The organism is Kitasatospora sp. NPDC038210 (genome assembly GCF_055600605.1).
In genome coordinates this window covers 115,343-173,013 of the sequence record NZ_JBVJYK010000006.1, presented here as the reverse complement: position 1 = coordinate 173,013, position 57,671 = coordinate 115,343, and the positions used below count along the sequence as shown (strand labels likewise).

Sequence of the window (57,671 nt, the reverse complement as noted above, 5' to 3'; positions counted from 1 at the left end):
TCCAGCGCGAGCAGCCCCGCCAGCACCTCCGCCGTCTGCGGGTCGTGCAGCGCGGTCGCCGCCGCCATCGCGGTGAACTGGTCCACCAGCCAGTCGCGCAGCTCCGCCACCGGCAGCGTGCGCCCCTCGTCCAGCCAGGTCAGCGACGCGCCCTCGACCACCGCGATCCACGAGCGCACCAGCAGCGTCAGCCGCGGTCCGGCCTCCCGCACGCCGAGGTGGCGCAGCGTGCGCCGCAGGGCGGCCCGCCGGACGTCGTCCACGATCGCCGAGGTGCGGGCCGTCTCCACCACCGAACCGCCGCGCAGCAGCGCCGAGTAGCCGGCGTCGTGCTCGGCGACGAAGGCGAAGTAGCCGTCCAGCACGGCCGCCAGCTGCTCGGACGGCGTGCCGGTCAGCGGGACGGCGAAGCGGCTGGTCAGCTCGTCGGCCGCGGTGCGCAGCGCGGCCTCGTACAACTGTTGCTTGCCGCCCGCGAAGTAGCGGTAGACCAGCGGGCGGGAGGCCTCGGCGGCCTCGGCGACGTCGTCCAGGCTCACCTCCTCGGGTGGTCGGGAGGCGAACAGCTCCAGGGCGACCGAGATCAACTGCTCGCGCCGCTGTTGGACCGGCAGCCGCCGGTAGCCGGTGCGTCGGGGGCGCGTCGGGGGTACGGCCGGGGCGGGCACCTGGTCGGATGCCGAGGTGGGGCGGGCTTCCATGGCGGTCAGCGTAATGGGCGTCGGACCGATCGGATCCTGTCCCGCCGAACGGATTTCCGCGGGTCGTCCTCGCATCCGGGCCGATGGAAGCCGGTGGCAAAGGGGTTGCAAACGGGCCGCGCCACGAAATGATGTCCGGATGGTTGAAGAACTGATCACCGCCGACGGCACCACCCCGCGCCGCATCGCGGACGGGTACGTCCGTGCCCTGGCCGAACTCGATCCGCTGACCGCGGTCTACCTCGGCCTCAACCCCGAGGACGACCGGCTGCCCGACCTCTCCCCGGCCGGCCGCGAGGCGATCGCCGACCTCGCCCGCCGCACCCTGGCGCAGCTCGGCGACGCCGAGCGGGCCGGTGCCGCCGGGGACGAGGCCGAGCGCCGCTGCGCCCGGCTGCTGCGCGAGCGGCTGACCGCCGAACTCGCGGTCCACGAGGCGGGCGAGAACTTCCGCGCGGTGCGCAACCTGGCCTCCCCGGTGCACGAACTGCGGGAGTCCTTCACCCTGATGGCCACCGGCACCGAGGCCGAGTGGCAGGTGGTCGGCCGCCGGCTGGCGAAGGTCCCGGTCGCGCTGGAGCAGTACCGGCAGACCCTGGCCGAGGGCGTCGAGCGAGGACTGCTCGCCGGTCCGCGCCAGGTGGAGACGGTGGTCGGGCAGATCGGCGAGTGGCTGGACGGGGAAGTTGCCGGGGGCTGGTTCGGCCAGTTCGTCCAGGACGCGCCGGAGGGCCTGCGCGCCGAGCTGTCCGAGCACGCGGTGGCCGCCACCGAGGGCCTGGCCGCGCTGCGCGACTGGCTGCGCGACGTCTACGGCCCGGCCGCGGCCGGCACCCCGGACGCGGTGGGCCGCGAGCGCTACCGCCGGTGGGTCCGCTACTGGGCCGGCGCCGACCTCGACCTCGACGAGGCGTACGCCTGGGCCTGGACCGAGTTCCACGACCTGCTGGCCCAGATGCGCGTCGAGGCCGAGAAGGTCCTCCCCGGCGCCGACCCGATGGCGGCGATGACCTGGCTGGGCACCGACGGCCCGGCCGTCGAGGGCGCCGAGGGCATCCGGGAGCACCTGCAGGGCCTGATGGACCGGGCGATCCGGGACCTCCAGGGCACCCACTTCGACCTGGCCGAGCCGGTCACCCGGGTCGAGTCGAAGATCGCCCCGGCCGGCAGCGCCGCCGCGCCGTACTACACCCCGCCGTCGCTGGACTTCAACCGGCCCGGGCGGACCTGGCTGCCGCTGCTCGGCCGGGAGCGCTTCCCGCTCTGGGACCTGGTGTCGATCTGGTACCACGAGGGCGTCCCGGGCCACCACCTGCAGCTCGCGCAGTGGAACTACGTCGCCGACCGGCTCTCCACCTACCAGGTGAGCCTCGGCGGGGTCAGCGCCAACCTGGAGGGCTGGGCGCTGTACGCCGAGCGCCTGATGGACGAGCTCGGCTACCTCACCGACCCGGGCCAGCGTCTCGGCTACCTCAACGCGCAGATGATGCGGGCGCTGCGGGTCATCGTCGACATCGGCATGCACGCGGGCCTGGACTTCCCGGCCGACTCCCCGTACAAGCCGGGCGAGCCGGTGAGCCCGGAGCACGCCCGCGAGTTCTTCGGGCAGTACTGCGGTCTGTCCGACGACTTCCTGGACAGCGAGCTGGTCCGCTACCTGGGCATGCCCGGCCAGGCGATCGGCTACAAGCTGGGCGAGCGCGCCTGGCTGCGCGGCCGGGCGGCGGCGAAGGCGGCGCACGAGGCGCGCGGCGAGGAGTTCGACCTCAAGGCCTGGCACATGGCGGCGCTGTCGCAGGGCTCGCTGGGGCTGGACGACCTGGTCGACGAGCTCTCGGCGCTCTAGTCGGCCGCCGGTACGGCTCCCGCGCGCACGGGTGTGGGAGCCGTACCGGGCCGGGGTCCCGGGGGCTCGTCCCGAAGTCCCAGGCTCCTGGTTCTTTTGTCCCAAAAGTCTGATTTGGTGAGGTTTTTCCTTGCCATTCCGTCGGACCCGGGTATTGGCTGGAAGGCGACTGCGTGACCTCTCCGCCACACTCCGGAAGGCTCGACCGTGACTGAGCAACCTGCCATCGGTCATGAGAACGCGGACAGCCGGCGCTGGTGGGCGCTGGCCGTCATCGCCGTCGCCCAGCTCATGATCGTCCTCGACATCACCATCGTGAACATCGCACTGCCGTCCGCCCAGCGGGACCTGGGCATATCCGACGCCGACCGGCAGTGGGTGATCACCGCCTACACGCTGGCCTTCGGCGGTCTGCTGCTGCTCGGCGGACGGCTGGGCGACCTCTTCGGGCGCAAGCGCGTCTTCACCATCGGTCTGCTGGGCTTCGCCCTCGCCTCCGCGCTCGGCGGCGCGGCGACCGACCCGTCCATGCTCTTCGGCGCCCGTGCCCTCCAGGGCGCGTTCGGTGCCCTGCTCGCCCCCTCCGCGCTGGGGCTGCTCTCCACCACCTTCTCCGACCCGAAGGAACGCAGTACGGCCTTCGGCATCTTCGGTGCGATCGCCGGCGGCGGCGCCGCGATCGGCTTCATCGCCGGTGGCCTGCTGACCGAGTACCTGAACTGGCGCTGGTGCCTGTTCGTCAACACCCCGATCGCCATCGCCACCGCCTTCGCCGCGTTCTCCGTGCTCCAGCGCGACCACGTAGCCAAGGGGCACCGGGTCAAGCTGGACCTGCCCGGGGCGCTGCTCGGCTGCGGCGGCCTGCTGGCGATCGTCTTCGGCACCTCCGAGGCCGTCACCCGGGGCTGGGGTGACGCGCTGGTGCTGGGATCGCTGTTCCTGGGCGTGGCGCTGCTCGCGGTGTTCGTCCTGGTCGAGAAGCGCACCCCGCACGCGCTGCTGCCGACGCACATCATCGCCGACCGCAACCGCGGTGGCGGCGCCCTGTCGGTCGGCCTGGCGATGGTCGGCATGTTCGGCCTGTTCCTGTTCCTGACCTACTACCTGCAGGCCATCAAGCACTTCTCGCCGATCGTGTCCGGCCTCTCGTTCCTGCCCATGACGGCCGCCATCGTGATCAGTTCGACCGGGATCGCGGCCCGGCTGATGACCAGGGTGCCGTCCCGGAACCTGATCGCGCCGGGACTGCTGCTCGCCGGTGGCGGCATGGCCTGGCTGACCCAGATGCACGTGGACAGCCCGTGGGCCGGCATGGTGCTGCCCGCCGAGCTGCTGCTGGGCTTCGGCATGGGCCTGGTGTTCATGCCGTCGATGAGCCTGGCCACCCTCGGGGTCGCCCCGAACGAGGCCGGCGCGGCCTCGGCCACCATCAACTCGGCCCAGCAGGTGGGCGGTTCCTTCGGCACGGCACTGCTGAACACCATCGCGGCCAGTGCCACCGCGACCTTCCTGGCCACCCGGATCGCCTCCGACCCGGCGGTGCAGGCCCAGGGCGCGGTGCACGGGTACGTGGTCGCGACCTGGGTGGCGATGGGCATCCTGTTGCTGGCCGCGCTGGTCGCCTTCCTGATGATCGACCACCGGCCGGCGCCCGGTGAGGCCACCGCCGTCGAGGGCGCTGCCGTCGAGGCGGGTGCCGTCGGGACCGGCGCCGTCGAGGCCGGCACGGGAGCGGGCGCCACGGCGGTCTCCGCCGTGCGGGCCGTGGACGGCCGGCCGAGCCCCCGGGAGGCCGCCATGGCGGACGTCCGGGCCAACGTCCGGGCGGGCGGCGAGGTCCGCTCCGAAGCGGGGGTGGAGCGCCCACCGGCCGATTGACGTTTGCAGCAAGGTCTTGCAGTCAACCTCCGGCGCCTGCTTGACTCCTGGCCACCGTCCAGGGATCAAGGAGGCGCCGCCGTGCTGCCCGAGACCACGCCGTCAGCGCCCGTGCCGTCCGCGACCACGGCTCCCGAGCCGGTGCCGTCCGGACCCGCGCGGCCCGAGTTCGACCTGCTCGTCGTCGGCGGCGCCGGCGTGGACACCGTCGTCCGGGTCGAGCGGCTGGAGATCCCGCCCGGCGACTCGCAGTTCGTCGGCCCGGTGCACGACTACGTCGGCCACACCGGCAACGGCGTCGCCCTCGGCGCCCACCACCTCGGCCTGCGCACCGCCTTCCTGGACTTCCTCGGCGACGACCCGCAGGGCGCCCTGATCCGGGCCGCCTACGAGCGCCACGGCCTGCGCTTCGCGCACCTGGTGAGTCCGCACGGCACCCCGCGCGGGGTCAACCTGGTCGACGCCGCGGGCCGCCGGTTCTCCTTCTACGACGGCCGCCACCCGGCCGACCTGCGACTGCCGCGCGACTTCTACCTGCCGTACGCCGAGCGCAGCCGGCACGTCCACCTCTCCATCACCGGCGTCAACCGGGACATGTACGGCGACCTGCACCGGCTCGGCCGCACCACCTCCACCGACCTGCACGACTGGGACGGCGCCGACCCGCACCACCGCGACTACGCGCTCAACTCCGACTTGGTCTTCCTCTCGGTGGCGGGCTGCCGCGGCCGGTACGAGGAGGTGATGCGCGCGATCCTCGCCGAGGGCCGCGCGCGGGTGGTCGTCGCCACCGCCGGCGCCGAGGGCTGCCACCTGCTCACCCGGGAGGACGGCGTGCTCCGCCACCTGCCGGCCGTCGACCCGGGCCGCCCGGTGGTGGACACCAACGGTGCCGGCGACGCCTTCGTCACCGGCTTCCTGTACGGCTGGTTCCGGGACCGCCCGCCGCTGGACTGCGCCCGGGCCGGTTCGGCGGCCGGCGCCTTCGCCTGCACCTCCGCCGGGACGCACACCGCCTTCGTCGACGCGGCCGGGCTCGACGCGGTGCTGAACGGCGGATGACCCGGGGGCGGCGGCCGCAGGCGCCCGAGTGACGGATTTCTCATCGACCTCCAAGGCACCGATAACGACCTTTCCAGTCGGAGGCGTCATAGTCGTTGACCGAACACCGCCACCGAACCCGGCAGGAGAGTCAGGCATGGGTCAGCACCGCCGCCCGAGGTCACGCCGCCGCCTGCTGGCTCCCTCCCTGTTCACCGCGCTGTCCGCGGTCGTGGTGGCCGCCGTCGTCGCCGGGACGCACGGCCTCGACCTGTCCGACGCCACGGCCGCCGGGAAGGCCGCGCGCAGCACCCGCGCAGCCGTCGCGCCCACCCCGACCACCACCGCGGACGCGCTGCCCGCCCCGGTCGCCGCCCCCACGCCGACCGACACCCCGGCCCCGGCCGATCCGCCCGCGGCCACCGCCACCCCCACCCCCGGCGACAGCCCGACGGCCGCCGCGGCCGCCACCCCCGACACCCGCGGCGCCGTCCTCGGGAAGACCGCGGCCGCCTCCGCCGACATCCGCGAAACCGCCACCGTCGGCGCGCTGTTCAGCGGCTCGGTGGAGGCCGGCAACCACTTCTGCACCGCCAGCGTGCTGCACAGCGCCACCGGGAACCTGCTGCTGACCGCCGCGCACTGCCTCGACAGCACCGACGGCGTCACCTTCGCCCCCGGCTACCGCGACGGCTCCGCCCCGTACGGCACCTGGCGGGTCACCGCGGTCCACACCACCACCGGCTGGTCCCAGAAGGGCGACGTGGACGAGGACTTCGCGATCCTGGAGACCGCCCCGAGCAACGGTCGCAAGGTCGAGGACGTGGTCGGCGGCAACCGCCTGGGCGCCGACGAGCCCTTCGGCTCGACCGTCCGCCTCTACGGCTACCCCGCCGACTCCGAGACGCCCGAGCTGTGCACCAACACGACCGACCGGAAGAGCACCTACGAGCGGGTCATCGACTGCCCGTCCTACCCGGCGGGCACCAGCGGCGGCCCCTGGATCAACACCGCCACGGGCGACGTGGTCGGCGCCATCGGCGGCTACCAGCAGGGCGGCGACACCGACGACGTCTCCTACAGCGCCTACTTCGACCACACCATCGCGACGCTCTACAGCCAGGTCGAGTCCGCCGAGTCCTGACCGCTCCGGCCCGCCCGCACCACCCGGGCGGGCCGGAGCGGCAGGGCCCGGAGCCGCGCGGCCCGGACATGACGAAGGCCCAGATCCGTGGATCAACTCCACTGATCTGGGCCTCTGTTGCACTTCCTGCGAAGTGCCCCCGGTAGGATTCGAACCTACGCACCCGCCTCCGGAGGGCGGTGCTCTATCCCCTGAGCTACGGGGGCCTACTGGCCTGTCGGCCGCTCGCGCTTCCGACGTGGAGAACACTACCAGGCCGGGGCCGTGGTCCGTGCACGGGTTTCCCGGAAGATCGTCGGGGCGGCGGGCGGGGCGCGGCCGGGTGGCCGGGGGAGCGGAAGTGTCCAAAGGCCGGACGGGGCGGCGGGGCCGCGGATACCCTCGGTGAGGTGTCGGGAGTGTCCGGGCGGGTCCTCGTGGTGGACGACAGCGAGGTGATCCGCCAGCTGATCAGGGTCAACCTGGAGCTTGAGGGCTTCGAGGTGGTGACCGCCGCCGACGGCGCCGAATGCCTGGAGGTCGTCCGCCGGGTGAAGCCGGACGTGGTGACGCTGGACGTGATGATGCCGCGGCTGGACGGCCTGCGGACGGCGGCCCGGCTGCGCGCGACACCGGACACCAGCCGACTGCCGATCGCGATCGTGAGCGCCTGCACCCCGGCGGACCTGGACCTGGGGGAGGCGGCCGGCGTCGACGGCTACCTCGGCAAGCCCTTCGACCCGGCCGACCTGGTGGCCATGGTCCGCCGTCTGGTGCTGCTCGGCGCGGACGGCGGCGAGTTCGAAGCCCGGCCCGACGGGCGGTTCGGCGCACGGTCCCGCGAATTTCGCCCTGAGCGAACGGAGCGGACCGATCGCGGCTGAGACCCCGGGGCGGACGGCGCGTCGGCGCCTCCGGGCGTCTCAACCGGTAAACCGAGTGGCGGGCGGGTACCCCGTCTCGCCTACGCTTGGCGTCGTGACCCCCGCAGACCTTTCCCAGGCAATCCAGGCCGCAGTGAGCACCGCCGTCGAGGCGGGCGAGCTGGCCGTCGCCGTGCCCGAGCACGTGACGGTCGAGCGGCCCAAGAACAGGGACCACGGCGACTACGCGACCAACGTGGCCCTCCAGCTCGCCAAGGCGGCCGGCAAGCCGCCGCGAGCCGTTGCCGAGGTCCTGGCCGAGCGCCTGCGAGGGATCACCGGCGTCTCCGCGGTCGACATCGCCGGTCCGGGCTTCCTGAACATCACCCTGGACACCGCCACCGCCGGCGCGCTCGCGCGCACCGTCGTCGAGGCGGGCGAGGCCTACGGCCGCAACGACGCCCTGAACGGCCTGAAGATCAACCTGGAGTTCGTCTCCGCCAACCCGACCGGCCCGATCCACATCGGCGGCGTCCGCTGGGCCGCCGTCGGCGACTCGATGGCGCGCGTGCTGCGGGCCTCCGGAGCCGACGTCACCACCGAGTACTACCTCAACGACGCCGGTGTGCAGATCACCAAGTTCGCCGCCTCGCTGCAGGCCGCCGCGAACGGCCGCGAGGTGCCCGAGGGCGGGTACGTCGGCGAGTACATCGTCGACATCGCCAAGGCGCTGACCGACGCGATCCCGGGCGTGCTCGACCTGTCCGAGGCCGAGCAGCTGGAGGTCTTCCGCACCGAGGGCCTCAAGCTCATGGTGGCCGAGATCAAGCGCTCGATGGACGAGTTCGGCACCCACTTCGACGTGTGGTTCTCGGAGAAGACGCTGCACGACTCGGGCGCCGTCGAGAAGGCCATCGAGCGGCTGCGCGAGCAGGGCCACGTCTTCGAGCAGGACGGTGCGGTCTTCCTGCGCACCACCGACTTCGGCGACGACAAGGACCGCGTCCTGATCAAGGCCGACGGCGACAAGACCTACTTCGCCGCCGACGCCGCGTACTACCTGTCCAAGCGGGACCGCGGCGCCGAGGTCGCGCTCTACATGCTGGGCGCCGACCACCACGGCTACGTCAACCGCCTCAAGGCCATCTCGGCCTGCGCGGGCGACGACATGAACCACAACATCGAGGTGAAGATCGGCCAGTTCGTGAAGATGCTTCGCGACGGCGAAGAGGTCCGCATGTCCAAGCGTGCGGGCAACATCATCACGATCGACGACGTGGTCGAGTGGATCGGCGTGGACGCCGCCCGCTACACCCTGGCGCGCTCCTCCACGGACTCGACGATCACGCTGGACATCAACGTCCTCACCAGCCAGACCAACGAGAACCCGGTCTACTACGTCCAGTACGCCCACACCCGGATGTGCGGCGTGGCGCGCAAGGCCGCCGAGCTGGGCGTGGACAAGGGCACGGCCGAGCAGTTCAAACCCGAGCTGCTCGCGACCGAGTGGGAGAGCGACATCCTCGGCGCCCTCGGCGAGTTCCCGCGCATCCTCGCCACGGCCGGCGAGCTGCGCGAGCCGCACCGGGTCGCGCGCTACCTGGAGGACCTCGCGGGCAAGTACCACCGCCTGTACGAGAACTGCATGTTCCTGCCCAAGGGCGACGAGGAGCTCAACGACACGCACCGGGCCCGGCTCTGGCTGGTCGAGGCCACGCGCACGGTCATGGCCAACGGCCTCACGCTCCTGGGCGTGACGGCGCCCGAGCGGATGTAGGCACCACCCCCAAGCGCAGAGCGGGGGCGGCTGACGGTCAACGGGGACCGTCGCCGCCCCTCGCCATAGGTCTCTCGAAGGACGAAGCAGCATGAGTCGTTCCGCACACCCGGCAGGCCCCCGTCACGGGGACGTCCTGCCCGAGGGCCACTACCAGGCCCCGCCCGCCGACCTCAACGCGCTCGACCCGAAGGTCTGGTCGCGCACCGTCACCCGCGACGCCGAGGGCGTGGCCACCGTCGGCGGGATCGACGTCAAGCAGCTGGCGGCCGAGTTCGGCACCCCGGCGTACCTGCTGGACGAGGAGGACTTCCGCTCCCGGGCGCGCGCCTGGCGGGACGCCTTCGGCACCGACGCGGACGTCTACTACGCCGGCAAGGCGTTCCTCTCCAAGGCCGTCGTGCGCTGGCTGCACGAGGAGGGCCTCAACCTCGACGTGTGCAGCGCGGGCGAGTTGGCGGTGGCGCTGGCCGCCGGGATGCCGCCGGCGCGGATCGCGCTGCACGGCAACAACAAGTCGGTGGACGAGCTCGAACACGCGGTGAAGACCGGCGTCGGCCACATCGTGGTCGACTCGTACGAGGAGATCGAGCGGCTCGCCGCGATCGCCGCCCGCCAGGGCGTGCGCCAGCAGGTGCTGATCCGGATCACCGTCGGCGTCGAGGCGCACACCCACGAGTTCATCGCCACGGCGCACGAGGACCAGAAGTTCGGTCTGTCGCTGACCGGGGGAGCGGCCGCCGAGGCGGTGCGCCGGGTGCTCGGCCACGACAGCCTGGAGCTGCGCGGCATCCACTCGCACATCGGCTCGCAGATCTTCGACACGGCGGGCTTCGAGGTCGCCGCCCGCCGGGTGGTCGGCCTGCTGGCGCAGATCCGCGACGAGCACGGCGTCGAGCTGCCCGAGATCGACCTCGGCGGCGGCCTCGGCATCGCGTACACCAGCGACGACGACCCGCGCGAGCCGGCCGAGATCGCGGCCGCGCTGGCCGACATCGTCCGCCGCGAGTGCGCCGCCGCGAACCTGAACGCCCCGCGGCTGTGCGTGGAGCCGGGCCGGGCGATCGTCGGCCCGACGGCGTTCACGCTGTACGAGGTCGGCACCGTCAAGGAGCTGCCGGGCCTGCGCACCTACGTCAGCGTGGACGGCGGGATGTCCGACAACATCCGCACCGCGCTGTACGACGCCGAGTACTCGGTGGCCCTGGTGTCGCGCACCAGCGACGCCGAGCCGATGCTGGTCAGGGTGGTCGGCAAGCACTGCGAGTCCGGCGACATCGTCGTGCGGGACGCCTTCCTGCCGTCCGACCTGGCCGCGGGCGACCTGATCGCGGTGCCGGCCACCGGCGCCTACTGCCGCTCGATGGCGAGCAACTACAACCACGCCCTCAGGCCTCCCGTGGTGGCCGTCAAGGACGGTGCGGCGCGGGTGATCGTCCGGCGCGAGACGGAGGAAGATCTCCTGCGCCTGGATATCGGATGACGAAATCCTTGTCTCAGATCATGGAACGACCGTAGATCCGTACGGAAAGTCCCGGAGACTGGTACGGACCGAAGTTCCCGGCGGCGCAGGAAAACCGCCGGAAATACCGAAGCACGATGAATGCAGAGCGGAGTCGGATGATGCGTACGCGCCCGCTGAAGGTGGCGTTGCTGGGTTGTGGTGTGGTGGGCTCCGAGGTGGCGCGCATCATGACGACGACGGCCGACGACCTCGCCGCTCGCATCGGTGCCCCGGTCGAGCTGGCCGGGATCGCGGTCCGCCGGGCCGGCCGGGCCCGCCCCGGTGTGCCCGAGCACCTCATCACCACCGACGCCGAGGCCCTGATCAACCGGGGCGACATCGACGTCGTGGTCGAGGTGGTGGGCGGCATCGAGCCGGCCAAACAGCACATCCTGGCGGCGTTCAAGCACGGCGCCTCGGTGGTCAGCGCCAACAAGGCCCTGCTCGCCCAGGACGGCGCCGAACTGCACACCGCGGCCGCCGCGGCCGGGGTGGACCTGTACTACGAGGCCGCGGTGGCGGGCGCGATCCCGCTGCTGCGCCCGCTGCGCGAGTCCCTCGCGGGCGACAAGGTCAACCGGGTGCTGGGCATCGTCAACGGCACCACCAACTTCATCCTCGACAAGATGGACACCACCGGCGCCGGCTACTCGGAGGCGCTGGAGGAGGCCACCGCGCTGGGCTACGCCGAGGCCGACCCGACGGCCGACGTCGAGGGCTTCGACGCCGCCGCCAAGGCCGCGATCCTGGCCGGCATCGCCTTCCACACCAAGGTCACCGCCGCGGACGTCTACCGCGAGGGCATCACCGAGGTGACCGCGGCCGACATCGCCTCGGCCAAGGAGATGGGCTGCGTGGTCAAGCTGCTCGCGATCTGCGAGCGGGCGGCCCACGGCGAGTCCGTCACCGCGCGCGTCCACCCGGCGATGATCCCGCTCTCGCACCCGCTGGCCTCCGTCCGCGAGGCGTACAACGCGGTGTTCGTCGAGGCCGAGGCGGCCGGCCGGCTGATGTTCTACGGCCCGGGCGCGGGCGGCTCGCCGACCGCCTCCGCGGTGCTGGGCGACCTGGTCGCGGTCTGCCGCAACAAGCTGGCCGGCGCCACCGGCCCCGGTGACTCCGTGTACACGCAGCTGCCGGCCAAGCCGATGGACGAGGTCGTCACCCGCTACCACGTCAGCCTGGACGTGGACGACCGTGCGGGTGTGCTCGCCCAGGTGGCGTCCGTCTTCGCCGAGCACGGCGTCTCCATCGACACCGTGCGCCAGCAGGGCCGCGACGGCGACGCCTCGCTCGTCGTGGTCACCCACCGTGCCACCGACGCCGCGCTGTCGGCGACGGTCGACAAGCTCCGTGCGCTGGACAGCGTGCGGGACGTGGCCAGCATCATGCGGGTCGAAGGGGAATAAGGAACTGCCATGAACGCCGTTGCCGAGAACGTCGTCCGAGGCGCGCACACCCACCAGTGGCGCGGCCTGATCGAGGAGTACCGGGACCGCCTGCCGGTCACCGCGGCCACCCCGGTGGTCACCCTGCTGGAGGGCGGCACGCCCCTGGTCCCCGCCCAGGTGCTCTCCGAGCGCACCGGCTGCGAGGTCTACCTCAAGGTCGAGGGCGCCAACCCGACCGGGTCCTTCAAGGACCGCGGGATGACGATGGCCATCTCCAAGGCCAAGGAGGAGGGCGCACAGGCCGTCATCTGTGCGTCCACCGGCAACACCTCGGCCTCCGCCGCCGCGTACGCGGTGCGGGCCGGGATGGTCTCCGCCGTGCTCGTCCCGCAGGGCAAGATCGCCCTCGGCAAGATGGGCCAGGCGCTGGTGCACGGCGCGAAGATCCTGCAGGTCGACGGGAACTTCGACGACTGCCTCACCCTTGCGCGTGAACTGTCCGAGAAGTACCCGGTGGCCCTGGTCAACTCGGTGAACCCGGTGCGGATCGAGGGCCAGAAGACCGCGGCCTTCGAGATCGTCGACATGCTCGGCGACGCCCCGGACATCCACGTCCTGCCGGTCGGCAACGCGGGCAACATCACCGCGTACTGGAAGGGTTACCGCGAATACGCCGCGGACGGCCTCTCCTCCCGCACCCCGCGGATGTGGGGCTTCCAGGCAGCCGGCTCGGCCCCGATCGTGGACGGCGCGCCGGTGCTCAAACCGCAGACCATCGCCACCGCGATCCGCATCGGCAACCCGGCCTCCTGGGACTTCGCGCTCGCCGCGCGGGACGAGTCCGGTGGCCTCATCGACAAGGTGACGGACCGTCAGATCCTGTCCGCCTACCGACTGTTGGCCTCGCAGGAGGGCGTCTTCGTGGAGCCCGCCTCGGCCGCCTCGGTGGCCGGCCTGCTGGCCAAGGCGGAGGCCGGCCTGGTCGACCCGGGCCAGCGGATCGTCTGCACCGTGACCGGCAACGGCCTCAAGGACCCCGACTGGGCGGTGGCCGGCGCGCCGCAGCCGCAGGTCGTCCCGGTCGACCCGGAGACCGCGGCCCGGAGCCTCGGCCTGCTCGACCGGTAACGGGTCCGACGCTTCGACGGGCCGACCCTTTCGGGGGTCGGCCCGTCAAAGTTCTCCGCTGACACTTTTGTGTCAATTCCGCTGTGCATTCCGAGGTGTTTTCGCCCCGCTCTTTGACGGAGTGGGGTGTGCATTCCGGCCACAACCGGCAACACACCAGATCGAAGGCCCACGGGGTGTACCGCTCGGGAACCTCTCTTCGATACTCTGGGTCCGGCCGTGTGGCACATGCCCCGGGCCCGGTACCGTCCGGGCCGCGCCGACGACTGCGGCCGCCCGCCCCGAAGGGCCTGCGGCCCGTTCCCCCACCTTCGCACCGACGACGCGCTCCGCGCCGCCCGATTTCCCCAGGAGAGTCCACCGCATGGCCGGTCCTGCGTTCCGTGCCGCCGCCGTCCGCGTCCGGGTTCCCGCGACCAGCGCCAACCTCGGCCCGGGCTTCGACGCCTTCGGACTCGCGCTGGGTCTGTACGACGACGTGGTCGTCCGGGTCGCCGACTCCGGCCTGTCCGTCGACATCGCCGGCGAGGGTGCCGAGACGCTGCCGCGCGACGAGCGCCACCTGCTGGTCCGTTCGATGCGCGCCGCGTTCGACCGGCTCGGCGGCCAGCCGCGCGGCCTCGAAGTGGTCTGCGCCAACCGGATACCGCACGGCCGGGGCCTCGGTTCCTCCTCCGCCGCCATCTGCGCCGGGATCGTGGCCGCCCGCGCGGTCACCATCGGGGGGCCGTCCGCACTGGACGACGACGCGCTGCTGGCCCTCGCCTCCGAGCTGGAGGGCCACCCGGACAACGTCGCGGCCTGCCTGCGCGGCAACTTCACCATCGCCTGGACCGACGACGAGTGCGCCAAGGCCGTCGCCCTGGAGCCCGCCGAGCAGGTCGTCCCGGTGGTGTTCGTCCCGGCCGGCGAGGTGCTCACCGAGACCGCCCGCGGCCTGCTGCCGAAGACCGTCCCGCTGGCCGACGCCGCGGTCAACGCCGGCCGCTCCGCGCTGCTGGTGGAGGCGCTGACCAGGCGCCCCGAGCTGCTCTTCGCCGCCACCGAGGACCGGCTGCACCAGGACTACCGCGCCTCGGCCATGCCGGACAGCGCCGGCCTGGTCGGCGCGCTGCGCGCGGAGGGCATCCCCGCGGTCATCTCCGGGGCCGGCCCGACCGTCCTCGCGCTCACCGACGAGGCGGGCGCCGACAAGGTGCTCTCCTTCGCCGGGCACCACGGCCACGGCGGAGACCCGGCGTTCGCCGCGCACCGGCTGGACGTCGACCGCGCCGGGGCCGTCGTGCTCCCGCTGGACGTCTGAGCAGCCCGTACGGGCCCGGCACCGGCCCGCGTCGAGCGGGCCGGGCCGGACACGATTGGCAAGCGCAAGGCTGGGGAATGTCTGAGGGGGTCGGTAGTGTTAACCTCATTGCTGCACCAGGTGCCCTCCGGGGCTCGGTGCGCCGCGTCCCGATCCCAGCACTCCACTGCCGTGGAGTCCCGGCGATGCACGGGGCGACGATTCTCCGGGAGCCCACCGCAGCGCGTACGCAGCCTGCCTGCGCGACATGCGGCCGCATCCCGAAGCCGTGACGGCACCTGACTCCCACCCGCGGCCTCCCACCTAAGAGGCCAGGACGGGCGGAGCGCGGGCCACCGTCACGCGACGGGGGCCCGGGATTCGCAGGGAGCGTGGGGGTTACGCCCTCAGGGGAGGTCGACACACGACCGGCCCACCGCGCCACTCAGCACCACCGTGCTTCAAGCACCGCACCTCGCAGCTCTCCCTCGACGGGCTCCCGCCATTCGAGGGATCACCGCCTCGGACCGACGCAGTCGAGCGTTGGTCAGGACAGCACAACCGGTCGCCGAGCCAGACAGGCCGACGTCCGCTCCAGGGAAGGACCCTTAGTGAGCGACTCCACCGATCTGATGGGCGCGCGCCCGGACGCCGACGCGTCGGACGCAGCCGCCCCCGCTGCCCCGGCGCGGCGCCGCCGCAGTGCCGCCGCGGGCCTGGACGGCATGGTCCTGGCCGAGCTGCAGAAGCTCGCCGCGGACCTTGGCATCACCGGTACCGGACGCATGCGCAAGAGCCAGCTGATCGAGACCATCAAGGAGAAGAGCGGCGGGGACCCGCTGCTCGCCGCCGGTGGCGCCCCGGCCGCCGCGAAGCGCACCGCCGCCAAGGCGGACGCCGAGGCCCCGGCCGAGAAGCCGGCCCGCCGCACCAAGGCCGCCGCCGCCAAGGCCGCCGCCGAGGCCCCGGCCGCCGCCGAGCCGCAGGCCCAGATCGAGATCCCGGTCCAGGCCGCCGCCGAGACCGCCGCGCCGGCCCGTGCCGAGCGCACCCGCCGCCGGGCCACCTCGGCCGCCGGCGCGCCCGTCGCCCCGGCCGCCGAGGCCGCGGCCGAGGCCGCCACCGTCGCGGTCGCCGAGCCGAAGCAGGCCGAGGCCCGCCCGGCCGAGACCCGCGGCTTCGAGGGCCGCGAGGACGGCCGCGAGAGCCGTCGCGACCGCCGCGAGCGCCGTGACCGCCGCGAGGGAGGCGAGCGCACCGAGCGCACCGAGCGCCCGGAGGCCGGCGAGGCCCAGGACGGCGAGGCGCGCGAGTCGCGTCGCGACCGCCGCAACCGCCGCGAGCGCGCCGACCGCCAGGGTCAGCAGACCCAGCAGCCGGGCAGCGGCCAGGGCGACCAGCAGGGCCGCCAGGGCCAGCAGGCCCAGCAGCCGCAGGTCCAGCAGGGCCAGGGCGGTTACGACGACGACGAGTTCGGCGAGGGCCGTCGCGGCCGTCGTGGCCGTTACCGCGACCGCCGGGGCCGTCGTGGCCGCGACGGCTTCGAGGCCGGCCCGGCCGAGCCGCAGATCGGCGAGGACGACGTCCTGATCCCGGTCGCGGGCATCCTCGACATCCTCGACAACTACGCGTTCGTGCGCACCTCCGGCTACCTGCCGGGCCAGAACGACGTCTACGTCTCGCTCGCCCAGGTCCGCAAGAACGGCCTGCGCAAGGGTGACGCCATCACCGGTGCGGTGCGCCAGCCGCGGGACGGCGAGCGCCGCGAGAAGTTCAACGCCATGGTGCGGCTGGACTCCGTCAACGGCATGGACCCGGAGAGCGGCCGCGGCCGCCCCGAGTTCAACAAGCTCACCCCGCTCTACCCGCAGGAGCGGCTGCGCCTGGAGACCGACCCGGGCGTGCTGACCACCCGCATCATCGACCTCGTGTCGCCGATCGGCAAGGGCCAGCGCGGTCTGATCGTCGCGCCGCCGAAGACCGGCAAGACGATGGTGCTGCAGGCGGTCGCCAACGCGATCACCCACAACAACCCCGAGTGCCACCTGATGGTCGTCCTGGTCGACGAGCGTCCGGAAGAGGTCACCGACATGCAGCGGTCGGTGAAGGGCGAGGTCATCTCCTCGACCTTCGACCGCCCGGCGGAGGACCACACCACCGTCGCCGAGCTGGCCATCGAGCGCGCCAAGCGCCTGGTGGAGCTGGGCCACGACGTGGTCATCCTGCTGGACTCGATCACCCGCCTGGGCCGTGCCTACAACCTGGCGGCGCCGGCCTCCGGCCGCATCCTGTCCGGTGGTGTCGACTCGACCGCGCTCTACCCGCCGAAGAAGTTCTTCGGTGCCGCGCGCAACATCGAGAACGGCGGCTCGCTGACCATCCTGGCCACCGCGCTGGTCGAGACCGGCTCGCGCATGGACGAGGTGATCTTCGAGGAGTTCAAGGGCACCGGCAACATGGAGCTCAAGCTCGACCGGAAGCTCTCGGACAAGCGCATCTTCCCGGCCGTCGACGTGGACGCCTCCAGCACCCGCAAGGAGGAGATCCTGCTCGGGAACGAGGAGTTGGCCATCGTCTGGAAGCTCCGCCGGGTGCTGCACGCGCTCGACTCGCAGCAGGCGATCGAGCTGCTCCTGGACAAGATGAAGCAGACCAAGAGCAACGCCGAGTTCCTGATGCAGATCGCCAAGACCACCCCCGGCTCCGGCGACTGACCGTAGCCGGACGGCTGTCGAAGCACGGAACCCCGGATCGCGCGAGCGGTCCGGGGTTCCGTGCGTTCGCACCCGGGTTGTTCCAGAGTCGGGACAATTGAGGCCCTTTGGATCATGTTGTCCGATTTATTCTGGACCGTATGGCCGAGCACAAGAGGGTCCCGAGTCGCCGCCGCAAGGTCCTGCGGACGGCTGCCTGTGCGTTCGTCGCGCTCGTCGTCCTCGGCACCGGCGCGGCCGTCTACGCGTACGTGAAGCTCAACGGCAACATCAAGAGCGTCGACATCGACGGCCGCCTCGGCGACGCCCGGCCGCCGGCCGCCACCGACGGGTCCTTCAACGTCCTGGTGCTGGGCTCCGACTCGCGCAGCGGCGAGAACGGCGACCTGGCCGGCGGCGACACCGGCGACACCGCCCGCTCGGACACCGCGATGGTGGTGCACGTCAACCAGGACCACTCGCGCGCGCAGATCGTCTCGATACCGCGCGACACCCTGGTGGCCCGCCCCGACTGCACCGGCGCGAACGGCACGGCCGTGCCCGGCGCCAAGCGCGCGATGTACAACAGCGCCTTCGAGACCGGCGGCGCGGCCTGCGCGGTCAAGACCACCGAGCAGCTCACCGGGCTCCGGATGGACCACTACCTGCAGATCGACTTCGCCGGCTTCGCCCGGGTCGTGGACGCGATAGGCGGGGCCACCGTGACCACCACGGTGGCCATCCACGACAAGGACAGCGGGCTCGACCTGCCGCCCGGGCAGCACCACCTGGACGGTCAGCAGGCGCTCGCCTTCGTCCGCACCCGGCACGGCGTCGGCGACGGCAGCGACCTCGGCCGGATCGAGCTGCAGAAGCAGATGGTGAAGTCGCTGCTCCGGCAGGCCGGCGGGGCGGGGCTGTTCACCGACCCGGTCAAGCTGTGGTCGATCGGCGACACCATGACCAGGAGCATCACCACGGACTCCGCGCTCGGCTCGGTGAACGCCCTGGTGGGGCTCTTCCAGGAGCTCAAGGGGATCGGGCCGGACCAGCTCGGCATGGTGACCCTGCCGGTGCAGACCGCCCCCGGCGACCCGAACCGGGTGGTCGAGCTGCAGCCGCAGGCCGACCAGCTCTGGGCGGCGCTCAAGGCCGACCGGGAGCTCCCGCAGGCGGTCGTCTCCGCGCAGCCGGAGAACCCCGCCCAGGCGGCTCCCACGGCCTCCGCGGCCGCCCCGTCGACCCCCGGGCGGGCCGCGGGGAAGGCGACCGCGAAGGCCGGCGCCACGCACTGAGCGGGCCCGGAATATCCCGGAACGCGACCCGGTTTGGGAAGATGCGGCCCGTCCTGGCAGACTGGTCCGTCGGTCCCGGTTCACGTGCGGCACTCCAGCCGCCGACCCGGTGCCCTCCCGAAACCTAGGAGAACCCCTTGAAGCCCAACGTTCACCCCGAGTACGTGGTCACCCGCGTGACCTGCACCTGCGGTGCCGAGTTCACCACCCGCTCGACCGAGACCAGTGGCGAGATCCGCGCCGAGGTCTGCTCGCAGTGCCACCCGTTCTACACCGGCAAGCAGAAGATCCTCGACACCGGTGGCCGCGTGGCCCGCTTCGAGGCCCGCTTCGGCAAGCAGCACAGCGCGAAGGCCTAGCGCTCACTCGGCGCCGGTTCCCGGCGCCCCCGTACTCGTTGTCGGGGGCGCCGGGGACCGGCGCCGTTCGCGTCCCCCCGCGCGTTCCCCCCTCCCCAACCCGTTCCGAGCCCCCGGGAAGAAGGCCACCCCATGTTCGAGGCAGTCGAAGAGCTCCTCGTCGAGCACGCCGACCTCGAAAAGAGGCTGGCCGATCCGTCCGTCCACGCCGACCAGGCCAACGCGCGCAAGCTGGCCAAGCGGTACGCCGAGCTGACCCCGATCACCCGGGTCTACCGGCAGTGGCGACAGACCGGCGAGGACATCGAGGCCGCGCGCGAACTCGCCGCGGAGGACCCGGAGTTCATCTCCGAGGTGAAGGAGTCCGAGGCGCGTCGCGACGAGCTCACCGAGGAACTGCGGCTGCTGCTGGTGCCGCGCGACCCGAGCGACGACAAGGACGTCATCCTGGAGATCAAGGCGGGCGAGGGCGGCGAGGAGTCCGCCCTGTTCGCCGGTGACCTGCTCCGGATGTATCTGCGCTACGCGGAGCGGATCGGCTGGAAGACCGAGATCATCGACTCCAACGAGTCCGACCTCGGTGGCTACAAGGACGTTTCGGTGGCCGTGAAGACCAGGGGCAACACCGAGCCCGGCCAGGGCGTCTGGGCCCGGCTGAAGTACGAGGGCGGTGTGCACCGCGTGCAGCGCGTCCCCGCCACCGAGTCCCAGGGCCGCATCCACACCTCCGCGGCGGGCGTGCTGGTCACCCCCGAGGCGGAGGAGGTCGAGGTCGAGATCCTCGCGAACGACCTGCGGATCGACGTCTACCGCTCCTCCGGCCCCGGCGGCCAGTCGGTCAACACCACCGACTCCGCGGTCCGGATCACCCACCTGCCGACCGGTATCGTGGCGTCCTGCCAGAACGAGAAGAGCCAGCTGCAGAACAAGGAGCAGGCGATGCGCATCCTGCGTTCGCGGCTGCTGGCCGCCGCGCAGGAGGAGGCCGAGCGGGAGGCGTCGGACGCGCGCCGCAGCCAGGTCCGCACGGTGGACCGCTCGGAGCGGATCCGGACGTACAACTACCCCGAGAACCGCATCTCGGACCACCGCACGGGGTTCAAGTCGTACAACCTGGACCAGGTCCTGGACGGCGAGCTGAACGCGGTGATCCAGTCCTGCGTCGACAAGGACGCGGCGGCCAAGCTCGCCGCGGCCCAAGAGAACTGAGACCGGCGCGCCCCAGCCCACGCGCAGTCCGTAGCCGGAGCGCAGAAACAAGAGGTCGTACGGATGAACCTGCTGCTCGCCGAGGTGGCCCAGGCCACCCAGCGGTTGGCCGCGGCCGGCGTGCCGTCGCCGCGCTTCGATGCGGAGGAACTCGCCGCCTACGTCCACCACGTCAAGCGCAGCCAGCTGCACACGGTGAAGGACGCCGACTTCGACGCCCGCTACTGGGAGGCGGTCTCGCGCCGCGAGGCGCGCGAGCCGCTCCAGCACATCACCGGACGGGCGTTCTTCCGCTACCTCGAACTGGAGGTCGGCCCCGGGGTGTTCGTGCCCCGGCCGGAGACCGAGTCGGTCGTCGAGTGGGCCATAGACGCGGTGCGCGACATGGACGTGGCCGAGCCGCTGGTGGTGGACCTCTGCTCCGGCTCCGGCGCGATCGCCCTCGCCCTGGCCCAGGAACTGCCGCGCTCCACCGTGCACGCCTTCGAGCTGGACGAGGGCGCGCTGGAGTACACCCGGCGCAACATCGAGGCCAGCCCCGACCGCGCCCGGGTCACCCTGCACGCCGGGGACGCCACCAGGGCCTTCGAGGACGACCGCTCCTGGGACGGCCGCTTCGACCTGGTGATCTCCAACCCGCCGTACATCCCGCTCACCGAGTGGGAGTACGTCGCGCCGGAGGCCCGCGACCACGACCCGCAGATGTCGCTGTTCTCCGGCGAGGACGGCCTGGACACCATCCGCGGCATCGAGCGGGTCGCCGCGCGGCTGCTGCGCCCGGGCGGCGCGGTGGTCATCGAGCACGCCGACCAGCAGGGCGGCCAGGTGCCGTGGATCTTCAACGAGGAACGCGGCTGGACGGACACCGCCGACCACCGCGACCTGAACAACCGGCCGCGCTTCACGACCGCCCGACGGGCGTCGTTGTGAACAGTCGAACGCAGCACGACCGCCCGCAGGGCGCCGTCGTGACGGCATCGACGACGGCGACGGCCGCAGTGACCGCCAAGAGCCACTTCGGAAGGGGACCGCACCGATGAGCCGCCGCTACGACTGTGCCGATGCCGGGGACCGCGCCACCGGCCTGCGCGAGGCCGCCTCGGCCGTCCGCCGCGGCGAACTCGTCGTGCTGCCCACCGACACCCTCTACGGGGTCGGTGCGGACGCCTTCTCCCCGGAGGCCGTCGGCGAGCTGATGGCCGCCCGCGGCCGCGGCCGCAACACCCCGTCACCGGTGCTGGTCGGCTCGCCGACCACCCTGCACGGCCTGGTCACCGACTTCTCCGAGCAGGCCTGGGAACTGGTCGACGCCTTCTGGCCCGGCGGCCTCACCCTGGTCGCCCGGCACCAGCCCTCGCTGCGCTGGGACCTCGGCGAGACCCGCGGCACCGTCGCGGTCCGGATGCCGCTGCACCCGGTCGCCATCGAGCTGCTGAACGCCACCGGCCCGATGGCCGTCTCCAGCGCCAACCTGACCGGCGGATCGTCCCCGCTGACCTGCGACGAGGCGCAGTCGCAGCTCGGCGACGCGGTCTCGGTCTACCTGGACGGCGGGTCGGCCGACCACGCCGCCGCCTCGTCCATCGTCGACGTCACCGGCAAGGTCCCGGTCCTGCTGCGGGCCGGCGCGATCAGCGTCGAGCAGCTGAGGGAGGTCGTCCCCGACCTGGAGGCCGGCAGTTGACGCCCACCGCCTCGCTCCGTTCCGGGCCCGGCATAGCGCCGTACCTGAGCGTGGACCCCAGGCCGCTGGACCACTTCCGGATCCTCTTCGTCTGCACCGGGAACATCTGCCGCTCGCCGATCGCCGAGCGGCTCACCCGGCGTGAGCTGGACACCCGGCTGAGCCCCCGGGTGGCCGGGCGGATCCTGGTCGAGAGCGCCGGCACCTGGGGCCACGTGGGCGCGCCGATGGAGGACCACGCGGCGACCGTGCTCGACGAGTACGGCGCCGACAGCGGCGGCTTCACCGGCCGCGAGCTGCTGGACGAGCACGTGGTCGAGGCCGACCTGGTGCTCACCGCGACCCTGGACCACCGCGCCCAGGTGATCTCGATGGGCCACGAGGCGGGACTGCGCACCTTCACGCTGAAGGAGTTCACCCGCCTGGTGCGGACGATAGACCCGGGCACGCTGCCCGACCCCCGGCGCGGGGCCGACGTCACCGAGCGGGCCCGCGCGCTGGTCCGCGCGGCGGCCGCGCTGCGCGGCTGGCTGCTGGCCGCCACGCCGGAGTCGGACGAGGTCGACGACCCGTACGGGGCACCGATCGGCATGTTCCGCAACTGCGGCGAGGAGATATTCCACGCGGTCGACCCGGTGGTCACCGCGCTCACGGGCGTTCCGGCGCGCAGGTAGGTGTTCTGGCCCGTCCGGCCGCGTTCCGACGGGCCGGGCGGCGGTGGCGGTCCTACGCTGGATCCACCGTCCCCGCAGCGCCCGGGAGCCCCGCCATGACCGTCACCGACGCCCCGACCGGCTCGACCTCGACGAAGGGGCGCCCGTGGGCGTCCGAGGCCCTGTACCGGGCGGATCCGCAGCTGGCCGACCTGCTGGCCGCGGAGGCCGAGCGGCGCGCCGAGACGATCCAGCTGCTGGCGGGGGAGAACCTCACCAGCCCCGCCGTCCTGGCGGCCCTCACCGGCCCGCTGATCGACAAGTACGCCGAGGGCTACCCGGGCCGCCGGCACCACACCGGCTGCGCGCTGGCGGACGCCGCCGAGCTGCTGGCGATCGACCGGGCCCGCGAGCTGTTCGCCGCCCCGCACGCCAACGTCCAGCCCCGGTCGGCGACTTCGGCGATGCTGGCGGCGTACGCGGCGCTGCTGCGGCCCGGTGACGGGGTGCTGGCGATGTCGCTGGAGCACGGCGGCCACCTCAGCTGCGGCTCGCGCGCCAACTTCTCCGGCCGCTGGTTCGCCTTCACCGGCTACGGCGTGCGCGAGGGCGACGGGCTGATCGACCTCGACCAGGTGCGCGAACTGGCCCGGCTGCACCGCCCCAAGGCGATCGTGGCGGGCTCGATCTCCCACCCCCGGCACCCGGACTGGGCGGCCTTCCGGGAGATCGCCGACGAGGTGGACGCCTACCTGATCGCCTCCGCCGCGCAGACCACCGGTCTGATCGCGGCCGGGGTGGCGCCCTCCCCGGTGCCGTACGCGGACGTCACCGTGGCGGCCACCCACAAGCTGCTGCGCGGTCCGCGCGGCGGCCTGCTGCTGTGCACCGCGGAGCTGGCCGAGCGGGTCGACCGGGCGGTGTTCCCGTTCAGCCAGGGCGGCGCGGCGATGAACGAGGTCGCGGGCAAGGCGGTCGCCCTCGCGGAGGCGTCGACGCCCGCCTACCGGGCGTACGCGGAGCGGGTGGTGTCCGGGGCGCGGGTGCTGGCCGAGGGGCTCGCAGAGGCCGGCATGCGCCCTCTGACGGGCGGTACCGACACCCACCTGGTGACGGCCGACGTGAGCCCGCTCGGGGTGACCGGCGCGGAGGCCGAGCGGCGCTGTGCGGCCGCCGGACTGCTGCTCGGCAAGTGCGCACTGCCGTTCGACCCGGCGCCGCCCGCCGACGCCTCCGGGATCCGGCTCGGGACGGGCACCGTGACCAGCCAGGGGATGGGTACGGCGGAGCTGTCCGAGATCGCCGGGCTGATCGCACGGGTGCTCGCCGGGGGCGCGGTCGCTCCCGCCGCGGCGCGGATCCGCGAGCTCGCGCTGGCGTTCGCCGGCCGGGCCTGACGGCGACCCGTCCAGGGGCATTCCGGATGTCCTACCCGGGAGGGCGAACCGCGATGCGCGTCCCCGGCGTCCGACTCAATAAGGTGTGTGCGTGGCGACGCACCTCGAACCCCGGGAAGGCAGGGGAGTACCTTCGGTACTTCCCCGTTCGACAGTGATGCAGGAGGCCAGTGGTGCGTGAGTATCTGCTGGTGCTGTTCTGCACCGCCGCCGTGACCTACCTGCTGACCGGCCCGGTCCGGAAGTTCGCCATCGCCGCCGGCGCCATGCCGCCGGTGCGCGCCCGCGACGTGCACCGCGAGCCCACGCCGCGGCTCGGCGGCATCGCGATGTTCGGCGGGCTCTGCGCGGGCATCCTGGTCGCCTCGCAGCTCGACAACCTGAGCAAGGTGTTCACCCAGGGCACCGACATCCGCGCGCTGCTGTCCGGCGCCGGGATCATGTGGCTGCTCGGTGTGCTCGACGACAAGTGGGGCGTGGACGCGCTGGTGAAGCTCGGCGGCCAGATGATCGCCGCCGGTGTGATGGTCTGGCAGGGCGTCACGGTGATCACCCTCCCGGTGCCCGGCGTCGGCGCGGTCGCGGTGAGCCCGACCCAGGGCATGGTCATCTCGGTCACCCTGGTCGTCGTCATGGTCAACGCGGTGAACTTCATCGACGGTCTGGACGGCCTGGCCGGCGGCATGGTCTGCATCGCCGCGATGGCGTTCTTCCTGTACAGCTACCGGCTCTGGTACGGCTACGCGATCACCGACGCGGCCCCCGCCGTGTTGTTCAGCGTGCTGCTGATCGGCATGTGCCTGGGCTTCCTGGCGCACAACATGCACCCCGCGCGGATCTTCATGGGCGACTCCGGCTCGATGATGCTGGGCCTGATGCTGGCCGTCGCCGCGATCTCCATCACCGGCCGGGTCGACCCGGACCTGATCAACAACGAGACCGGTTCGCAGACCGCCACCGTGCACGCCCTGGTGCCGATCTACATCCCGCTGCTGCTGCCGCTGACGGTCATCGCGCTGCCGCTGGCCGACCTGCTGCTCGCGGTGGTGCGCCGCACCTGGGCCGGCCAGTCGCCGTTCGCCGCCGACAAGCGCCACCTGCACCACCGGCTGCTGCAGGTCGGGCACTCGCACAGCCGGGCCGTGCTGATCATGTACTTCTGGGCCGCGCTGATCGCCTTCGGCTCGGTGGCCTTCTCGGTGACCAACACCGGTCGCACCGTGGTCCTGACGCTCGCCGGGCTCTGCCTGCTCGGCCTGGTGGTGCTGCTCACCCCGCGGTTCCGGCCGCGCGCCCCGCGGGCGGTGCAGTCCTTCGTCCCGCCGCGCTACCGCCGCCAGCCCTCCGGCCCGATGGCCGAACTGTCCGCGAAGGACAAGCAACTTCTGGGTGAAGCAGGCGTGGACTCCTCCGAGCGCGCCGACCACGGTCCGGCCAGCGGCCGTCGCTGACAGGGGAGTTGGCGTTCCGTCAGATGGCCTCACCCGTACGGCGGATTCGTTGCGCTGCTGGTGTGACAGGTGCCACACATTCATGGTAAAGCTCTCATCAAATAGTTTGTGATACCGTTCACGAGTACCGAGAACACGCCGAAAGACCTGACAGGTGGATGACTTCCGTCCCTGTCGGTCTCCTTCGACGGGCCCGCCGTCCTCGCGAGCGGCCCGGCGGCGATGCCTCGGTCCGGTGTCACCCGCCACCATCTGTGCCCGTCCCCCGCCACTCGACATGCCGCCGGAGCTGCCGACATGCCGTCCACCGACGCCCGGATCCTCCGAGGCGCCGCGATTCCCACTGCGGTCGCCGGGATCATCGCCATGGCGATCTCGTTCGCCGTCGCCGGTGGGAAGGGGCTGCTCGGCGCCCTCTTCGGCGCACTGCTCGTGATGGCGTTCTTCAGCTCGGGCCAGGTCGCGCTCGACCGCCTGACCAGGTCGAACCCGCACATCATGATGGCCGCGGCGCTCCTGGTGTACACCACGCAGATCCTGCTGGTCGGCATCGTGCTCGCGGTCTTCAAGGACACCGACCTGTTCAACCGGCAGGCGTTCGCCTTCACGCTGCTGGGCTGCGCACTGATCTGGACGGGCTTCCAGGTGCGCGGTGCGCTCAAGGCCAAGACCTTCTACGTCGACGCCGACGCCTCGGAAAAGAAGGGCGACAAGCCCTCCGACTCGGGACGTCAACAGTGACGAGGCCTGACTGTCCCCCCAACGAGGGGGGCGGTGTTTATGCCGCACTGACGGCCTGCTATCGTCCGTCGCAACAACGGAGTACGGGAAGAGGCCTGGTCTGTCCGGACAGCGGACCGATCGCCCCCCGGACCCGCGCAGTCTTCGATGATCCCGTAGCAGCGCAGCGCGCCGCCGTGCGGGGTCGGCGAGAAACCCATCAAGTTCCAGTGCCGCTCCGTGGCCGCAGGCCACGCCGACACACCGAGGTTGCCGTATCCATGCGTCACGACGAAGGAGTCCGTGGTGAGTGCTGAACTCACGTCCCTCGCCTCAGGCAGTTGCCACTTCGGGGACGCTGGCTGCGGCTTCCCGGCCCCGGGTCTGAACGAGTTCGACTTCAAGCCGATCTTCACCATCGGCAGCTTCTACTTCAACAAGCCGATGCTGCTGTCGATGGTCGTCGCGGTGCTGGTGGTCGTCTTCTTCTGGGCCGCCTTCGCCAAGCCGCGCCTGGTCCCCGGCAAGCTGCAGCTGGTCGCTGAGATCGGCTACGACTTCGTGAAGCGCTCCATCGTGCTGGAGACGATCGGCAAGAAGGGCGAGAAGTACGTCCCGATGCTGGTCTCGATGTTCTTCTTCATCTGGTTGATGAACATCATGTCGGTCATTCCGTTCGCGCAGTTCCCGGTGACGGCGGCGATCGCGTTCCCGGCCGGCCTCGCGGCGGTCGTGTGGGTCACCTACATGACGCTGACCTTCAAGAAGCACGGCTTCGTCGGCGGCTTCAAGAACCTCTGCTGGCCCTCGGGCATCCCCGGCTGGGTCATGTTCATCCTGGTGCCGATCGAGTTCTTCTCGAACATCTTCGTGCGCCCCTTCACGCTCGCGGTCCGAGCCTTCGCGAACATGTTCGCCGGCCACCTGCTGATCGTGATGTTCTCCATCGCCTCCTGGTACCTGCTCAGCCCGACCCTGGGCGCGCTGTACGGCTCGGCCTCGTTCGTCGTCGCCGTCGCGCTGACCGCCTTCGAGCTGCTGGTCCAGTTCCTGCAGGCCTACATCTTCGTCATGCTGGCCAGCAGCTACATCGCCGGTGCCCTCGAAGAGTCGCACTGAGCCAGGGGGCCCCGGCCCCGCCTGAACCAACCTCCCGGATCGCCCGGTGGCCAATCACCACCGGTTCACCACCCTGCAAAGGACAACGTCAATGAGCATCCTCGCTGAGGGCACTGTCTACGGTTCCGTCGCCTCCATCGGCTACGGCCTCGCCGCCATCGGCCCCGGCATCGGCGTCGGTCTGATCTTCGGCAACGGTGTCCAGGCGATGGCCCGTCAGCCCGAGGCTGCCGGTCTCATCCGTTCCAACATGTTCATCGGCTTCGCGCTGACCGAGGCGCTCGCCCTCATCGGCATCGTCATGCCGTTCGTCTTCGGCAACAAGTAATCCTGCCGCAGACCCTTTCGAGGAAGGTCCAGATATGAGCATCGTGGCTCAGCTCGCGGCCGAGGAGAAGATGAACCCTCTCCTCCCCAACTGGCCCGAGATCATCATCGGCCTGCTCTGCTTCTTCATCGTCTTCGGTCTGCTCGGCAAGAAGCTCCTTCCCAGCATCGAGAAGGTGCTGTCGGAGCGCCGGGACGCCATCGAGGGCGGCATGGAGCGTGCCGAGGCCACTCAGGCCGAGGCCCAGGCCGTGCTTGAGCAGTACCGTGCCGAGCTTGCCGAGGCGCGCCACGAGGCCGCCCGCATCGTCGAGCAGGCTCGCGAGCAGGGCGCCGCCCAGCTGGCGGAGATGCGCGAGGAGGGCCAGCGTCAGCGCGAGGCCATCGTCGCCGCCGGTCACGCCCAGATCGAGGCTGACAAGAAGCAGGCGACTGCCGCCCTGCGCCAGGACGTGGGCTCGCTGGCCACCCAGCTGGCGTCCCGCATCGTGGGTGAGTCCCTGGAGGACCACGCCCGGCAGAGCGGTGTGATCGACCGCTTCCTGGATGAGCTGGAGGCCAAGGCCGCCGTTGCTCAGGGTGCGGCCAAGTGATCGGCGCCAGCCGTGAGGCCCTCGCGGCCGGCCGGCAGAACCTGGAGAGCCTGACCGACTCCACCTCGGTGGACGCGGCCAAGCTCGCCGAGGAGCTCACCGCCGTCACGGCCGTGCTGGACCGTGAGGTGTCGCTGCGCCGCGTCCTGACCGACCCGTCCCGGTCGGGCCAGGACAAGGCCCAGCTGGTCAGCTCGCTGCTGACCGGCCAGGTCTCCGGCGAGGCCGTCGACCTGGTCTCCGGGCTGGTCCGCTCCCGCTGGTCGGGCTCGCGCGACCTGGTGGACGCGACCGAGGAGCTCGCCGCGTACGCCGAGGTCATCGCCGCGGACAAGGCCGGCGCCCTGGACGACGTCGAGGACGAGCTGTTCCGCTTCGGCCGGGTGGTGAGCGGCTCGCACGAGCTGCGCGCCGCGCTGACCGAGCCGAAGGCCGGCGCCGTCGCCAAGGCCGAGCTGATCAAGAAGCTGCTGGGCGGCCGCGCCAACGCCGGCACCGTCCGGCTGGTCACCGCCCTCGTCAACGCGCCGCGTGGCCGTAGCCTGGAGCAGGGCCTTGAGTCCTATTCGAAGCTCGCCGCCGCTCGCCGCGGCCGCGTGGTGGCCCTGGTCACCACCGCGGTGCCGCTGTCGGACACCCAGAAGGAGCGCCTGTCCGGTGCTCTGGGCCGGATGTACGGCCGCCAGGTCCACCTGAACATCGACGTCGACCCCGAGGTCGTCGGCGGAGTCCGGGTGCAGATCGGCGACGAGATCATCAACGGCACCGTGTCGAGCCGCCTTGACGGCGCTCGCCAGTCGCTCGAAGGCTGAGCACCGAAGCAGCACATCCGACCCTCGGTCGGGAAACCGGCTCCCCAAGGAGCCGGCAAATCGTACGGCCGGTTCGAAAGACCCGGCCGAGAGTCGAATACTTGCGGCCCTCAATGGCGGGCCGAGGATCGCAAACTAGGAGAGCAGGGAAGCCTGATGGCGGAGCTTACGATCCGTCCGGAGGAGATCCGGGACGCGCTGGCCGACTTTGTCCAGTCGTACCAGCCGGACGCCGCTTCTGTGGAAGAGGTCGGCACGGTCACTGACGCGGCGGACGGCATCGCGCATGTCGAGGGTCTGCCCTCGGTCATGGCGAACGAGCTGCTGAAGTTCGAGGACGGCACCCTCGGCCTCGCGCTGAACCTCGACACCCGCGAGATCGGTGTCGTCGTCCTCGGTGAGTTCGGCGGCATCGAAGAGGGCCAGACCGTGCGCCGCACCGGCGAGGTCCTCTCGGTTCCGGTCGGCGACGGCTACCTCGGCCGCGTCGTGGACCCGCTGGGCAACCCGATCGACGGTCTCGGCGACATCGCCGCCACCGGCCGTCGTGCCCTGGAGCTGCAGGCCCCCGGCGTCATGGCCCGCAAGTCGGTCAAGCAGCCGCTGCAGACCGGCATCAAGGCCATCGACGCGATGACCCCGATCGGCCGCGGCCAGCGTCAGCTGATCATCGGCGACCGCCAGACCGGCAAGACCGCGGTGGCCGTCGACACGATCATCAACCAGCGTGACAACTGGCGCTCGGGCGACCCGGAGAAGCAGGTCCGCTGCATCTACGTCGCCGTGGGCCAGAAGGGCTCCACCATCGCGTCCGTCCGCGGCGCCCTGGAGGAGGCCGGCGCGCTGGAGTACACCACCATCGTGGCTGCTCCCGCCTCCGACCCGGCCGGCTTCAAGTACCTCGCCCCGTACACCGGTTCGGCCATCGGCCAGGAGTGGATGTACGACGGCAAGCACGTCCTGATCATCTTCGACGACCTGTCGAAGCAGGCCGAGGCCTACCGCTCCGTCTCCCTGCTGCTGCGCCGCCCGCCGGGCCGCGAGGCCTACCCGGGTGACGTCTTCTACCTGCACTCCCGCCTGCTGGAGCGCTGCGCCAAGCTGAACGACGCCCTCGGCGGCGGCTCGATGACCGGTCTGCCGATCATCGAGACCAAGGCCAACGACGTCTCGGCGTACATCCCGACCAACGTCATCTCCATCACCGACGGCCAGTGCTTCCTGGAGTCCGACCTGTTCAACGCCGGCATCCGCCCGGCCGTGAACGTCGGTATCTCGGTCTCCCGCGTCGGTGGCTCCGCCCAGATCAAGGCCATGCGCTCGGTCGCCGGCCGCCTGCGCCTGGACCTCGCCCAGTACCGCGAGCTGGAGGCCTTCGCCGCCTTCGGTTCCGACCTGGACGCGGCCTCCAAGGCCCAGCTGGAGCGCGGTGCGCGCATGGTCGAGCTGCTGAAGCAGGGCCAGTACCAGCCGTTCCCGGTCGAGGAGCAGGTCGTCTCCATCTGGGCCGGCACCACCGGCAAGATGGACGACGTCCCGGTCGCCGAGATCCGTCGCTTCGAGCGCGAGTTCCTGGACCACGTCCGCCTGCAGCACAAGGACCTGCTGGCCGGCATCGTCGAGACCGGTCTGCTGGCCGACGGCACCGTCGACGCGCTGACCACCGCGATCGAGGCCTTCAAGCAGGGTTACCAGACCGCTGACGGCAAGCTGCTCTCCGAGCAGGCCTGAGTCCGGTAGCGAGGGAAAGGACGTAACGACCCATGGGAGCACAGCTTCGGGTCTACAAGCGCCGGATCCGCTCTGTCACCGCGACGAAGAAGATCACCAAGGCGATGGAGATGATCTCCGCGTCGCGCATCGTCAAGGCGCAGCGCGCGGTGGCCGCCTCCACTCCGTACGCCGATGAGCTCACCCGGGCGGTGACGGCGGTGGCCACCCGGTCCAACGCCAAGCACCCGCTCACCACCGAGAACCCGAACGCCTCGCGCGCCGCCGTCCTGCTGATCACGGCGGACCGCGGCCTGGCGGGCGGTTACTCGACCAACGCCATCAAGGCCGCCCAGACGCTCACCGAGCGCCTGCGGTCCGAGGGCAAGGACGTGGTGACGTACATCATCGGTCGCAAGGGTGTCTCGTACTACACGTTCCGCAATCTCACGATCGCGGACTCGTGGACGGGATTCTCGGACAAGCCGACCTACGGTGACGCGAAGACCGTGGCAGCCGACCTGATCGAGGCCTTCACGGCCGAGACCGGCGGCGTGGACGAGCTCCACCTGATCTCGACCGAGTTCGTGTCGATGCTGACGCAGAACGCGGTGGAGGCCCGGCTGCTGCCGCTGAAGCTGGACGAGGTCCAGCTCAGCGACCAGTCGCCGGCCAAGTCGGAGATCTTCCCGCTGTACGACTTCGAGCCGTCGGCGGAGGGCGTCCTGGACGCGCTGCTGCCGCGGTACGTCGAGAGCCGGATCTACAACGCGCTGCTGCAGTCGGCCGCTTCCGAGCACGCCGCCCGCCGCCGTGCGATGAAGAGCGCGACGGACAACGCCGGCGAGCTCATCAAGTCGCTCACGCGGCTTGCCAACTCGGCCCGTCAGGCCGAGATCACCCAGGAAATCAGCGAGATCGTCGGTGGCGCCAACGCGCTCGCTGACGCGAGCCGCGGGAGCGAATGAGTATGACCACCACTGTTGAGCCGACCACGGCGACGGGCCGCGTCGCGCGGGTCATCGGCCCGGTCGTCGACGTGGAGTTCCCCGTCGACGCGATTCCGGACATGTACAACGCCCTGCACGTCGAGGTGGACAACCCCGACGGCACGGGCAAGAAGACCCTGACCCTTGAGGTCGCCCAGCACCTCGGCGACGGCATGGTCCGCGGCATCTCGATGCAGCCGACCGACGGCCTGGTCCGCGGTTCGCAGGTCACCGACACCGGTGCCGCGATCTCCGTGCCGGTCGGCCAGATCACCAAGGGCAAGGTGTTCAACGCCCTCGGTGACGTGCTGAACGTCGACCAGGCGGAGTTCGACTCCCAGGTCGAGGTCCGGTGGCCGATCCACCGCAAGGCCCCCGAGTTCAAGGACCTTGAGTCCAAGACCGAGATGTTCGAGACCGGCATCAAGGTCATCGACCTGCTCACCCCGTACGTCCAGGGTGGCAAGATCGGTCTGTTCGGTGGTGCCGGTGTCGGCAAGACCGTTCTGATCCAGGAGATGATCTACCGCGTCGCCGAGAACTTCGGTGGTGTGTCGGTGTTCGCCGGCGTCGGCGAGCGCACCCGTGAGGGCAACGACCTCATCGACGAGATGGTCGACTCGGGCGTTCTGGACAAGACCGCGCTGGTCTTCGGCCAGATGGACGAGCCGCCGGGCACCCGTCTGCGCGTCGCGCTGTCCGCGCTGACCATGGCGGAGTACTTCCGTGACGTCGAGAAGCAGGACGTGCTCCTCTTCATCGACAACATCTTCCGGTTCACCCAGGCCGGTTCCGAGGTGTCGACCCTGCTCGGCCGCATGCCCTCCGCGGTGGGTTACCAGCCGAACCTGGCCGACGAGATGGGCCTCCTGCAGGAGCGCATCACCTCGACCCGCGGTCACTCGATCACCTCGATGCAGGCGATCTACGTCCCCGCGGACGACCTGACCGACCCGGCCCCGGCCACCACCTTCGCCCACCTGGACGCGACCACCGTTCTGTCGCGCCCGATCTCGGAGAAGGGCATCTACCCGGCCGTCGACCCGCTGGACTCCACGTCCCGCATCCTCGACCCGCGGTACATCGCGCAGACCCACTACGACACGGCCATCCGTATCAAGGGGATCCTGCAGAAGTACAAGGACCTCCAGGACATCATCGCGATCCTCGGCATCGACGAGCTGTCCGAAGAGGACAAGATCACGGTGCACCGTGCCCGTCGCATCGAGCGCTTCCTCTCGCAGAACACCTACGTGGCGAAGCAGTTCACCGGCGTCGAGGGTTCGACCGTCCCGCTGTCGGAGACCATCGAGGCCTTCAACGCGATCGCCGACGGCAAGTACGACTCCGTCCCGGAGCAGGCCTTCTTCATGTGCGGTGGCATCGAGGACCTGGAGAAGAACGCCGCCGAGCTGGCGAAGAAGTAATCGCGGCCGGTAGCAGCTGAGTGACCGTGAGGGGTGGCCCCCGAGCCTGGGGACCACCCCTCGCGTCGCATCGGCTGTGATTCCGGTCAAATCCGTGCCGCCGGTTTCATGCCGAGGGTGCGGGGCCGTTATTCTTACCGAAACTCCCGAGTAATCGGGCGTTGCATGAGCCTAGGAGCCCACGTTGGCTGAGCTGCACGTCGAGCTGGTCGCAGCCGACCGCAAGGTGTGGTCCGGTGCGGCCACCATCGTCGTCGCCCGTACGGCCTCCGGTGACACCGGCATCATGCCGGGCCACACCCCGGTGCTGAGCGTGCTGGAGACCGGTCCGGTCACCATCCGCACGGTGGACGGCGGCACCGTGATCGCTGCGGTGCACGGCGGCTTCATCTCCTTCGCCGACAACAAGCTGTCTCTGCTCGCGGAGATCGCCGAGCTGGCGGACGAGATCGACGTCGCGCGTGCCGAGCGCGCACTGGAGAAGGCCAAGTCGGGCCTGGACGAGCACGCCGAGCGGCGCGCCGAGGTCCGTCTGTTCGCGGCGCGCGGCCTCAAGGCCCACGCCTGAGTGCGCCGGACCCCGGCTTAGCGGGGTCGACCGACGGTCCCGGGGACGCGTGAGCGTGACCCCGGGACTGTCGTCGTAGTTGGTAGGTCAGCGCGGTCGCTTGATACGACCGCTACGGGGAACGCGGGTAGCGAGGAGGTAGGTGAGCATGGTCCTCGCGCTTGTGGTGTGTGCGGCGGTCGTGGCCCTGGGTGTGATCGGCCTGGTGGCCTTCGCCGTCCGCCGCCGGCTGATCCAGCGGGTGGGCGGAACGTTCGACTGCAGTTACCGGCTCAAAATGCCCGCCGACGCCTCGACGCAGCCCGACCTCGACGAGAACGGGAAGCCCACCTCCGCCCCGGTCCCCCCGACCGACGGCAAGGGGTGGGTTTTTGGTATCGGCCGGTACAGCGGCGACTCGATCGAGTGGTTCCGGGTCTTCTCGTACGCCCCGCGGCCGCGCAAGGTGCTGCCGCGCCGGGAGATCGAGGTCCTCGGCCGGCGCTACCCGGAGGGCCAGGAGGAGCTGGCGCTGCTCTCCGGCTCGGTGGTGCTGCGCTGCCTGCACAACGGGGCGCCGCTGGAGCTGGCGATGAGCGAGGACGCGCTGACCGGCTTCCTGGCCTGGCTGGAGGCGGCCCCGCCCGGGCAGAGGGTGAACGTCGCGTAGCGACGGACCCTCGGGGTGGGGGTGCCCCCGGCCGGAGGCTGGGGGAGGGTGAACGTCGCGTAGCGACGGGACCCTCGGGGTGGGGCGTGCGACGTCCCTGCGGGGTTAACGCCGCCTAACGTCGCGGGCTAGGGTGGCCGCATGGTCAATCTGACGCGCATCTACACCCGTACCGGCGACGACGGCACCACCGCGCTCGGCGACATGAGCCGGACCACCAAGACCGACCCGCGGCTGATCGCCTACGCGGACGCCAACGAGGCGAACGCGGCGATCGGGGTGGCCCTGGCGGTCGGGGCGCTGTCCGAGGACGTCGCGGCGGTGCTGGTGCGGGTCCAGAACGACCTCTTCGACGTCGGAGCCGACCTGTCCACCCCGGTGGTGGAGGACCCGAAGTACCCGCCGCTGCGGGTGCTGCAGTCCTACGTCGACCGCCTGGAGCAGGACTGCGACCACTACCTGGAGCAGGTCGAGAAGCTGCGCAGCTTCATCCTGCCCGGCGGCACGCCCGGCGCGGCCCACCTGCACCTGGCCTGCACGGTGGTGCGGCGGGCCGAGCGCTCGACCTGGGCGGCGATCGCGGAGCACGGGGACACCGTCAACCCGCTGACCGCGAAGTACCTCAACCGGCTGTCCGACCTGCTGTTCATCCTGGCCCGGGTCGCCAACAAGGAGCGCGGCGACGTGCTCTGGGTGCCGGGCGAGAACCGCTAGCCGCGCACGCTAGCGCGTCGACTCGGCCGGGGCCTTCTCCGGCTCCACCACGCGGCCGTTCTCGACCAGGACGCCGGCCGGCGCCTCCTTGGGCCACAACGAGTAGCAGCCGGCCACGACCACGTTGACCACGGCCGCGATGCCCAGCTTGAGGTACCACTGCAGGAACGTGCCGTAGTGGGCGGAGCCCGCGGAGAGCGGGACGAGCAGGGTGATCAGGCCGAGCGTGATCGCGGCGGAGACGACGGTGCGGCCGGCGATCTGCCACTCGTGCCTGGTCCGCTCGGGGCCGTACTTCGGCGAGGGCAGCGGCTTGGGGCCGCCGGCGAAGCGGTGCTGGAAGTGCCGGTCGGCCCAGCGGACCAGCGAGGGGCCGTAGCCGACCGAGAACCCGGCGTAGCTCGCGGCGAGCGCGTGCGTCCAGCCGGCCTCGGCGCCGCCGCGCAGGTCGAGCACGGTGAGCGCGTACAGCGCGAGGTCGACGGCGGGGAGGCCGAGCAGCAGGACGGTACTGGTGCGGCGCCACCGCAGCAGGTAGCGGGTGGAGAGGGCCAGGCCGAGGACGATCCACCAGGAGATCTCGGCCGCGACGATGAGGGTGACGATCACGTTCTGCTCCCGGACGTTCGGCGGTGTGCCCAGCCTCGTGTGCGGGTGCGCCCGTGTCGTCGTCGTGCGGTGCCGTCCCGGTCTGCATCTTTCGATGTAGCGGACTCCTCCGTGGACCGGAGCCGGACGGTCCGCCGGGGATGGTGGGATGGGGGCGTGCCCGTTCCCGTCCCGTCCCTCTCCCCGCGCCGGCAGGACCAGCTGATCGCCCTCTGCGGGCTGCTCGGCGGGACCGTGCTGATCGTCTTCCGGGTGTACGACAACGCCGACCACGTGCAGCTGTGGGCGGTGGTGCTGCCGATGCTGGTGATGTCCGGGCTGGAGCTGTGCCGACGCTCCAGGCCGGTGCTCGCGGTGTCGCTCGGCGGGTTGGCCTTCGCGGCCAGCCTGTTCACCGGCAGCCTGCTGGCGACCCTGATCATGTACACCGATCTGCTGTACGCCGCGGTGATCTACGGCACCCGCCGGATGTCGCGGGTGCTGCACCTGACCGGCGGGTCGACCGTGCTGGTGCTCTCCAGCCTGGCCTGGTACGCCGCCGGCACCCCGTCCGGGCTGCTGGTCGCGGTGCTCAGCTCGCTGGTCTTCCTGGCGCCGGTGTGGACCGGCGACGTGGTGCGCAAGCACCGGCAGGAGGCGGAGGCCGAGCGACTGCGGGCCGAACAGACCGCGCTGCTCTCGGAGATGGACCGGCGCGAGGCGATCGGCGCGGAACGGGCCCGGATGGCACGGGAGTTGCACGACGTGGTGGCCAACCACCTGTCGGCGATCGCGATCCACGCCACCGGAGCGCAGTCCGTGGCCAAGCGCCGGAGCCTGCCCGCGGACGACCCGCTGGTGGAGGTGCTGGCGGTGATCCGGGAGAACAGCGTCCAGGGATTGGCCGAAATGCGTCGGATGATCGGACTGCTCCGGGACAGCGGCGGGGGAGAGGTCGACGAGTCGTACGCGGCGCCCGACCTCGCCGCGGTGGACGCCCTGCTGACCAAGGCCCGGGCGGCCGGCCAGGACGTCGGGCTGGAGTTCGAGCTGGCCGAGCACGGCGAGCGCGGGGAGGTGCCGGTGCCGGTCGGGCTGGCCGCGTACCGGATCGTCCAGGAGTCGCTGACCAACGCGCTGAAGCACGCCGGGCCCGGACTGGTGCGGCTGCGGCTGGAGTTCGGGCCGCAGGACCTGCGGATCGCGGTCGACAGCCCGTACCGCGGCGAGCCGGGCCGCGAACTGCCCGGCGCCCGGGCCGGACTGGTGGGCATGGCGGAACGGGTCGGGCTGCTCGGCGGCAGCTTCGAGGCCGGCCCGAAGGACGGGTACTGGAGCGTGCGCGCGGTACTGCCGCACACGCAGGGGAGCGAGGGGCGGGTATGACGATCCGGGTGCTGGTGGCCGAGGACCAGGCGGCGGTGCGGGCGGCGCTGGTGATGATCCTGCGGGCCGAGCCGGAGTTCGAGGTGGTCGGCCAGGCCGCCGACGGCGAGGAGGCCGTCCGGCTGGCGCTGGAGCTGCGGCCCGACGTGGTGCTGATGGACGTGCAGATGCCCCGGCTGGACGGCGTCTCGGCGACCCGCGAGGTGGTCGCCGCCGGGGCCGGACAGGTGCTCGTGCTGACCACCTTCGACCTGGACGAGTACGTCTACGGCGCGCTGCGGGCGGGCGCGGCCGGGTTCCTGCTCAAGGACCTGGAGGCGGACACCCTGATCGAGGGCATCCGGACGGTGGCGCGCGGGGACGGCATGCTGGCGCCCTCGGTGACGAGGCGGCTGATCGGCGCCTTCGCCCGTCCGGAGCGCCCGGTCGGGCCCGAGGCCCGGGAGGCGGTCTCCGGGCTGACCGTCCGTGAGCGGGAGGTGCTGGCCTGCATCGGGGCCGGGCTGTCCAACGGGGAGATCGCGACCCGGCTGGCGATGGCGGAGGCGACCACCAAGACGCACGTGAGCCGGATCCTGGCGAAGCTGCGCCTGCGCAACCGGGTGCAGGCGGCGATCCTGGCCCAGGACCTCGGCCTGACCATCTGACCATGTGACCGTCCGGCCGCCCGAGCGTCCGGGCGTTCGGCCGACGGGCTCCGACCGGTCACCCGGGCGGCTGACCAGGTCGGTTGCAGATCACACTCCCGATTGCTACTGCGTGGGGGATTCGGGCACTAGAGTCCGCGTGAGCGAGCGGAGCGAGTGAACGAACGAAGCAGCGAGCTCCGCGCAAGCGACTGCCGAGCGCAGGCGAGGCAGGAAGATCGAGCGATGCGGCTCCACGGCGGTGACCCCTGCCCTGAGCCGCCTTCAGGGCCCGCCCGCGGGGCGGCGACGGCATCGGGAGACCAAGCCATGAGCAATGCGTCCAGCAAGCAGATCGCCGTGATCGGTGCCGGCCTGATGGGCGCCGGCATCGCCCAGGTGTCCGCGCAGGCCGGCCACCCGGTGGTGCTGCGGGACGTCACCGAGGAGGCGCTGCAGCGCGGCCTCGCGGGCATCCGCGCCTCGTACGAGAAGTTCGTCGCCAAGGGCCGGCTGAGTGCCGAGGAGGCCGAGGCCGCGCTGGGCCGGATCACCACCACCACCGACCTGGGCGCCGTCGCCGAGGCCGACATCGTGGTCGAGGCCGTGTTCGAGCAGCTGGACGTCAAGGAGGCCGTCTTCCGCGAGCTGGACAAGCTCGCCAAGGACGGCGCCGTGCTGGCCTCCAACACCTCCGCCATCCCGATCACCCGGATCGCGGCCACCACCCAGCGCCCGGAGTCGGTCGTCGGCGTCCACTTCTTCTCGCCGGTCCCGATGATGAAGCTGGTCGAGCTGGTCCGCGGCTACAAGACCAGCGACGAGACGCTGGCCACCGCCCGCGCCTACGCCGAGGGCGTCGGCAAGGAGGTCGTGGTGGTCAACCGCGACGTGGCCGGCTTCGTCACCACCCGCCTGATCACCGCGCTGGTCGTCGAGGCCGCCAAGCTGTACGAGTCGGGCGTCGCCACCGCCGAGGACATCGACACCGCCTGCCGCCTCGGCTTCGGCCACGCGATGGGCCCGCTGCAGACCGCCGACCTGACCGGCGTGGACATCCTGCTGCACGCCGCCCACAACATCTACACCGAGACCAAGGACGAGAAGTTCGCCGCCCCGGAGATCATGGCCCGCATGGTCACCGCCGGTGACCTGGGCCGCAAGAGCGGCCGCGGCTTCTACCCGTACGAAGGCAAGTGAGCCGACGGGGCTGAACGACCCGGCGGGCCGTGCGATCGGAGCGTCGCGCGGCCCGCTCCGCCGGGTCGGGTGAGTTTCCTCACGCCGGGTGCCGCAGACGGGTGATTTGGGCGGTAATCGAGCGTAGGTGTGGAGACTTCCTGCGTATATTCCCTCGGACGAGTGAAGTTGCTTCAGATCCGGCCGGAACCAGCAACCTGCGGAGCAGGTTCGCCGTCAGATGGGGGAACCCGGCCTTCCGACCGGATCCGGGCGTGGGGCCGCGGCCCGCCCGGACGCACACTCCGCTCCCGCACCCGGTCCGGCCGGGTCGGCCCCACCCGCACCAGGCCGTCCAGGCGAAGGAGGAGAGCATGCGCATCACCGGCGACCACACGGCGCTGGCCATCGAAGGCCGCCTCGACGTGCGCACCGCCGCCGACGCGCGGGCCAAGCTGCACCAGGCCGTGGACGGCGGCCTCGGCGACCTCGTGCTCGACCTCGCCCGACTGGAGTTCTGGGACGCCACCGGCCTCGGCGTGATCATGGGCACCCACCGGAGGGCCGGCCGGATCGGCCGCCGACTGGTGCTGCGCTCCGTCCCGGCCCAGCTCCAGCGACTGCTGGTGGCCACCAAACTGCACCGCATCCTGGCTGTCGACGGCGGCGTCGCCGAGGCGCACGGCATCGCCATGTAGCACGCCGCGGGCCGTACGTCCCCGCAACGTGCCTGGTCAGCGCTTCACGACGGCCTCCCGGCCCGGACCGCCCTGCACGGGCGGGCCCGGATGTGCAAGAGTCTGCCCGTCAGAAACGGCCGCCGGGGCTGCCCCAGACCGCCCGCGGCCACGACCGGGAGACGTCAGCCGACCGGCCCGGGGCGCCGACGGCCGAGCACGATGCGGAGCAGAACGTGGCACAGCCATCCGGGGAGTTCCGGCAGGAGGCCGTCCGCACCCGCGGCGGCGAACTGGTCTCCGGCGGCCTGCTGGTGGGAGTCGGCGCCCCGGACGGTTCCGAGGCCAGGCCCTGCCCGGAGGAGTGGCGGCCCCGCCCGCGCCGGATCGAGCGCAGCGAACCCGCCCGCGGCCCGGCCGGCGGCGTCGGCCGCGCGGTCGGCCCGCTCGCGCTCGGCGCAGGCCCGGCCGACCTGCCGCTGCTGGACCGCGAGGCGGACATCGCCGAACTGCTCGGCCTGCTCTCCGAAGGACGCTCGATACGCCTGGTCGGCCAGGCCGGCTCCGGTCGCAGCGCACTGCTGTCGGCCGTCGCCGAGGCCGCCGCCGACCTCGCCCCCGGCGGTGTCGTCCAGCTCTGCGGCCACCGCCGCACCCTCGCCGACCTGCTCCAGGACCTCTTCGCGGCCACCCACCACGCCCCCGGCTACCGTCCCGACCCGGACCAGCTGGCCGTCCACCTCGCCGAGGTCGGAGCGGTCGTGGTGATCGACGCCGCCGAACTCTCCGAAGCCGAGCTGGAGCAGCTGCCGGCCGTCGCCCCCGGCTGCGCCTTCCTGGTCGCGGCCGCCCCGGACAGCCCGCCGTTGCCGGCCGGCTCCCGGCTGCGGGACCACCTCGTCGCCGGGCTCTCCCGCTCCGCCTGCCTCGCCCTCACCGCCCGACTGGCCGGGCGCCCCCTGGACGTCGCCGAGAAGGCCTGGGCGGTGGACCTCTGGTTCGAGTCCGAGGGCCTGCCGTTGCGCTTCGTCCAGGCCGCCGCACTGCTGCGCCAGCGGGACGTCTCGGTGGACGCGCTGGTCGCCGCCGAGGACGACCGGATGGACGTCTTCGGCGCGGTCGAGGGGCCCGTCCGCGACCCCGACCCGGCGGTCCGGGAGGACGCGCTGCGCCGCACCGTCCCGCTGCCCTCCGTCGCGGAGACGGCCTCGCCCGCGGTCCGGCTCGCCGAGGGCCTGAGCGAGCCCGCGCAGGCCGTGCTGCGGCTCGCCGTCGCCCTCGGCGGGGAGTGCCCCACCGCGCCGCACCTGCCCGCGCTGATCGACGTCGGCCTGGGCGAGGCCGCCCTCGCCGAACTCTCCGACGCCGGGCTGACGGTGTCCATCGGCGGGCACCACCGGCTGACCGCCGGCGCGCTCGACCTGCTCGCCCCGGACTGGCCGGCCCGCGGCTGCGTGGACGGCGCCGCCCAGCACTTCGCCTGGTGGGTCGGGCACAGCTCGGTGACGCTGGAGCAGATCGCCGCCGAGGCCGAGGTGGTGATCGGCGTCCTGCTCGCCGACCGGAACGCCGGACGCCACGAGGCGGTGGTCCGGCTGGCCCGGGCGGCGGCGCCCGCGCTGGCGCTGGCATTGCGCTGGGGCGCCTGGGAGCGGGTGCTGCAGCTCGGCCAGGAGGCGGCCCGCCGGGCCGGCTCGGCGAGTGACCAGGCCTGGTTCCACCACGAGGCGGGCGTGCACGCGATCTGCGTCCGGCAGCCGTCGCGGGCCGTCGCGGAGCTGGAGACCGCGCTCACCCTGCGGGCGTCCGCGGGGGAGCAGCGCGGGGTGGCCTCCGCACGCCGGATGCTCGACCTGCTGCGCGCCGACGGGCGGCAGCTGTCGGCCGCCGCGCCGGCGGTGTCCAGCCGGGCGCCGGTCATCCGCAAGATCGCGGCCAGGGTGCCGGCCCGGCTGAAGTCCAGCAGGCGGCGGCGGGTCGCCGTGGTCTCCACGGTCGTGCTGACCATGGGGGTGCTCGGGACGGCGGTGGCGATGAGCCTCACCGGGCCGGACGAGCACCGTTCGAACGACCCGCACAGCGGCCGGATGGACCAGGGCGGCGGCACCCAGGACGCGCCGTTCCCGCAGCCCTCCGGCAGCGTCTCCCCGGGCGCGCCCGGCACCGTGCCGGTCAGCCCGACGGCGTCGAGCGGCAGCCCGGCGCCGTCGGTCAGCGGCAGCGCCTCGCACTCGGCGAGCGCCTCGCCGACCAGGAAGCCGAGCTCCTCGCCGGGGGCGAGCGAGTCGCCGACCGCCCAGCAGCCGCAGCCACAGCCGCAACCGACCGTCCCGGGTCAGTCGCAGCCGCCGAAGCCGGTGACCAGCCGCCCCACGACGGTGCCGACGACACCGTCGACCAGCCCGTCGACGCCGCCGGTGACACCCCCGAGCAGCCCGACGACCTCGCCGTCCTCGTCGCAGAGCCCGACCGGGCCGGCCGCTCCGGCCGTCCCCGGGACCTGAACGGTCAGAACAGCTTGAGCTTGTCGTCGTCGATGCCGCGCAGCTCGTCGTAGTCCAGCACCACGCAGCCGATGCCGCGGTCGGTGGCCAGCACGCGGGCCTGGGGCTTGATCTCCTGCGCGGCGAAGACGCCCTTGACCGGGGCCAACAGCGGGTCCCGGTTGAGGAGTTCGAGGTAGCGGGTGAGCTGCTCGACGCCGTCGATCTCGCCGCGGCGCTTGATCTCGACGGCCACCGTGGTGCCGTCGGCGTCGCGGCAGAGGATGTCCACCGGACCGATCGCGGTCGGGTACTCGCGGCGGATCAGCGACCAGCCGCTGCCGAGCACCTCCATCCGGTCCGCGAGCAGCTCCTGGAGGTGTGCCTCGACGCCGTCCTTGATCAGCCCCGGGTCCACCCCGAGTTCGTGGGACGAGTCGTGAAGCACCTCCTCCAGCGTGATGATGAGCTTCTCGCCGGCCTTGTTCTCCACCGTCCAGACCCCGTCGGCCTCCTTGAGGGCGCACGGCGGGGACATCCAGTTGAGCGGCTTGTAGGCGCGGTCGTCGGCGTGGATGCTGACGCTGCCGTCGGCCTTGACCAGGATGAGCCTGGTGGCGGAGGGCAGATGGGCGGAGAGCCGACCGGCATAGTCGACTGAGCAGCGGGCAATTACGAGACGCACGGTCGACCACGCTAGCCCACCGGGGCCAGTTGATGCGATTCCGCGACGACGGGGTGAAGAAAGCGCGAACCCCGCGAACATTGAGGTCCGGCGATTCCGCTCCTGTTCGTCTCCTGCCCGCCGCGGTCTGGCGCCCGTCCCGTTCGATCGCTACGGTGTGTGACGGCACGCTTGCGGGATCGCTGTCAACGGGGATGGAGACTTCAGATGAACGATCCGACAGGATCCGGCCAATCTGGTGCACCACACCGTATTTCCGGAGCAATCCCCAGGAATGACCGGCCTGCTCCGCCGTTGACTGCCACGCTGTTCTGAGCGCGGTCGGTGTTCGGGACGTCACGTCCCGTACCGCCGTCGCTGGTCGCGAAGGTGCCGGCAGCCCCCGTCCCACGGTGTTCCGGACACCACACGCGATTCGCCCACCCTCACTGAGCTTGGACTACGCACGACCACCCGGGCGCCGCGCGGGTGGACCGCGAGAGGAGAATCCATGTCGCTCGACGTCTCACCGGCCCTGCTGGAAAAGGCTGAGCGGGGCGAGGTCGACGAGCGGGAATTCGTCGACTGCGTCCGCGTCTCGCTGCCGTACGCCTGGGAGCTGATCAGCTCGCTGGTCGCCCAGGCCAAGGTCGACGGCACCGACTTCGCCGACAACCAGGTACCGCCGCCCAGCGAGCAGGCCCGCGGCCAGCTGCTGCGCGCCCTGGCCAGCGATGCCATCCGGGGCGCCCTGCAGCGCCACTTCGGCGTACGGCTGGCCTTCCAGAACTGTCACCGGGTGGCGGTGTTCCTGCCGTCGGAGGCCAACGACGCGCGGTTCACGCGCTTCACCTCCGTCCGGGAGCAGCTGCTCAACCAGTCCGAGGAACTGCGGGACTGCTGAGCCCCGGCAACCGACCGACGCGGTGCCACCGCGGCGCAGGCCGCCCCCGTCCCCCGGTGCGGGGGGAGGGGCGGCGGCCCGGGCCCGGCGGCGGGGCCCGCCCCCGGCATACCCCTCAGCCCAGCTGCGGCAGCACCTCGGAGCCGAGCCGGGCGATGTTGTGCAGGGTCGCCTCGTGGTCGCCGCTGCCCTCGGCGAGCAGCGCGAACCGGCGGATGCCGGTCCGCTCGGCGGTGGCCAGCAGCCGGTCGGCGCACTGCCGCGGGGTGCCCACCGCGTGCAGGTCGCAGAGGAGTTCGGTGTACTGGTGCGCGTCGCGCATCTTGCGCTCGCGGCCGTCCACGGTGCGGTGGGCGCCGAGCCCGTACTCGAACCAGCCGGGCATCGCGTTCAGCAGGGTGGAGCGGGCCGCCGCGGCGCGGTCGTCGACCTGCGCGACCCCGGCCGCCACGTGCCGACGGCCCACCCGGCGCAGCTGCTCCTCGCTGCGCCCGGCGGCCAGCCAGGCGGAGCGGTACAGCTCCAGCATCCGCACCTTGTCGTCGTCCCCGGAGTGCATGCCGAGCAGCATCGGCAGTCCGCGCTCGGCGGCCAGTTTCACCCCGCCCGGCGAGGTGCAGGCGACCACCACCGGCGGTCCGGCCACCGGCCGTCCGGTGGCGGTGAGTTCCTCGCCGAGCCCCTCGTCGTCCTGGCGCTGGCGCGGGAAGCGCACCGGGCCCGCCTGCTCGCCGAGGCCGAGCCAGCTGCCCAGACCGGGCCGCCGCAGCGGTTCGGCGGCCCGCGGCACCACCGCCACCTCGGGGAAGCTGAACTGCGGGCCGTCCGCGCCCACCCGGGAGCCGCGCAGCCAGCGCAGCAGCAGGTCCAGCCGCTCCGGGAAGCCGTTCTCGAAGGCGTCCACGCCGTCGCCGAACACGTCCAGGTCGATCCACGGCCCGCCGCGGCCCACCCCGAGCGTGAAGCGCCCGCCGGAGGTGAGGTGCAGCAGCGCGGCCTGCTCGCCGAGCGCCACCGGGTGGCGGGTGGACAGCACGCTGACCGCCGTGCCGACGCCGATCCGGCGGGTGCGGCCGAGCAGGAGCGCGGCGAGCGTCGCGGCGTCCGGGCAGACCCCGTACGGGACGAAGTGGTGTTCGGCCAGCCAGACGCTGTCCAGGCCGGCCCGTTCGGCCTCGACGGCGGACCGGACGGTGCGTTCCAGCGCCTCGCCGTGGCTCTGCCCGGGGAACTGTGCGGACAGCAGGAACAGGCCGACCCGCACCGGCGCGGTGTCCGCCGACAGGGCCCCCGCGCGCTGCGTCGCGGGCAGCGGCTCGCCCGCGACGGCCGTCACCGGCGGGACGGTGGCCAGCGTCGGGCCGGGGGCCGGCGGCCGGACCCCGACGGGTCGACGGGTCTCGGCACGGGCGCCGGTCTTGGTCATCCTTGGGCCTCCTCGGGTGCGCGCAGGGTCTGCGAGCCCCGCCTCTACCCCTTGTGGGTATCGGATGTCATGTGCCAATGGCACGCCGAACCCCGAATTTCCCTGATGATCGGGTGGATCTCGGTAAAAAGACCGGGGTGTCGGGCGGACCCGTGGTAGTGGCCGTTCGGGGGGCCCGCCGGCCGTAGGCTGGAACGGCCCAGAGCCCCCGGAAGAGAGGCAGTCCGCCGTGTCGCCGCGCCGCAACCGGATCAAGAGCGCCGCCCCCCGCGAGAGCAGCCAGCCGGCCGCCCCGCTCGGCGGCTCGCTGCGCCGCACCGAGAGCTACCAGGGCGACGACTGGGTGGTCCAGACGGTCGCTGGGACGTCGGGGCGGGCCTACCGCTGCCCGGGCTGCGACCAGGAGATCCCCTCGGGCGTGGGCCACGTGGTGGCCTGGCCGATGCACGGCGCGGGGGTGGACGACCGGCGGCACTGGCACCGCGCGTGCTGGGGAGCGCGGGAGCGCCGGGCCTCCAACGTCCTGCGAGGCCGCGGCGCTCCGCGGTACTGACGGCCCCCGGCCGGGCCGGGCCTGCCGGACCCGCCTCACGCGTCGCGCTTCTTGAGCACCAGCACTCCGCCGACCAGGGCCGCCGCGGTCCAGGCGAGGCAGATAAGGAAACCGGCCCACGGACCGTACGGCTGGCCGTGCTGCTCGTAGACCAGCAGCATCCGCGAGCCCGCGTAGTCGGGGAAGTAGTGGGCCAGGGTCTTGACCTTCGGCACCGCCGAGAGGATCGGCGAGAGCAGGAAGAAGAACGGCACCAGCACGCCGAGCGCGAGCGTCTGGTTGTGCAGCATCGTGGTGACGCCCGCCGAGAACAGGCAGAGCATCGTCAGGTACAGCGCGGCGCCGAACACCGCGCGCAGCACGTGCGGTTCGCCGATCGTGGTGGAGTGCGAGCCGAGCAGCGACTGGCCGACGAAGAAGGTGACGAAGGCCGTCACCAGTGAGACCGCCAGGGCCAGCGCGCCGAGGACCGCGGCCTTGCCGCCGAGCAGGGTGGCGCGCTGCGGGACGGCGGCCAGGGTGACCCGGATCATGCCGCTGCTGTACTCGTTGCCGATCGCCAGCACGCCGAAGACGATGATGGCCAGCTCGCCGAGCATGATGCCGGCGAAGGCCGTCCCGGTGGCGTCGAACGGGGTCTGCTCGTTGCGGCGGAACTCGGTGAAGTTGTTGTTGGTGAGCAGGGACAGCAGCGCGCCGATGCCGACGGTGACGACGAAGGTCAGCGCGAGCGTCCAGACCGTCGAGCGGACGCTGCGGATCTTCGTCCACTCGGAGCGCAGGATCGCCGGGTAGGACGCCATCTCAGTTCTCCTCCTGCTGTGCCGCGGCGGCCGGCCGGGCGCCGTCCGCCTTCCAGCCGGCGCCCCAGGCGCCGGGCGCGCCGGCCGCGTCCCGGCCCGGCCCGTCGCCCGCGTGGTACTCCACCGAGTCGGCCGTCATCTGCATGAACGCCTCCTCCAACGAGGCCTGCTGCGGGCTGAGTTCGTGCAGCACCACGCCGTTCGCCGCGGCCAGGTCGCCGAGCCGGGCGAGGTCGCCGTCGACCACCTCGTAGGAGCCGTCCGGGCCGGCTTCGTGCCGCAGGCCGGCACCGGCCAGCAGGTCGAGCAGCCGCTCGGGCTCGGGGCTGCGCAGCCGTACGGCGGAGCGGGAGTTGCGCCGGATGAACTCCGGCATCGGCAGGTCGGCGAGCAGCCGGCCCTTGCCGATGACCACCAGGTGGTCGGCGGTGACGGCCATCTCGCTCATCAGGTGGGAGGAGACGAAGACCGTCCGGCCCTCGCCGGCGAGGCGCTTCATCAGGTTGCGGATCCAGAGGATGCCCTCCGGGTCCAGGCCGTTGACCGGCTCGTCGAACATGACGATCTCCGGGTCGCCGAGCAGTGCGGAGGCGATGCCCAGGCGCTGGCCCATGCCGAGCGAGAAGCCGCGGGCCCGCTTGCGGGCGACCGGGGTGAGGCCGACCAGGGCGAGCACCTCGTCCACCCGGCGCTCCGGGATGCGGTTGCTCTGGGCGAGCCAGAGCAGGTGGTCGCGGGCGGTGCGGCCGGGGTGGACGGCCTTGGCCTCCAGCAGCGCGCCGATGTACTTGAGCGGCTCGCTGAGCTGTCCGTAGCGCTTGCCGTCGATGGTGACCCGGCCGCCGGTCGGGCGGTCGAGGTCGAGGATCATGCGCATGGTGGTGGACTTGCCCGCGCCGTTGGGGCCGAGGAAGCCGGTCACCACGCCCCGGGGGACGGTGAAGCTGAGCCGGTCCACCGCGAGCGTCTTGCCGTAACGTTTTGTCAGGTCGTGCAACTCGATCATTCGCGCTCCCTTACTCGCTGTCAGGCTAGGACAAACGGGATATCGCGGCCCGCTGAGTGGGTTCATCGGGCGTGCCGGAATACGGTGGGCGCATGACCGAGCTCCCCGCCGCAGTGTCCGTCCGCGAGAGCGGTACCGGAACACCCCTCGTGCTGCTGCACGCCTATCCGTTGAACGCCTCGATGTGGTCGTCCCAACTGGACGCGCTGCCCGGCCTGACCGGGGACGGGGCCCGGGTGCTCGCCCCCGACCAGAGGGGGTTCGGCGGCACCGAGCTGGGCGCCGACACGCCCTCGCTCGACGCGGTCGCGGACGACCTCGCCCTGCTGCTGGACGCGGCCGGGATCGAGCGCGCGGTGGTCGGCGGGATCTCGATGGGCGGCTACGTGGCGCTGGCCTTCGCCCGCCGCCACCCCGGACGGCTGGCCGGTCTGCTGCTCGCCAACACCCGCGCCACCGCCGACAGCGACGCGGTCCGGGCCAACCGGGAACGGATCGCCGCCGCCGTCACCGCGCGGGACAGCGTGCAGCTGCTGCTGGACGAGCAGGTCGCGGCCGGGCAGCTCGGGCCCGACTCGCAGCACCTCGTGGAGCGGGTGCAGTCGATGGTCGCCGCCGCCTCGCCGGCCTCCGTCGCCTGGGCCCTGCGGGCCATGGCGGCCCGCCCCGACTCCCTGGACGTGCTCGCCGGGCTGCGGGTGCCGGTCGCGGTGGTGGCGGGCGCCCAGGACGCCCTGGTGGCGCCCGAGGAGGCCGAACTGATGCTGCGGGCCCGGCCGGACGCCGAGCTGACCGTCATCCCCGGGGTGGGCCACCTGAGCCCCCTGGAGGCGCCCGAGGCCTTCGACGCCGCCGTCCGGGCCCTGCTGCGGCGGGTGGCCGCCGGATGAACGAGGACGCGGCCGCCTGGGACTTCTCGGCGCTGGAGGTGAGCGGCCGGATGCCCGTGACCAACCGGAGCGAGGGGCTGGTCGAGCTGACCCTGGAACCGCTCGGCGAGGACTACTGGATGCGCCCGGGGGAGACCTTCATCGTCACCTCGTACGGCGACCACGGCTCCGGCCACCCCTTCGAGGTGCAGTACTGGCCCGACTCGGTCTCGGTCTGGTGCACCTCCTGGTTCGGCACCGTCTCCGACGACGAGGGCAACCAGCTCAGCAGCGGGCACCAGCGACCGGACGGCGCCTACCCCCGGTAGAACCGCCCGGGGTGATGACGGCACGACGGCCGGCAGGCCCTCACCCGGGCGGGTGAGGGCCTGCCGGCCGTCAGGTGCGGAGCTGCGTCAGCGCGACTGCTGGGCTGGCACGCCCATGGTGTCGTCGTTCGGCAGCGAGGCGGCGGCCACGGCCGCGCCGGTCAGCGTCGCCAGCATCTCGCGGACGTTGGTCAGCTGGGCGTTGATGCTGTCGCGGCGGTTGGTGAGCGCCGCCAGCTCGCGCTCGGATTCGCTGCGGATGCGGTCGGCCTTGGCGTTGGCGTCCGCCACGATGTCCTCGGACTGGCGCTGGGCCGTCTCGACGGTCTGGCGGGCGCGGCGCTCGGCGTCGGTGCGCAGCTTCTCGGCCTCCAGGCGCAGCTGCTCGGCCCGGTGCTCGATCTCGGCCAGGCGCTTCTCGGCCTTGGCCTGACGGGCGGCCAGGTCGCGCTCGGACTGCTCGCGACGCTTGGCCAGGTTGGTCTCGAACTCCAGCGCGGCCTGGGCGGCCTTGGTGCGGGTCTCCTCGAAGAGGGCGTCCGCCTCCTCGCGCTTGTTCTGGGCGTCCTTGTTGGCCTCGGCGCGCAGCTGGGCGGCGTCGCTCTTGGCCTTGTCGACGATCCGCAGACCCTCGTCCTCCGCCTTGGCCTTGCGGTCCTTGGCGTAGTTCTCGGCCTCGGTGCGGACCTGCTGGGCGGCGGCCTCGGCGAGCTCGCGGTGCTGCTCGGCGGCGCGGTGCGCCTCGTCGCGCAGGTCCTTGGCCTCCTCCTCGGCGAGCCGCAGGATCTTCTCGACCCGGGCACCGAGACCGGCGTACGAGGGCTCCTGCTCGACGACCGCCGCCTGGGCGGTCTGGGTCTCCAGGTGGAGCTCCTCGATCCGCTTCTCCAGCGCGCTGATCCGGGTCAAGGCACTGTCACGGTCGGCCACCAGCTTGGTGATCCGCTCGTCGACCTGGGCGCGCTCGTACCCACGGCGTACCAGGTCGAAGCCGTGAGGGGAGTGACTGTCGCTCATGGGGTTCTGGGCTTCCTGTCGTCAAACCGCTGAGGTGGTTGAGGGAATCCTGACACGGTACCGGAGTGTCGACGGCGAAATGCCGTTCTCTCGCGGACAATGTCCGCTCAATCGGGTGGTGCGTTCTTGGAGCGATTGCCACCCGACCGGGGGGAGCCAACTCCGGCACCGGCCTTGGCGCCCCCGTCCTTCTTGCTGCTTCCCCCGTTGGTCTGCGCGACCGGCGCAGGCGCCTCGAAGGCCTCCAGTGCGGACAGCACGTCCTGCACCCTGGAGATCTCCGTGTTGATGTCCTTGCGGCGGCGCACCAGTTCGTCCAGCTCGCGCCGGCCCTCGTCGGTGACCCGCTTCGCCTCGGCCTTGGCCTCGGCGAGCAGCCGCTCGGCCTCCGCCTTCGCCAGCTCGACCTGCTCGTCCGCGGTCTCCTCGGCGTCCCGCAGGCGCTTCTCCGCCTCCGTCGCCGCCCGCTCCAGCCGCTCCTCCGCCTCGGCCTCGGCCGACTGCAGCTTCGCCTCCGCCTTCTCGATGAGCGCCTCGGCGCGGTCGGTGGAGGTGGCGAGCTTGGTCTCCGCCTCCTTGAGCAGGCCCTCGGCCTTGCGGACCGCCGAGAGACGGACCTTGCTGGCTTCGGCGGAGGCTTCCGAGGTGAGCTCGTTCGCGCGGTCCTCGGCGGCGGCGACCAGCGCCGCGGCGCGGTCCTCGGCCTCGGCGACGGTGGACACCGCCTGCTCCTCGGCCTCGGTCAGCTGCTCCTGGGCGGCCGTCACCAGCGCGTCCACCCGCTCGCCGGCCGACTTCATGGCCGCCGCGTTCTCCTTGCGGGCGCGCTCGTGCAGCGCCTCCACCTCGGCGTCGGTGCGCTCGCGCAGCTCCTCGGCGCGCTCGCGGATCCCGGTGGCGTCCCGGCGGGCCTCGGCGAGCAGCGCGTCGGCGTCCGAGCGGCCCTTCTCGACCTCGGCCTGGCCGCCCGCCTCGCCGGCGGCGACCAGCCGGTCGGCCTCCTTGCGGGCGGCGGCGACCATCGCGTCCGCTTGCTCCTCGGCGGCGGCGGTGGTGGCCAGCGCGGTGGTCTGGGCGTCCTCGCCGAGCGCCTCGGCGTCGGCGAATGCCTTCTCCAGGACGGACTTGGCCCGCTCGCGCGTGGACTTGTCGAACTGCTCGGCGGCCTCCCGGGTCTCCGCGTCGTACGCGTCGGCCCGGGCGTGGGTGGCGCTGTCGTACTCGTCGGCCAGTGTGCGGGTGGCGAGGGCGTACTCCTCCGCCTCGGCGTGCAGCCCGGCGGCCAGCTCCTCGGCGTCGGCCACGGTGCGGGCGGCCTGGGCCTCGGCCTCGGCGACGGTGCGGGCGGCCTGGGCGTCGGCGTCGATGCGCAGCTGCTCGGCGGTCTCCTGGGCGGCGCGCAGCTCGGCCTCGGCGTCCGTGCGCAGCTGCTCGTCGTAGGCGTGGGCCTCCGCGCGCTGCCGGTCGAGCTCGGCCTCGGCGGCCTCGCGCTCGGCGGCCAGCTCCAGCTCGGTCTGCTCGCGCAGGGCGGTGGTCTCGGCCTCGGTGCGGGCGCGCAGGTCGGCGGTCTCGCGGTCGGCGAGGTCGCGGACCTCGGCGGCGTACGCCTCGGCCGTCGCGCGCTGCTCGGCGGTCTCCCGGTCGGTGAGCTCGCGCTGCTCGGCCGTCTCGCGCTCGGCGGTCTCGCGGAGCTCGGCGGCGGCCTGCTCGGCGGCCTCGCGGACCTCGGCGGCCTCCTGCTCGGCGGTGGCCCTGAGCGCGGCGATCTGCTCGGCGGCGGCCTCGTGCATGCCGGCCACCGACTGCCGGACCTCGGCGGCCTCCTCCTCGGCGGCGGCGACCAGTTCGGCGCCCTCGGCCTTCGCGGCGGCGATCAGCTCGGCGCGGTCGGCCTCGGCCTGCTCCAGCTCGGCCGCGGCCTCGCCCCGGATGCCGTCGGCGGTGGCGCGGGCCTCGGACAGCTCACGGCCGGCCTCGGCCCGGACGGTCTCGGCCTGCTCGTTGGCCAGCGCCAGCTCGGCGGCGGCCTTCTCGCGGACGGCCTTGGCGTCCCTGGCGGCCTCCGTGCGGCGCTGCTCGGCGGTGGCCGCGGCGCGCTCCAGCAGTCCGTCGGCGGCTTCGCGCTGTTCGGCGACGTAGGCGTCTGCGGTCTCGCGCTGTTCGGTGGCGTAGGCGTCTGCGGTCTCGCGCTGTTCGGTGGCGTAGGTGTCGGCGGCGGCGCGGACCTGGGCGGTCTCGGTGGCGGTGCGTTCGGTGAGGTCGGTGGCGTGCTGTTCGGCCTCGGTGCGGACGCGGTCGGCGTAGGCCTCGGCGGTCTCGCGCTGCTGGGTGGTCTCGCGCTGGGCGAGGGCCCGCAGTTCGCCGGCGGCCTGCTCGGCCTCGGCCCGCACGCCGGCGGCGTAGGTGTCCGCGGTCTCGCGCTGTTCGGTGGCGTAGGCGTCGGCGGTCTCGCGCTGTTCGGTGGCGTAGGTGTCGGCGGCGGCGCGGACCTGGGCGGTCTCGGTGGCGGTGCGTTCGGTGAGGTCGGTGGCGTGCTGTTCGGCCTCGGTGCGGACGCGGTCGGCGTAGGCCTCGGCGGTCTCGCGCTGCTGGGTGGTCTCGCGCTGGGCGAGGGCCCGCAGTTCGCCGGCGGCCTGCTCGGCCTCGGCCCGCACCTCGGCGGCGTGGGCGTCGGCGGTCTCGCGGAGCTCGGCGGCGGCCTGCTCGGCCTGGGTACGGGCGGCCTTGGCAGCGGCCAGCTGGTCGGCGGTCTCCTCGCGCTCGCGGCGCAGCCCGGTGGCCGCGTCCTCGCGCTCGCGGCGGCTCTCCTCGCGCAGTGCGTCGGCGGCGGCCTCGGCCTCGGCCCGGGCCCGGGCGGCCTCCGTGTCGGCCTCGGTGCGCACCCGTTCGGCGTCGGCGACCGCGGCGTCCCGCACCGCGTTCGCCCCGGCCTGCGCCTCGGCGGTCACGGCCTCTGCGGCGGCGTTCGCCTCGGCCCGGACCCGCTGGTCGAACTCGGTTGCCTCGCGCCGGAGTTCGGCGGTCTCGCGCTCGGCGGCGGCGCGGTTCTCGGCGGCCGCGGCCTTGGCAGCGGAGAGCGCGTCCTGGCCCTGCTGCTCGGCGGCGGCGGTGATCTTGGCGGCCTCGGTGCGGGCCCGGGTCAGGGTCTGCTCGGCCCGGCCCTGGGTCTCGGCGGCCTGCTCCTGGGCCTGTTCGCGCAGCCGCTCGATCTCGCCGGCCGCGCCCGCGCGCAGCTCGTCCGCGTCGGCCTTGGCCTTGGTGAGCAGTTCCTCGGCGTTCTTCGCCGACTCCTCGATCTGCAGCACCGCCTGACGGCGGGCCTCGCCGCGGACCCGCTCGGCCTCCGCGGCGGCCTGGGAGCGCAGCTCCTCGGCCTCGGCGCGCAGCCGGGCGGCCTCGTCCTGCATCTGCTCGATCCGCTCGCGGATCGCGGCGGCGTCGTCCAGCGCGGCGTTCTGGGCCTGCTCCACGGCGGCCTGGGCCTGCTCGCGCAGGCGCTGCGCCTCGGCGGCGGCCTCGGCGCGGATCCGTTCGGCCTCGGCGGAGGCCGCGTTCCGGGCGGTCTCGGCGTCCTGGTTGGCCCGGCCGAGCACCTCCTCGGCGGTCTTCGCGGCCTTGGCGAGGTGGACGGTGGCGTCCTTGGCGCCGGCTGCCCGGCCCTCCTCCTCGGCCTCGCTGCGCAGTCGCTGCGCCTCGGCGTGGGCCTGGGCCCGCAGCTCGGCGACGTCCCGCTCGGCCTGGGCGCGCAGCTCGGCGATCGCGGCCTCGGCCTCGGCGCGCAGCTCGGCGGCGACCGACTCGGCGGTGGCCCGCAGCCGCTCGCTCTCCTCGGTGGCGGCGGCCTTGGCGGCGTCGGCCTCGGCCTGCTTGGTGGACGCCGCGGACCGCACCTGCTCGGCCTCGGCGCGGATCGCGTCGGCTTCCTTGGTGGCCTGGGCCACCATCCGGGCGACCTCGGCCCGGGCGGTCTGCGACCGCTGTTCGTTGGCGGCCTCGCCGTCGGCGACCTTGCGCACGGCAGCGGCCTCGGCGTCGGCCTGGAGCTGTTCGGCGGCCTGCTCGGCCTGGGCCCGCAGGGCGGCGGCCTCGTGTCGGGTGCGCTCCGCCTCGGCGATGGCCTCGGCGCGCAGCCGGTCTATCTCGGCCTTGGCGGCGGACAGCTGCTGCTCGGCCCGGCTCTGCTCGACGGCGGCCTGCGCCTTGAGCTGGTCGATCTCGGCCTTGGCGGCGGCGAGCTGGTGCTCGGCGGCGGCGTGGGCGGCGGCCAGCTGCTGCTGGGCCTCGCCGCGGGCGGCGTCGACGTCGGCGGCGGCCTGGGCGCCGGCCTGCTGGGCCTGCTCGGAGGCGGCGCGCAGCAGGCGCTCGGCGTCGCTCTGGGCCCGCTGGAGGGCGGCCTCGGCGGCGGCGTGGGCCTCGCCGCGGGCGGCGTCGACGTCGGCGGCGGTCTGGGCGCGGGCCTGGTCGGCGAGCGCGACGGCCTCCGCGCGGGCGGCGGTGACCATCCGCTCGGCCTCGACGCGGGCTTCCTGGAGGAGGCGCTGGGCCTCCTGCTCGGAGCCGGCCCTGGTCTGCTCGGCCCAGCCGTTGACGTGCTGCTCGGCGGACCGGCGCAGCTCGGCGAGCTCGTCCTCCAGCTGGCGGCGGCGGGCGGTGAGCTCGGCCTCCAGACGGGCGGTGCGCTCGGCGGCCTCGGCCATGATCCGCTGGGTGGCGGCCTGGGAGTCGCGCAGCTGGCGCTCGGCGTCGGCACGCATCTGCTGGGCCTGCATCTCGGCCGTGCGGAGCATCTGCTCGGCCTGGCCGGAGACGGCGTCGAAGGCGCGCGGCTGGGCGAGCATGCGACGGGACTCGTGCAGTTTCGCCCGGAGCACCTCCACCTGGTAGGCGAGGTCCTCGGCATGCTCGACTGCCTTGTCCCGCTCCTTCCGAGTCCGACCCATCTCGGCCTCGAACTGGGAGAGGTGATCGTCAGCCTCGTAGCGGTCGTTGCCCCGCACTCCGCGGTCCCATCCATCTCCTGGTCGCGTCCTCGACCCGGCCGGTCCCGGGCTCCCGTTTCCCGGGGTCCGGTCCGACTGGTCCTTGCATCCGCAGCACGTGGACGACCCCACGCCAATCCGGGGCCGCCCGCCGCGGTCGTCGGAGTCCGGGGCGTGGAAGCGCGGGGGTACCGCGTTCCCCCGTCCGGGTGGACTCCTGGGCGAACTCTTGCCTTGTGGAGAATGGTGACAGATCCGTCTTGCGACTGTTCAGCCGTGCCCGCGTAATGGACTCCCCTTGCGACCGGCCTGCCGCCGGCGGGCGGACGGGCCTGTCTTCGGCCGTGCCCGTCCCCTCCGTCCCCCGGAGTCTTCGCGCACCTGGGCATTGTAGTGGGAGCGGACGGCGGGGGAATGGCCGCAGGGGGGTTTTCCGGCTGTTCCGCCCAGGTTACTGACGGGTCATGGCCGACGGACCGTCGGGTGCCGCCGGAGCGTGCGGCACCCTGGGGCCGGTCCGGCGGACGATCAGTGCTCGTCGTGGGCGTTCCCGGCGGACGTCACCAGCTCCGTCAGCACGCCGCCGCAGTCCTTCGGGTGCAGGAAGGTGATCCGGGAGCCCATCGAGCCGATCCGCGGCTCGTCGTAGAGGACCCGCACGCCCTTGCCGCGGATGGCCTCGGCGTCGCCGTCCACGTCGGCGGTGCCGAAGGCGATGTGGTGCACGCCCTCGCCGTTCTTCTCCAGCCACTTGGCGACGGTGGAGTCGGGCCGGGTGGGCTCCAGCAGCTGGAGGTAGGAGGCACCGCCGTCGTCGGTCCCGTTGATCCGCAGCATGGCCTCGCGGACGCCCTGCTCCTCGTTGACCTCGGAGTGGAAGACCTCGAAGCCGTAGGTGGCGCGGTAGAACTCGACCGTCTTGTCGAGGTCTCGGCAGGCGATGCCGATGTGGTCGATTCGGGTCAGCACGGCGACCTCCGGGTGGTTGGGGACAAGGGTGGCACCAAGTGCAGCGCATGGCCCGCGACCGACGCCAGTGCCGGACGTGCGAGCCTGCTCACACGCGGCGGGGTTCACCCGGACCGCGTCGGCACGGTGTTGACTGGAGGGTGCCAGTGCGCTCGATCACACCGTCGCTCCGGTGACGGGCGGGTAACAGGTCAGTACATTGAGCGCATCCTCACCTGGCCACGACGTGCGAAGGGGCCCGTCCCATGACCAACACCACCTCTGTGATCGTTGCCGGTGCGCGGACCCCGATGGGTCGCCTGCTCGGCTCCCTCAAGGGTTTCTCCGGTGCCGACCTCGGCGGCGTCGCCATCAAGGCCGCGCTGGAGCGGTCCGGCATCACGGGGGACCAGGTCCAGTACGTGATCATGGGCCAGGTGCTGCAGGCCGGCGCCGGCCAGATCCCGGCCCGCCAGGCCGCCGTCAAGGCCGGCATCCCGATGAACGTCCCGGCGCTGACCATCAACAAGGTCTGCCTCTCCGGCCTGGACGCCATCGCGCTGGCCGACCAGCTGATCCGCGCCGGCGAGTTCGACATCGTCGTGGCCGGCGGCCAGGAGTCGATGACCAACGCCCCGCACCTGCTGCCGAAGTCCCGCGAGGGCTTCAAGTACGGCGCGATCGAGATGCTGGACGCCATGGCGTACGACGGCCTCACCGACGCCTACGAGAACATCCCGATGGGCGAGTCCACCGAGAAGCACAACACCCGCCTGGGCATCCCGCGCGAGGTGCAGGACGAGATCGCCGCCGCCTCGCACCAGCGGGCCGCCAAGGCGCAGGCCGACGGCGTCTTCGACGCCGAGATCGTCCCGGTCGCCATCCCGCAGCGCAAGGGCGAGCCGGTGCTGTTCAGCCAGGACGAGGGCATCCGCGCGGACACCACCGTCGAGGGCCTGGCCAAGCTGCGCCCGGCCTTCACCAAGGACGGCACGATCACCGCCGGCACCGCCTCGCAGATCTCCGACGGCGCCGCCGCGGTGGTCGTGATGAGCAAGGCCAAGGCCGAGGAGCTGGGCCTGACCTGGATCGCCGAGATCGGCGCGCACGGCAACGTGGCCGGCCCGGACAACTCGCTGCAGTCGCAGCCGTCCAACGCGATCAAGCACGCGCTGGCCAAGGAGGGCCTGGAGGTCGCCGACCTCGACCTGATCGAGATCAACGAGGCGTTCGCGGCCGTCGCCCACCAGTCGATGAAGGACCTGGGCGTCTCCTCGGACATCGTCAACGTCAACGGCGGCGCGATCGCGCTCGGCCACCCGATCGGCATGTCCGGCGCCCGCGTGGTGCTGACCCTGGCGCTGGAGCTGCAGCGCCGCGGCGGCGGGGTGGGCGCGGCCGCGCTGTGCGGCGGCGGCGGCCAGGGCGACGCGCTCATCGTGCGCGTCCCGAAGGCCTGATCAGCTGATCTGATCTTCGGGGCTGCGGACCGCCACAAGCGGTCCGCAGCCCCTTCGGCATACGACGACATCCGCGCAAGGAGACCCTGATGATCGATGTCGCCACGCTGGTCGAGCAGGCCCGGGAGGGCCGGCCGCGGGCCGTCGCCCGACTGATCACGCTGGTCGAGAACGCCGCGCCGCAGCTGCGGGAGGCGATGGCCGCGCTCGCGCCGTACACCGGTCAGGCCTACACCGTCGGCCTGACCGGCTCGCCGGGGGTCGGCAAGTCCACCTCCACCTCGGCGCTGGTCTCCGCCTACCGGCGGCTCGGCAAGCGGGTCGGGGTCCTGGCCGTCGACCCGTCCTCGCCGTTCTCCGGCGGCGCACTGCTGGGCGACCGCGTCCGGATGCAGGACCACGCCACCGACCCCGAGGTGTTCATCCGCTCGATGGCCACCCGCGGCCACCTCGGCGGACTCTCCTGGACGGCGCCCCAGGCGCTGCGGGTGCTGGACGCGGCCGGTTGCGAGGTGATCCTGGTCGAGACCGTCGGCGTCGGCCAGTCCGAGGTCGAGATCGCCGCCCAGGCCGACACCACCGTGGTGCTGCTGGCCCCCGGGATGGGCGACGGCATCCAGGCCGCCAAGGCCGGGATCCTGGAGATCGGCGACGTCTTCGTGGTCAACAAGGCCGACCGGGACGGCGCCGACGCCACCGCCCGGGAGCTCAACCACATGCTGGGCCTCGGCGAGGCCCGCGAGGCGGGGGACTGGCGCCCGCCGATCGTGAAGACCGTCGCGGCCCGCGGCGAGGGCGTGGACGAGGTCGTCGAGGCGCTGGAGAAGCACCGCGCCTGGCTGGAGGAGCACGGCGAGCTCGCGGTGCGCCG

Annotated in this window: 50 protein-coding genes and 1 tRNA gene (2 of these 51 running past the window's edge); 41 read left to right on the top strand and 10 right to left on the bottom strand. The window is 72.5% G+C overall.

All coding sequences use genetic code 11. The annotated features are described in order from the left end of the window. A protein-coding gene (locus tag ACZ7KX_RS14845) for a TetR/AcrR family transcriptional regulator (RefSeq protein WP_470326778.1) crosses the window boundary here: on the bottom strand, positions 1-701 show its 5' portion. The gene continues 58 nt to the left of window position 1, outside the view; only the first 701 of its 759 coding nucleotides appear in the window; its start codon is at positions 699-701; the stop codon falls past the left edge of the window. A gap of 139 nt (positions 702-840) precedes the next feature. Between ACZ7KX_RS14845 and ACZ7KX_RS14840 the strand changes: the two genes are divergently transcribed. From ACZ7KX_RS14840 to ACZ7KX_RS14825, 4 genes are all read left to right on the top strand, one after another. Further along, a complete protein-coding gene (locus ACZ7KX_RS14840) occupies positions 841-2,547 on the top strand; it encodes a DUF885 domain-containing protein (protein WP_470326777.1) in 1,707 nt (568 codons plus the stop codon). Between the two features lie 291 nt (positions 2,548-2,838). After that, positions 2,839-4,425, top strand: coding sequence for an MFS transporter (locus ACZ7KX_RS14835; protein WP_470326965.1), 1,587 nt, complete (start codon positions 2,839-2,841; stop codon positions 4,423-4,425). Positions 4,426-4,566: 141 nt separating this feature from the next. Next, positions 4,567-5,487 carry a carbohydrate kinase family protein gene (locus tag ACZ7KX_RS14830; protein ID WP_470326964.1) on the top strand — a complete coding sequence of 307 codons (921 nt, stop codon included), beginning with the start codon at positions 4,567-4,569 and terminating at the stop codon, positions 5,485-5,487. 136 nt (positions 5,488-5,623) lie between these two features. Beyond that, positions 5,624-6,610: a trypsin-like serine peptidase gene (locus ACZ7KX_RS14825; protein ID WP_470326776.1), complete on the top strand. Its 987-nt coding sequence runs from the start codon at positions 5,624-5,626 to the stop codon at positions 6,608-6,610. 134 nt (positions 6,611-6,744) lie between these two features. Here ACZ7KX_RS14825 and ACZ7KX_RS14820 read toward each other — a convergent pair. Then, positions 6,745-6,816: transfer RNA gene (locus tag ACZ7KX_RS14820), tRNA-Arg, on the bottom strand. A 192-nt stretch (positions 6,817-7,008) separates the two neighbouring features. On the opposite strand from ACZ7KX_RS14820, the gene ACZ7KX_RS14815 reads away from it, so the two are divergent. From ACZ7KX_RS14815 to ACZ7KX_RS14690, 26 genes are all read left to right on the top strand, one after another. Further along, positions 7,009-7,473: a response regulator gene (locus ACZ7KX_RS14815; protein ID WP_470326963.1), complete on the top strand. Its 465-nt coding sequence runs from the start codon at positions 7,009-7,011 to the stop codon at positions 7,471-7,473. 94 nt (positions 7,474-7,567) lie between these two features. Next, complete coding sequence (gene argS / locus ACZ7KX_RS14810; RefSeq protein WP_350522933.1) at positions 7,568-9,229, top strand: arginine--tRNA ligase; 1,662 nt, start codon at positions 7,568-7,570, stop codon at positions 9,227-9,229. A 91-nt stretch (positions 9,230-9,320) separates the two neighbouring features. Further along, entirely contained in the window at positions 9,321-10,712 is a 1,392-nt protein-coding gene (lysA, locus tag ACZ7KX_RS14805; RefSeq protein ID WP_470326775.1) for a diaminopimelate decarboxylase, read from the top strand. A gap of 137 nt (positions 10,713-10,849) precedes the next feature. Further along, positions 10,850-12,142 carry a homoserine dehydrogenase gene (locus tag ACZ7KX_RS14800; protein ID WP_350522931.1) on the top strand — a complete coding sequence of 431 codons (1,293 nt, stop codon included), beginning with the start codon at positions 10,850-10,852 and terminating at the stop codon, positions 12,140-12,142. A 9-nt stretch (positions 12,143-12,151) separates the two neighbouring features. Continuing rightward, positions 12,152-13,252, top strand: coding sequence for a threonine synthase (gene thrC / locus ACZ7KX_RS14795; RefSeq protein WP_470326774.1), 1,101 nt, complete (start codon positions 12,152-12,154; stop codon positions 13,250-13,252). A gap of 364 nt (positions 13,253-13,616) precedes the next feature. Then, the gene (gene thrB / locus ACZ7KX_RS14790; RefSeq protein ID WP_350522929.1) at positions 13,617-14,555 is read left to right on the top strand and encodes a homoserine kinase; all 939 of its coding nucleotides are present in this window, start codon (positions 13,617-13,619) and stop codon (positions 14,553-14,555) included. Positions 14,556-15,145: 590 nt separating this feature from the next. Then, positions 15,146-17,248: a transcription termination factor Rho gene (gene rho / locus ACZ7KX_RS14785; protein WP_470326773.1), complete on the top strand. Its 2,103-nt coding sequence runs from the start codon at positions 15,146-15,148 to the stop codon at positions 17,246-17,248. Between the two features lie 140 nt (positions 17,249-17,388). Beyond that, the gene (locus ACZ7KX_RS14780) at positions 17,389-18,522 is read left to right on the top strand and encodes an LCP family protein (RefSeq protein ID WP_470326772.1); all 1,134 of its coding nucleotides are present in this window, start codon (positions 17,389-17,391) and stop codon (positions 18,520-18,522) included. 137 nt (positions 18,523-18,659) lie between these two features. Next, the gene (gene rpmE, locus ACZ7KX_RS14775) at positions 18,660-18,881 is read left to right on the top strand and encodes a 50S ribosomal protein L31 (protein WP_030057539.1); all 222 of its coding nucleotides are present in this window, start codon (positions 18,660-18,662) and stop codon (positions 18,879-18,881) included. 132 nt (positions 18,882-19,013) lie between these two features. After that, a complete protein-coding gene (prfA, locus tag ACZ7KX_RS14770; protein ID WP_470326771.1) occupies positions 19,014-20,090 on the top strand; it encodes a peptide chain release factor 1 in 1,077 nt (358 codons plus the stop codon). A gap of 63 nt (positions 20,091-20,153) precedes the next feature. Further along, complete coding sequence (prmC, locus tag ACZ7KX_RS14765; RefSeq protein WP_350522925.1) at positions 20,154-21,020, top strand: peptide chain release factor N(5)-glutamine methyltransferase; 867 nt, start codon at positions 20,154-20,156, stop codon at positions 21,018-21,020. A gap of 106 nt (positions 21,021-21,126) precedes the next feature. Next, the gene (locus ACZ7KX_RS14760) at positions 21,127-21,774 is read left to right on the top strand and encodes an L-threonylcarbamoyladenylate synthase (protein WP_350522924.1); all 648 of its coding nucleotides are present in this window, start codon (positions 21,127-21,129) and stop codon (positions 21,772-21,774) included. A 32-nt stretch (positions 21,775-21,806) separates the two neighbouring features. Then, complete coding sequence (locus ACZ7KX_RS14755) at positions 21,807-22,448, top strand: arsenate reductase/protein-tyrosine-phosphatase family protein (protein ID WP_350523030.1); 642 nt, start codon at positions 21,807-21,809, stop codon at positions 22,446-22,448. A 95-nt stretch (positions 22,449-22,543) separates the two neighbouring features. Beyond that, positions 22,544-23,824 (top strand): serine hydroxymethyltransferase, encoded by a 1,281-nt coding sequence (locus tag ACZ7KX_RS14750; protein ID WP_470326770.1) that lies wholly within the window; start codon positions 22,544-22,546, stop codon positions 23,822-23,824. Positions 23,825-23,997: 173 nt separating this feature from the next. Then, a complete protein-coding gene (locus tag ACZ7KX_RS14745; protein ID WP_396544330.1) occupies positions 23,998-25,275 on the top strand; it encodes an MraY family glycosyltransferase in 1,278 nt (425 codons plus the stop codon). Positions 25,276-25,572: 297 nt separating this feature from the next. Beyond that, complete coding sequence (locus ACZ7KX_RS14740; protein ID WP_470326769.1) at positions 25,573-26,016, top strand: hypothetical protein; 444 nt, start codon at positions 25,573-25,575, stop codon at positions 26,014-26,016. Between the two features lie 285 nt (positions 26,017-26,301). Next, positions 26,302-27,114: a F0F1 ATP synthase subunit A gene (gene atpB / locus ACZ7KX_RS14735; protein WP_470326768.1), complete on the top strand. Its 813-nt coding sequence runs from the start codon at positions 26,302-26,304 to the stop codon at positions 27,112-27,114. Positions 27,115-27,205: 91 nt separating this feature from the next. Further along, complete coding sequence (gene atpE, locus ACZ7KX_RS14730) at positions 27,206-27,442, top strand: ATP synthase F0 subunit C (RefSeq protein WP_030282059.1); 237 nt, start codon at positions 27,206-27,208, stop codon at positions 27,440-27,442. 34 nt (positions 27,443-27,476) lie between these two features. Then, a complete protein-coding gene (locus ACZ7KX_RS14725; protein ID WP_363569355.1) occupies positions 27,477-28,034 on the top strand; it encodes a F0F1 ATP synthase subunit B in 558 nt (185 codons plus the stop codon). Next, positions 28,031-28,846, top strand: a complete 816-nt coding sequence (locus ACZ7KX_RS14720; RefSeq protein ID WP_470326767.1) for a F0F1 ATP synthase subunit delta — start codon at positions 28,031-28,033, stop codon at positions 28,844-28,846. The genes ACZ7KX_RS14725 and ACZ7KX_RS14720 overlap by 4 nt, the downstream gene beginning before the upstream one ends. A 156-nt stretch (positions 28,847-29,002) precedes the next feature. Continuing rightward, positions 29,003-30,577 carry a F0F1 ATP synthase subunit alpha gene (gene atpA, locus ACZ7KX_RS14715; protein ID WP_470326766.1) on the top strand — a complete coding sequence of 525 codons (1,575 nt, stop codon included), beginning with the start codon at positions 29,003-29,005 and terminating at the stop codon, positions 30,575-30,577. A 32-nt stretch (positions 30,578-30,609) separates the two neighbouring features. Then, positions 30,610-31,524 (top strand): F0F1 ATP synthase subunit gamma, encoded by a 915-nt coding sequence (locus ACZ7KX_RS14710; protein ID WP_350522916.1) that lies wholly within the window; start codon positions 30,610-30,612, stop codon positions 31,522-31,524. 2 nt (positions 31,525-31,526) lie between these two features. Further along, entirely contained in the window at positions 31,527-32,972 is a 1,446-nt protein-coding gene (gene atpD, locus ACZ7KX_RS14705) for a F0F1 ATP synthase subunit beta (RefSeq protein ID WP_470326765.1), read from the top strand. Between the two features lie 184 nt (positions 32,973-33,156). Further along, entirely contained in the window at positions 33,157-33,540 is a 384-nt protein-coding gene (locus tag ACZ7KX_RS14700) for a F0F1 ATP synthase subunit epsilon (protein WP_030235805.1), read from the top strand. Positions 33,541-33,688: 148 nt separating this feature from the next. Continuing rightward, entirely contained in the window at positions 33,689-34,189 is a 501-nt protein-coding gene (locus ACZ7KX_RS14695) for a DUF2550 domain-containing protein (protein ID WP_350633459.1), read from the top strand. Between the two features lie 141 nt (positions 34,190-34,330). Beyond that, positions 34,331-34,903 carry a cob(I)yrinic acid a,c-diamide adenosyltransferase gene (locus ACZ7KX_RS14690; RefSeq protein WP_350522913.1) on the top strand — a complete coding sequence of 191 codons (573 nt, stop codon included), beginning with the start codon at positions 34,331-34,333 and terminating at the stop codon, positions 34,901-34,903. A gap of 9 nt (positions 34,904-34,912) precedes the next feature. On the opposite strand, the gene ACZ7KX_RS14685 is transcribed toward ACZ7KX_RS14690, so the two are convergent. After that, on the bottom strand, positions 34,913-35,512 hold the full coding sequence (locus ACZ7KX_RS14685) for a hypothetical protein (RefSeq protein ID WP_470326764.1): 600 nt from the start codon (positions 35,510-35,512) through the stop codon (positions 34,913-34,915). A 156-nt stretch (positions 35,513-35,668) separates the two neighbouring features. Here ACZ7KX_RS14685 and ACZ7KX_RS14680 point away from each other — a divergent pair, with 156 nt between their 5' ends. The 5 genes from ACZ7KX_RS14680 (at position 35,669) to ACZ7KX_RS14660 (ending at position 41,863) form a co-directional block, all read left to right on the top strand. Next, entirely contained in the window at positions 35,669-36,877 is a 1,209-nt protein-coding gene (locus ACZ7KX_RS14680; protein ID WP_470326763.1) for a sensor histidine kinase, read from the top strand. Beyond that, a complete protein-coding gene (locus ACZ7KX_RS14675; protein ID WP_396544319.1) occupies positions 36,874-37,524 on the top strand; it encodes a response regulator in 651 nt (216 codons plus the stop codon). The genes ACZ7KX_RS14680 and ACZ7KX_RS14675 overlap by 4 nt, the downstream gene beginning before the upstream one ends. Before the next feature lie 309 nt (positions 37,525-37,833). Next, positions 37,834-38,703, top strand: coding sequence for a 3-hydroxyacyl-CoA dehydrogenase family protein (locus ACZ7KX_RS14670; protein ID WP_470326762.1), 870 nt, complete (start codon positions 37,834-37,836; stop codon positions 38,701-38,703). 353 nt (positions 38,704-39,056) lie between these two features. Further along, positions 39,057-39,380, top strand: coding sequence for an STAS domain-containing protein (locus ACZ7KX_RS14665; RefSeq protein WP_350522908.1), 324 nt, complete (start codon positions 39,057-39,059; stop codon positions 39,378-39,380). Positions 39,381-39,595: 215 nt separating this feature from the next. Then, on the top strand, positions 39,596-41,863 hold the full coding sequence (locus tag ACZ7KX_RS14660) for an ATP-binding protein (protein ID WP_470326761.1): 2,268 nt from the start codon (positions 39,596-39,598) through the stop codon (positions 41,861-41,863). 4 nt (positions 41,864-41,867) lie between these two features. On the opposite strand, the gene nucS is transcribed toward ACZ7KX_RS14660, so the two are convergent. Continuing rightward, on the bottom strand, positions 41,868-42,527 hold the full coding sequence (gene nucS / locus ACZ7KX_RS14655; protein WP_350575981.1) for an endonuclease NucS: 660 nt from the start codon (positions 42,525-42,527) through the stop codon (positions 41,868-41,870). A 490-nt stretch (positions 42,528-43,017) separates the two neighbouring features. Here nucS and ACZ7KX_RS14650 point away from each other — a divergent pair, with 490 nt between their 5' ends. Continuing rightward, positions 43,018-43,410 carry an SCO5389 family protein gene (locus ACZ7KX_RS14650; RefSeq protein ID WP_470326760.1) on the top strand — a complete coding sequence of 131 codons (393 nt, stop codon included), beginning with the start codon at positions 43,018-43,020 and terminating at the stop codon, positions 43,408-43,410. 115 nt (positions 43,411-43,525) lie between these two features. Here ACZ7KX_RS14650 and ACZ7KX_RS14645 read toward each other — a convergent pair whose 3' ends face one another. Beyond that, positions 43,526-44,674, bottom strand: coding sequence for an LLM class flavin-dependent oxidoreductase (locus ACZ7KX_RS14645; RefSeq protein ID WP_350523029.1), 1,149 nt, complete (start codon positions 44,672-44,674; stop codon positions 43,526-43,528). A gap of 391 nt (positions 44,675-45,065) precedes the next feature. Between ACZ7KX_RS14645 and ACZ7KX_RS14640 the strand changes: the two genes are divergently transcribed. After that, positions 45,066-45,389 carry an ATP/GTP-binding protein gene (locus ACZ7KX_RS14640; protein WP_350522904.1) on the top strand — a complete coding sequence of 108 codons (324 nt, stop codon included), beginning with the start codon at positions 45,066-45,068 and terminating at the stop codon, positions 45,387-45,389. A gap of 35 nt (positions 45,390-45,424) precedes the next feature. Here ACZ7KX_RS14640 and ACZ7KX_RS14635 read toward each other — a convergent pair whose 3' ends face one another. Continuing rightward, positions 45,425-46,192, bottom strand: a complete 768-nt coding sequence (locus ACZ7KX_RS14635) for an ABC transporter permease (RefSeq protein WP_350522903.1) — start codon at positions 46,190-46,192, stop codon at positions 45,425-45,427. A gap of 1 nt (position 46,193) precedes the next feature. Further along, positions 46,194-47,198 carry an ABC transporter ATP-binding protein gene (locus ACZ7KX_RS14630; protein WP_470326759.1) on the bottom strand — a complete coding sequence of 335 codons (1,005 nt, stop codon included), beginning with the start codon at positions 47,196-47,198 and terminating at the stop codon, positions 46,194-46,196. A 92-nt stretch (positions 47,199-47,290) separates the two neighbouring features. Between ACZ7KX_RS14630 and ACZ7KX_RS14625 the strand changes: the two genes are divergently transcribed. Both ACZ7KX_RS14625 and ACZ7KX_RS14620 read left to right on the top strand, forming a co-directional pair. After that, positions 47,291-48,088, top strand: coding sequence for an alpha/beta fold hydrolase (locus ACZ7KX_RS14625; protein WP_470326758.1), 798 nt, complete (start codon positions 47,291-47,293; stop codon positions 48,086-48,088). After that, complete coding sequence (locus tag ACZ7KX_RS14620; RefSeq protein ID WP_350522900.1) at positions 48,085-48,396, top strand: hypothetical protein; 312 nt, start codon at positions 48,085-48,087, stop codon at positions 48,394-48,396. The genes ACZ7KX_RS14625 and ACZ7KX_RS14620 overlap by 4 nt, the downstream gene beginning before the upstream one ends. An 87-nt stretch (positions 48,397-48,483) precedes the next feature. Here ACZ7KX_RS14620 and ACZ7KX_RS14615 read toward each other — a convergent pair whose 3' ends face one another. The 3 genes from ACZ7KX_RS14615 to mce form a co-directional block, all read right to left on the bottom strand. Next, positions 48,484-49,413 carry a coiled-coil domain-containing protein gene (locus ACZ7KX_RS14615; RefSeq protein ID WP_030057505.1) on the bottom strand — a complete coding sequence of 310 codons (930 nt, stop codon included), beginning with the start codon at positions 49,411-49,413 and terminating at the stop codon, positions 48,484-48,486. Positions 49,414-49,520: 107 nt separating this feature from the next. Next, a complete protein-coding gene (locus tag ACZ7KX_RS14610; protein ID WP_470326757.1) occupies positions 49,521-54,410 on the bottom strand; it encodes a hypothetical protein in 4,890 nt (1,629 codons plus the stop codon). A gap of 510 nt (positions 54,411-54,920) precedes the next feature. Then, complete coding sequence (gene mce, locus ACZ7KX_RS14605; RefSeq protein ID WP_470326756.1) at positions 54,921-55,361, bottom strand: methylmalonyl-CoA epimerase; 441 nt, start codon at positions 55,359-55,361, stop codon at positions 54,921-54,923. Positions 55,362-55,606: 245 nt separating this feature from the next. Between mce and ACZ7KX_RS14600 the strand changes: the two genes are divergently transcribed. Continuing rightward, the gene (locus ACZ7KX_RS14600; protein WP_350522898.1) at positions 55,607-56,800 is read left to right on the top strand and encodes an acetyl-CoA C-acetyltransferase; all 1,194 of its coding nucleotides are present in this window, start codon (positions 55,607-55,609) and stop codon (positions 56,798-56,800) included. 89 nt (positions 56,801-56,889) lie between these two features. Beyond that, positions 56,890-57,671, top strand: the 5' portion of a protein-coding gene (meaB, locus tag ACZ7KX_RS14595; RefSeq protein ID WP_350522897.1) for a methylmalonyl Co-A mutase-associated GTPase MeaB. Its footprint extends 175 nt past the window's final position; only the first 782 of its 957 coding nucleotides appear in the window; its start codon is at positions 56,890-56,892; its stop codon lies off the right edge, out of view.

Excerpts from the sequence above, each read along its gene's own strand:
- ACZ7KX_RS14840 (WP_470326777.1), top strand. The coding sequence starts at position 841 with ATGGTTGAAGAACTGATCACCGCCGACGGCACCACCCCGCGCCGCATC.
- ACZ7KX_RS14835 (WP_470326965.1), top strand. The coding sequence starts at position 2,839 with ATGATCGTCCTCGACATCACCATCGTGAACATCGCACTGCCGTCCGCC.
- ACZ7KX_RS14825 (WP_470326776.1), top strand. The coding sequence starts at position 5,624 with ATGGGTCAGCACCGCCGCCCGAGGTCACGCCGCCGCCTGCTGGCTCCC.
- lysA (WP_470326775.1), top strand. The coding sequence starts at position 9,321 with ATGAGTCGTTCCGCACACCCGGCAGGCCCCCGTCACGGGGACGTCCTG.
- ACZ7KX_RS14800 (WP_350522931.1), top strand. The coding sequence starts at position 10,850 with ATGATGCGTACGCGCCCGCTGAAGGTGGCGTTGCTGGGTTGTGGTGTG.
- thrC (WP_470326774.1), top strand. The coding sequence starts at position 12,152 with ATGAACGCCGTTGCCGAGAACGTCGTCCGAGGCGCGCACACCCACCAG.
- thrB (WP_350522929.1), top strand. The coding sequence starts at position 13,617 with ATGGCCGGTCCTGCGTTCCGTGCCGCCGCCGTCCGCGTCCGGGTTCCC.
- ACZ7KX_RS14780 (WP_470326772.1), top strand. The coding sequence starts at position 17,389 with ATGGCCGAGCACAAGAGGGTCCCGAGTCGCCGCCGCAAGGTCCTGCGG.
- prfA (WP_470326771.1), top strand. The coding sequence starts at position 19,014 with ATGTTCGAGGCAGTCGAAGAGCTCCTCGTCGAGCACGCCGACCTCGAA.
- prmC (WP_350522925.1), top strand. The coding sequence starts at position 20,154 with ATGAACCTGCTGCTCGCCGAGGTGGCCCAGGCCACCCAGCGGTTGGCC.
- ACZ7KX_RS14760 (WP_350522924.1), top strand. The coding sequence starts at position 21,127 with ATGAGCCGCCGCTACGACTGTGCCGATGCCGGGGACCGCGCCACCGGC.
- ACZ7KX_RS14750 (WP_470326770.1), top strand. The coding sequence starts at position 22,544 with ATGACCGTCACCGACGCCCCGACCGGCTCGACCTCGACGAAGGGGCGC.
- ACZ7KX_RS14740 (WP_470326769.1), top strand. The coding sequence starts at position 25,573 with ATGCCGTCCACCGACGCCCGGATCCTCCGAGGCGCCGCGATTCCCACT.
- atpE (WP_030282059.1), top strand. The coding sequence starts at position 27,206 with ATGAGCATCCTCGCTGAGGGCACTGTCTACGGTTCCGTCGCCTCCATC.
- ACZ7KX_RS14725 (WP_363569355.1), top strand. The coding sequence starts at position 27,477 with ATGAGCATCGTGGCTCAGCTCGCGGCCGAGGAGAAGATGAACCCTCTC.
- atpA (WP_470326766.1), top strand. The coding sequence starts at position 29,003 with ATGGCGGAGCTTACGATCCGTCCGGAGGAGATCCGGGACGCGCTGGCC.
- ACZ7KX_RS14710 (WP_350522916.1), top strand. The coding sequence starts at position 30,610 with ATGGGAGCACAGCTTCGGGTCTACAAGCGCCGGATCCGCTCTGTCACC.
- atpD (WP_470326765.1), top strand. The coding sequence starts at position 31,527 with ATGACCACCACTGTTGAGCCGACCACGGCGACGGGCCGCGTCGCGCGG.
- ACZ7KX_RS14695 (WP_350633459.1), top strand. The coding sequence starts at position 33,689 with ATGGTCCTCGCGCTTGTGGTGTGTGCGGCGGTCGTGGCCCTGGGTGTG.
- ACZ7KX_RS14690 (WP_350522913.1), top strand. The coding sequence starts at position 34,331 with ATGGTCAATCTGACGCGCATCTACACCCGTACCGGCGACGACGGCACC.
- ACZ7KX_RS14675 (WP_396544319.1), top strand. The coding sequence starts at position 36,874 with ATGACGATCCGGGTGCTGGTGGCCGAGGACCAGGCGGCGGTGCGGGCG.
- ACZ7KX_RS14670 (WP_470326762.1), top strand. The coding sequence starts at position 37,834 with ATGAGCAATGCGTCCAGCAAGCAGATCGCCGTGATCGGTGCCGGCCTG.
- ACZ7KX_RS14665 (WP_350522908.1), top strand. The coding sequence starts at position 39,057 with ATGCGCATCACCGGCGACCACACGGCGCTGGCCATCGAAGGCCGCCTC.
- ACZ7KX_RS14650 (WP_470326760.1), top strand. The coding sequence starts at position 43,018 with ATGTCGCTCGACGTCTCACCGGCCCTGCTGGAAAAGGCTGAGCGGGGC.
- ACZ7KX_RS14635 (WP_350522903.1), bottom strand. The coding sequence starts at position 46,192 with ATGGCGTCCTACCCGGCGATCCTGCGCTCCGAGTGGACGAAGATCCGC.
- ACZ7KX_RS14630 (WP_470326759.1), bottom strand. The coding sequence starts at position 47,198 with ATGATCGAGTTGCACGACCTGACAAAACGTTACGGCAAGACGCTCGCG.
- ACZ7KX_RS14625 (WP_470326758.1), top strand. The coding sequence starts at position 47,291 with ATGACCGAGCTCCCCGCCGCAGTGTCCGTCCGCGAGAGCGGTACCGGA.
- ACZ7KX_RS14620 (WP_350522900.1), top strand. The coding sequence starts at position 48,085 with ATGAACGAGGACGCGGCCGCCTGGGACTTCTCGGCGCTGGAGGTGAGC.
- ACZ7KX_RS14615 (WP_030057505.1), bottom strand. The coding sequence starts at position 49,413 with ATGAGCGACAGTCACTCCCCTCACGGCTTCGACCTGGTACGCCGTGGG.
- ACZ7KX_RS14600 (WP_350522898.1), top strand. The coding sequence starts at position 55,607 with ATGACCAACACCACCTCTGTGATCGTTGCCGGTGCGCGGACCCCGATG.